This is a genomic window from Pseudoalteromonas sp. SWYJZ98, assembly GCF_015864495.1.
Classification (GTDB): domain Bacteria; phylum Pseudomonadota; class Gammaproteobacteria; order Enterobacterales; family Alteromonadaceae; genus Pseudoalteromonas; species Pseudoalteromonas distincta.
The window spans coordinates 1-56,887 of the sequence record NZ_JADYXA010000024.1; the positions used below are offsets into that span (position 1 = coordinate 1).

Sequence of the window (56,887 nt, forward strand, 5' to 3'; positions counted from 1 at the left end):
CTGAGAAGCTATTTATCGACTTGCAGAAAACAATATGTATCTGCAAGCCTAGCCCTTGAGTTATTATTCAAAAATCAGCTGCCTGATATATTCATTTCAGATGAGGCTGAATAGTTACAATACTTTTTAATAATTAAATAGGCGTTAAGCAAGTTGTAAAAGCCCACACTTGTTTAGCGCCTGCTTGTTTTAGTGCACTAGTAGCTGCGTTTAATGTTGCCCCTGTCGTCATCACATCATCAACAATAGCGACTGTTTTACCTGCCATGTCTTGTGTACAAATAAAGGCATTTTTTAAGTTTCTTATACGCTTTGCTTTGGATAGCTCCGACTGAGCTTGTGTTTTTTTATCGCGAATAAGAACATTACTTAGTGGGGCGTAATTAGCTAAACAGGGTTGCCATACTTGGCTTACCTGATTAAATCCGCGAGTAATAAAGCGGCTTTTATGAAGAGGTAAAATAATAAAGGTATCTGGCAAGTTAGGGCTTTGCTCAAAAAACTGCGTTAACTGTTTTTGTATAATTTGCTGCAATGCCTTTTTATAATGAATTTGATTATTAAATTTTAGCCTTTTAAGCCAATGCTCAAAGGGAGGTTGATAAAAAGCGCATGCAAATAATTTATCAAACTCGCAATTAGGAAACATCTCAATAATATCAGGTCGATGCAATAAACTCGTATGCTTACTAAAATCAAACAATGGTAAATCTTCAAGGCAATAATCACATAGCCCTAAAGAGGTCGTAATCGAGTTTTGACACTGCACGCAATAAGAGGGAAATAACCAATTTAAAACGGCTTGTTTCACTGACTCGCTCCTTGCATTGCAATCGCCTTTCTAAACGTTATGATGAGCCTAAGTTTGGTAAAGGTTAGGCAAATATGCAAAATGAGTTAGTGTTATTACATGGTTGGGGAATGAATCAGGGCGTATGGCAGTTAGTACAGTCAGAACTTGAGTTTTTATATTCAGGAAATGTACGTAGCCTTGACCTACCTGGGTTTGGTAATAGCCATGATTGCCCAAGCCCTTATACTTTGCATGATGCAGCAGAAATTTTAAGTAAGCAATTAAAGCCAAAGAGCATTTTAATGGGGTGGTCGTTAGGTGGATTATTTGCACTTTATATTGCTAAGCATTGGCCTGAAAAAGTATCTAAAGTTATTTTAATAGCATCGACTCCTTTTTTTGCTGAGGCAGATAACTGGCCTGGAATAAAAGCGAATGTATTGGCGCAGTTTAAAGAGCAGTTAGTTAATCATCGAGAAAAAACAATAGAGCGCTTTTTAGCTATTCAAGCAATGGGTAGCGAGTCGGCGCGTGATGATATAAAGCAGCTTAAACAATTGCTAAATCAGTACAGCGCACCCCAAAGCGATGCCCTGAGTGCTGGTTTAGATATTTTACAAAATGACGATTTACGTGACTTATTTACTCATTGCCCAGTCCCTATTAGAGGAGTATTTGGCCGCCTTGATGCTTTAGTACCTTATAAAGCTATTAGCAAAATGTCAGCACTAAATACTGAGTTTGAATATGAAGTACTAGATAAAGCGTCCCATGCACCATTTATTTCTCATAAAAGTGAGTTTTTATCTGTCGTTAAATCAATGCTTTAAAATAGAGCTAAGAATAGCGCTGTTTAAAGCTTTATTTTGAGCAGAACCTGAGCGATAATTAAACAATGTTTATTTGGTGGAGGTTTTAATATGCCAATCGGATCAGTATTTAATAGTGGTATAGAAGGGTTTAACCGAGCTAGCCAAGGTATTGAAAAAGCCAGTGCTGAGATTAATCGTGCCAGTATAGAACAACAAGATGACGCGCAATTAGCGCAGCAACGTCAGCTTACGGCAGCACGCCCTGAAGAAGCGATTACTGCACCAGTAGCACAACCAGCTCGTGTTGATGAAGCGCTTGTTAACTTAAAAGTTGAAGAGTTTAATGCCAAGGCAAACACGCAATCAATTCAAACGGCCGATGATGTACTTGGCACGTTAATCGATATTAAAGTTTAGTATTATGAATATTGTCACGCCATTTCCGTCTATCAATATAAACACCGCAAATGTTTATACGGAAACCGCACGGCGTGACAACCAACTACGCGAAGTTATTCCGGCTCCCGCATCTAGTAGCGCAAGCAATACAGAAACCAAAGCGCAAAGTGATGCTGAAAAAGCAAAATTGCCAGGTAGTAGCGATGGTGCGACGTATAGCGCAACGGGAAAAATAGCAGACGAAAAGTCAGTTCAGCAGCGCGATGGAAACTCAGAAAATCCAGAGGGCACTGAGCAAGAAAGTGAAGCAATCGAGAAAGAAGAATCTGAGCAAGAAGAGCTGCAATTAGAACAAGAACAACAACAAATTACAGAGCTAAAAGCACGGGATACTGAAGTACGAATACACGAGCAAGCGCACGCTTCTGTAGGTGGGCAACATGCTGGCTCGCCAAGCTATGAATATCAACGTGGCCCAGATAGTACTAACTACGCAGTTGGCGGAGAAGTACAAATAGATGTATCAGAAATTCCGGGTGACCCGCAAGCGACTATAGACAAAATGCAAACGGTACGCGCTGCCGCATTAGCGCCTGCAGAGCCTTCAGGAGCTGATCGCTCTATTGCCGCAGATGCTACGCAAAAGCTGGCAGCGGCTCAAGCTGAGCTTGCACAACCTGAAAAAGAAGACGACGAAGACGCAAAAAGTAAACTTGAAGCGTCATTCTCTAGCGATGAAAGCAGCGATACAAAAACAGCTAAAAGTGACGAGAAAACACGTGATGCCGATGTTGAGGCACGGGCGGGGCGTATTGCTAATTTTTACCAAATGGCTACATCGCCAGCGAGCCAAAGTAGTTTTTCAGCGTTAAGTTAATAATTTAGCAAAACATAACCACAAAAAAACCGCTTACGCGGTTTTTTTTGTTTTAGCTTAGTTGTACAAGTATTATTTTTTTACTTTAGCATTAGCGAACGCATCGGCAAATGCATTGCCCATTAACGCATTACCGTTGTCACGTTTAGGCTTTGCAGCGCGAGGTTGCGGATTATTAGCACGTGCTTGTGGCTTTTGCGTAGCTGGAGCTGCTGACTTATTACTTGTGTCAATATCGTCATCTAAGCGCATAGTAAAGCTTATGCGTTTACGTGCAGCGTCTACTTCAACAACTTTAACCTTTACAATATCACCAGCTTTAACAACTTCACGCGGATCTGATATAAATTTATTCGTGATTGCTGAAATATGCACTAAACCATCTTGGTGAACACCTACATCAACAAACGCACCAAAATTAGCAACGTTTGAAACCACGCCTTCTAAAATCATACCTGGTTTTAGGTCACTAATTTTTTCAACACCGGCTTTAAATTCAGCTGTTTTAAATTCAGGTCGAGGATCTCGACCAGGTTTATCAAGCTCAGTAATAATGTCGGTAACGGTTGGTAAGCCAAACTTTTCGTCAGTGTAATCGTTAGCAGCAAGTTTAGTTAAAAAGTCGCTGTTACCAATTAGGTTACTGACATCTACGCTATTGCGTTCACAAATGCGTTTAACAACAGGATAAGCTTCAGGGTGAACTGATGAGTTATCTAGTGGATCGCTACCATTGTTAATACGTAAAAAACCAGCCGCTTGTTCAAATGCTTTTGGCCCTAAACGCTCAACCTTTTTAAGCTCACTACGTTTAGTAAATGTGCCGTTAGCATCGCGATAATTAACGATATTTTGCGCTAATGTTTTGTTCAAACCAGATACACGTGTAAGTAACGGTACCGAGGCCATGTTTAAATCTACGCCTACTGAGTTTACACAGTCTTCAACTACTGAAATAAGGCTCTGGCCTAATTGGCTTTGCGATACATCATGTTGGTATTGGCCAACACCAATTGATTTTGGCTCAATTTTAACAAGTTCAGCAAGTGGATCTTGGAGGCGGCGCGCAATAGAGACAGCCCCTCGTATAGAAACATCTAAATCTGGAAATTCATTAGCTGCAAATTCAGAAGCTGAGTAAACCGATGCACCTGCTTCGCTAACCATAATTTTACTAAGTTTAAGTTCGCTGTTTGCTTTGATAAGCTCTTCAACCAACTTATCTGATTCGCGTGATGCAGTACCGTTACCAATCGCAATTAGCTCAACTTTATGCTGACGGCAAAGTTGCTCTAACGTACGCACTGATTTATCCCAATGATTTTGTGGTGCATGAGGGAAAATAGTTTGTGTAGCTAGTAATTTACCTGTGCTATCAACAACGGCAATCTTACAGCCAGTACGAAGGCCTGGATCAAGACCTAAAGTAGTACGAGGGCCTGCAGGTGCAGCCATTAATAAATCTTTTAAGTTTTTAGCAAATACATCTATTGCACCGGCTTCTGCTTTTTCGCGCATTGCTGCAAAAAACTCATTCTCTAGGTGTAACCCTAGCTTAACTTTCCACGCCCATTGAACAACGTTTAATAACCAAGGACTTGCCGCTTTATATTTAATATCTAAACGGTAATGCTCAGCAATCATGTTTGCACATAATTGTGCTGAATTTTCTGCACTAGGCTCTGGGTTTATATTTAACTGAAGTACACCTTCATTTCGAGCTCTAAGCATTGCAAGCGCACGGTGAGAAGGTACTTTTTTAAGAAGTTCTTGATGCTCAAAGTAATCACGGTATTTTGCACCGGTTTGCTCTTGGCCTTTAATCACAGTACTTTCAATTGCGCCATTTTGGCTAATGTGGCTTCTAAATTTAGCAAGTAATTTTGCGTCTTCAGCAAAGCGTTCCATTAAGATGAATTTAGCGCCTTCAAGTACCGCTTTTGTATCTGCAAAACCTTTTTCAGCACTTACAAACTGTTCCGCTTGTTGCTCTGGGTCAAGGTTAGCATCTTTAAATAGTGCATCAGCAAGAGGCTCTAAACCAGCTTCAATTGCTATTTGACCTTTAGTGCGGCGCTTAGCTTTATATGGTAGGTATAAATCTTCAAGTTCTGTTTTACTTTGTGCATTGGTTATATCGGCACTTAGCTCTGGCGTTAATTTATTTTGCGATTCGATTGTCGATAAAATAAAACTACGGCGCTCTTCTAGTTCACGTAAATACGATAAACGCTGCTCTAAAAGGCGTAATTGGGTGTCGTCTAGGCCGCCTGTAACTTCTTTTCTGTAGCGGGCAATAAAAGGAACAGTTGCGCCTTCATCAAGTAACTTTGTTGCAGCAACAACCTGTTGCTGCTGTGCGTTTAACTCACCGGCTAAACGTGCAGAGATATCGCTCATGCAAAAACCTTTTTATACAATAAAATAAGACCAGAAGCGTGTTACTGGCGCTGTTAATTGCTTGAATAATATCACAGGAGGTAGTAATGAAAAGCTCTTAAAGCAAGCTATTTTACTTGCTTTAAGATGGTTGGGTCGGGAGCAAATCAATTCAACTAAAAGAGCGCCCTAGTGAGGGTGCTCAATGTTTTCTAATACTTCACTGAAAGAGTGAGCAATAGGTGAGATATGTACAGGAATATGTAATGTTTTAGCTATTTGGCGAGCTGAAATTAAACCACAAATTTCGTTACTCGCTGTTGTAACTAATAAAAACATTGTGCCCTGATGCTCCATCGTTTGCAGCGCATCACCAATGCATGCGTAGCTTAAGCTTTGCATACTTACACCTGTAAGGCGGCTAACTGGTGTCATAATGTCACGTAAGCTTACTTCGCTTCGTTGCATATTTAAGCGCTCTGCAATAATAGTAATTTTAGAGCTTTGTAAATCGGCGCTAGAAACTAGACCAATTAATTTTTGGTGTTCGTCTGTTACTAAAACAAAGTCAGATTGTTGTGCACTTACTTGTTTAAGTGCATCTGTAATCGTTGTTCCATGCTCTGCACGAATAGGTGTTTTTTGAGTAAAGTTATTCACCATTTTTAGCGCTGGAGAAGATAAATCGATTAATGGTTGATCATCTGCAAATGTGCTAGCAATAACGCCATGAGAAATATTTTGGGTACGTAATTCTTTAAAGTTTGACATAGTAGTCACCTTAGTAGTTATAAAATTTAATTAAGTTGTAAAATAATGAATTAAATTAAATAGCTAGGTGGTCCGCGTTGGTATGCAGTGCTAAAAGGTCTGTTTAGATTAGTGCTCTTATAAAAAGAATCTACGACATTAGGAAGTGGTTGAGGCGACCTAAAGGTAATAGTGTTAACGTGAGAGTCCACGTCAAAATCGAGGTTTGCTTGGTCAGGAATATCACAAGTAATAAAGTGATTAGATAGTTTAGCGTTATCAAGGTTTACGTCAGTGTTGCTGGCATGCAGCGTCAAACTTACACTCATTAAAAGTGCAAACAATACGGCATTACTAAATATGCGCTGTACTATGTTTGACATAATCACGACCTTAATTAACTGCTTTCAAATTAAACAAATCAACTTGAATAATTCAGTTATAGCTTATTGCTTTAATTTACACAATCAAAAGTTAACATGATCTGAATCAAAACTTTTTATTTCTTTTTTTGGTAATCGATACTGTTTACATACCACTGCTTTTTTCCATGAGGAGTGGTCACTTCAAATTCGTCATCTACTTGTTTTTTAATCAACGCACGCGCCATAGGTGAGTCTATTGATATGTAATCTTTACGGTCGTAAATTTCATCAGGACCTACAATTCTGAACTTTTTAACTTCACCTTCTTCGTTTTCAATTTCAACCCATGCACCAAAAAATACTTTTCCATCTTGCACGGGAGAGTAGTCAATAATTTTTAAATCAGGTATGCGCTTGCGTAAGTAGCGTACCCGGCGGTCAATTTGGCGCAGCAATCGCTTGTTATACTGATAGTCTGCGTTCTCAGAGCGATCTCCGAGGCTGGCCGCCCAGCTGACTATTTTTGTTACTTCTGGGCGTTTTACGTTCCATAGTTGATCGTGTTCTTGTTGTAATTGCAAGTAACCTTCGCGGGTAACTAAATTTGTTTTCATGGTGAATTCTTTATTAACTCTAATGGTGTGCACGTTATTAAATTTGCCAAAACTTGTCGAGCGTAAAATGTAATAAAGTACGAGTAAGGAAGCTTTGAAATGTTCAGTAACAATCTAAGCAAGTAATTAGTTTTTGATTATTAAGTTTTTCATTTATATTAACTAGTAATTGGATATAAAAATAAGAAAGAGATTATGGGACACGAGACCACAAAAGTATTAGTTGTTGATGACGATATGCGCTTACGCAGTTTGCTTGAACGTTACTTAGTAGAGCAAGGCTTTATTGTTAGAACCGCAGGAAACTCGGAGCAAATGGATAGACTCCTAGAGCGCGAAAACTTTCACTTAATGGTTCTCGATTTAATGCTCCCAGGCGAAGATGGCTTATCTATTTGCCGCCGCCTACGCCAAAAAGAAAATGAAATTCCTATTGTTATGCTTACTGCAAAGGGCGACGAAGTAGACCGTATTATTGGTCTTGAACTTGGCGCTGACGATTACATTCCAAAACCATTTAATCCACGTGAGCTACTTGCTCGCATAAAAGCAATTTTACGCCGCCGCGCAAAAGAAGTGCCAGGTGCTCCTGCTGCTGAAGAAAACTTAATCGCTTTTGGTAAATTTACGCTTAATTTAGCAACGCGCGAAATGAGTGAAGGGGATAAAACAATATCGCTTACCAGTGGTGAGTTTGCAGTGCTCAAAGCGCTTGTTTCGCATCCGCGTGAGCCACTTAGCCGCGATAAGCTAATGAACTTAGCGCGTGGGCGTGATTACAGTGCGCTTGAGCGAAGTATTGATGTGCAAGTGTCGCGACTTCGCCGCATGATTGAAGTAGATGCTGCTAATCCGCGATATATTCAAACCGTTTGGGGTTTGGGGTATGTGTTTGTTCCCGACGGTGAAAAGTAATATTTATGGGCATGTTTCCGCGCAGTGCTTTTGGGCAAACTGTTTTTTTAGTGGCGGCTTTGTTGCTAATAAATCAAATAGTGTCTTATGTTACGGTTAGTTTTTATGTTGTAAAACCAACTATTGAGCAAGTTAACTTGATGCTTGCTAAGCAAATTAAAACGGTATTTATTGACTGGGAAGATGGCGTTGAAATAAACGACGAAGTATCTGCGAAGTTTTTTGAAATTACCGGCATTGAAGTGATGACTCAGCGCGAAGCGATGCGTCAAGGGCTTGGGCAAAGCCGCGAATATTCTATGCTATCGCGTAGCATGACTGAGCAACTTGGTGGTTATTCTCGTGTACGTATTAGCCAAACTGATCCATTGATTTATTGGGTTGAAGCACCGCAAGCGCCAGGTTATTGGGTAAAAGTACCGCTTAAAGGCTTTAAAGAGAATAACTTAGAGTTTTTAACTTTTTACTTATCAAGTATTGGCTTTTTAAGTGTGCTGGGTGGGTGGTTGTTTGCAAGGCACCTTAATAGGCCATTAAAAGCACTGCAACAAGCTGCAGTAAAAGTAGGTAAAGGCGATTTTTCTACCAAATTAGAAGAAGAAGGCTCAACAGAAGTAATAGAAGTAACGCGCGCGTTTAATCAAATGTCGCGCGGAATTGCCGCACTTGAAAACGACCGCCGTTTACTAATGGCTGGTGTATCGCATGATTTACGTACGCCGCTTACGCGTATCCGTTTAGCCACCGAAATGATGGTTGATGAAGACGACTATCTTCGTGAAGGTATTATTTACGATATAGAAGATATGAACGGGATTATCGATCAGTTTATTGAGTATTTACGCCACCATAAACGTGAAGAGCTAAGTTGCGAAGATATAAATGCTTTAGTTGCCGAGGTTGTAAATTCTGAGCTTCAGCATCAACGTACTATTACGTTTAAAAGTAATCCAAATATAGGCAATATACCCTTAAGCTCTGTGGCTATTAAACGTGTAATTACCAACATGATTGGTAATGCGCTGCGTTATTCTGAGGGCGATATTGAAGTACTTAGTTACTTTAATTCAAACAAAAAATATGTAGTTATCGCTGTAAACGATAGTGGTCCTGGGATCCCTGAAAACGAATTAGAGTCTGTGTTTGAGCCCTTTAAGCAAGGCGATGCTGCACGTGGCAGTGAAGGTAGTGGCTTAGGCCTTGCCATTATTAAACGCATTGTTGATATGCACGACGGTAAAGTAAAACTAGAAAACCGCCCAGAAGGCGGTTTGAGTGCACAAGTATATTTGCCAATAAAGGTATCAACCCCTGCATAGTAAATGCAGGGGGCCCATCATATTAAAGTGCTTTAAAACGAATAGCTGTACCGCCACTAGTGGCTAATTTAAGCGTTAGTTTATCGCTTGCAGTTACAATTCGTTTTTCGATAGCTATATCGTACGGATTGTTTTTCCACTCTGCGTTTTTACCATCTTTATAAATTTGCGCTTCAAACTTTTTGCCCTGCTCTAAAAAGTCGAGTTTCACCTCAATTGTTCTGGCTTTTTCGTCAGTAACAGCACCTAGGTACCAATCGTTTCCTGAGTATTTAGTGCTTTTACGTTCTTTACGAGCGAATACAATAAAGTCGCCTACTTCGCCATCAAGGGCAATACTTTGCTGCCAATCTGTTGGTACGTCTTGAATGAATTGAAACGCATCGGGCTTAGCCAAATAGTTTTTAGGTAAGTCGGCAGCCATTTGAATTGGGCTATACAAAACAACATAAAGTGCGAGTTGTTTGGCAAGTGTAGTTTGTGGGCGGTTTGTATCGCCTCCTAAACCATTAAAGCTCATATCAAAAATACCTGGCGTAAAGTCCATAGGGCCAGAGAGCATGCGGGTAAAGGCAAGCATTGGTACGTGTTCTGGTGGGTTAGGAGGCGAACCCCATGCATTATACTCTTGTCCGCGTGCGCCTTCGCGCGCGATCCAGTTTGGGTAAGTACGGCGCAGGCCTGTATCTTTAATTGGCTCGTGAGTATTAATGCTAATTTTATGTTTAGCCGCAAGCTTTACGTTATAAAGGTATTCGTTAACCATAAATTGGCTGTCATGCCATTCGTGGCGCGCAATACCGTTTTTGTCTATACGTTTTATATTTCCGCCATCGGCTACATAACCTGTTTTTACTTGGCTGACGTTTGATTTTTCGTAAAGGGCAAAAGCATCTTCCATTTGGTCACGGTAGTTGCTTACATTGCCTGATGTTTCATGGTGGCCAATGAGCTGTACGCCTTTTTCTTTGCCGTATTGAGTCAGCGCTGCTATATCAAAATCGTCGTACGGTTTGGTAAAGTTAAATACATCGCCATTAAAATACCAATCGCCATCCCAACCAATATTCCAGCCTTCAACGAGTACACCATCAAAACCATACTGCGCTGCAAAATCCATATAGTATTTTGTGGTTTGCGTAGTGGCGCCGTGTTTTTTACCGCTACCCCAAGTTTGCGTGTTTATATGCATACCCCACCAGATACCCACGTATTTGCCAGGCTTAACCCACGACACATCACCGAGTTTATTAGGCTCGTTTAGGTTTAGTATTATATCTGAATTAACTAAGCCAACAGCGCTGTCGGCTATTTGAATGGTGCGCCATGGTGTTTTAAAAGCACCTTGCTTTTTAACGGCAACACCATCTGACCAAGGGGTTAAGTCGGCTGTAAATGTGCCTGGACGGCGCTGATTAAGCACCATACCCGCGTAATCAACAAGTGCGGCTTCATGAATGCTAATATGAGTACCGTCACTTGTTTTAAACGTAAATGGTGTGTGAGCTAGTGGAGCTTCGTTAAGTGGAGTAGTGTTGTAAACATATTCGTAGCGGTTCCAGCCACGAGCAGGTATCCACCATGCTGTTGCATCATGGCTATTGTTTATTGCAAATTCAGTTAACTCTTTGGTTATTTCTGTATGTTCGAACCCGGCTTGTTGTGGTACTTCGTATCTAAAACCTACACCACTATCAAATGCTTTAAATCGAATTGTGTAGGTACCTTTATTTGGCTCATTTTTTGTAAAGGTAACGGCTACTTCGTTATATTCGTCAACAACGTTTTGGCGTTCGCCCCAAGGTTGTTGCCACTGTGAGTTAACGCTTTGTTGTTCAATGCTTTTAATTTTAAAGCCGTCGCTAAAAGCTGCTTGTGTTTTAAATTCAAACCCCAGTAAAGATTTGTTTATAACCGCTTTGTTTTTAAATTTTATTGCGTAGCTTGGCGTGTTGTTTTCGTCAGAGATGCTTACTGTTATTTGTGTGTCTGGCGATTTTAGCTCTACGGTTTGTCCGTAGCTATTACTAGCAAAGGCTAAAAGCACAAGTGCTGGTATTCTCATGGTGTGTCCTTAGATGAGTCGGTGGTGACATCTAAGGATAATGACTGTTGATGATTAATACGACTGCTTACATACGTATTCAATGTTTTAAAAAATAGAAAGAATTTGGTGGCTTAATCGGTCTATAATGTAAACAAATTGATAATAGCGACAAGAAAATGATAAAAAGCTTACTTTGTGTATTTTTACTAAGTGTTAGTACTGGAGTTTTTGCAGCAAATATTACAATTAAAAATGCTAATAATGACCCATTACCTAATGCTGTTGTATGGCTAACTGCAGGAGATTCCTCTAGCGTTATTCCTCCAGAAGCACCTTATGCGATGACCCAGCAAAATCGAGAATTCAAGCCGCGTATTTTAGTTGTCCCACAAAATGCAAAGGTAGAGTTTCCGAATGCGGACTCAATCATGCACCATGTTTATTCATTTTCTAAAGCTAAAACATTTGAATTAAAGCTATATAAGGAGCACCCAAAAGCGCCCATTACTTTTGATCAAACAGGGGTCATTGAGCTTGGCTGTAACATTCATGATTGGATGTTAGGTTATATTGTGGTGGTCGATAGTACTATTTTTGCAATCACTGATGAAAATGGTCATGTTGATTTAAATGCCAATGTAGGCGAATACACGAAGTGTTTGGCATTCTGGGTTTAGTGATATTAGTAAGGTTGAATCTCAAACTATTACTGTGGCTACTAACCCGATCACTTATAAAGTAAAGCAGAAAATTGCGGAGCAAATTGACTTTGCTACGGATGAATTTGATGACTATTAATCGCTTAACGAGGCTGATATTTTTAGCCGGTGCTTTATGTTTTAGTAATGCATTGTATGCACAAGTAAAAGGCTTGTTACAAATTAGAGCCGTGCAGGGTGACGATATACGTAGCTTTCAAGAGGGCGGCCTTGGGCTATATCGGCACGATACTAAAAGCGACGAACTTATTTTATCCCAAGGTATTTTAAATTTTAATGTTGATTTAGCATCTAGTTGGTCGGCTCATGGGGTGTTAAATGCGAATCAAGATCCTGACGTTGGCCTTGGTTTTACGCAAGCTTATGTAAAGTATCAGCCGCTATCTAACAGCAACTATAAATGGCATGTGCGTGTAGGGGGCTTTTATCCACTTATGTCGCTTGAAAACCCTGATATAGGGTGGACTTCTCCTTATAACTATACAAACTCAGCTATTAATAGCTGGATAGGCGAGGAAGTACGCACTGTTGGCGCAGAGGTAACTATTAAGCGCCCAGCAAAACGTTTTAACAGCGCTCATAGCTTTAGTTTTGTAGGTGCTACATTTAAAGGCAATGACCCTGCCGGTACTTTACTTGCTTGGCGTGGTTTTGCATTACACGATAGGCAAACTACATTTAACGAAAGTGTTAAATTTGCGCCTGTAGCGGCATTAAATGCGTATGAATTACGCTGGCAAGCTAATCAGGTTTTACCGTTTGAAGAAGTAGACGGACGTTTTGGCTATTACGCTGGCGTACATTGGGATTACTTAAAAAAATCACAATTTCGAATTTATTATTACAACAATAACGGTGACCCAACCACACTTAATATTAGTACAGGGCAGTATGCTTGGGATACTCGCTTTACAAGCGCCGCTTGGCTTTATAAGTTTAATAATAAAACCCGCTTTATAGCACAGGTACTTAATGGTAAAACCGAAATGGGCGCTAATGCTTTAATAGATAATGCCTTTTACAGCCATTATTTAATGTTAAGCCATAAAGAAGGCAAGCATCGAGTTTCTGTACGCTACGATTACTTTAAAGTGACAGATAACGACACCACTGCGTTTGATCCTAATGCAAGCAATGGGGAAGGTTTAACCGCAACATGGCGCTACCAGCTCACTAATAAACTACAAATAGGGGTTGAAGGTTCTGCACTTAAAAGTGTTGCAAAAAATAGAGAGCCAATTGGATTTAATGAACGAATCTCGCAGCAGCAAATAATGCTAAACGCTCAATGGCGATTTTAGGTTTTATAAACTAGATTTATTATCAAAAAGGTAGGTATTAAATATGGTTTTTTTTGGAGTAAGTAATGAATTTGAATAGTATCCGCGTCAAAGTCTCTTTTCCTATTGTTATTTTAGGTATTGCTATCTTGTCGTTAATTATTGGGTATTCATACTTAATTAACTTACAAAAAAATGCATTAGATGTGCAATCCGATAAATTTATTAAGGCTGTGTCTCTTGCTTTGAGTGCCGACAGGGATTTGTATCAAGCAAAGGTTGCTGAGTTAAATTTAGTCGCACATAACGACAATAAAGAAGCTTATTTGCAAGAACATAAAGAAAATGCTGAGCAAGTAACGCAAAGGTTAGAGCAGTACTTAGCTTTGTTATCGGACTATCCAAAAGCTATAAATGGGCTTCGCGGTTTTGATGGTGCTTATAATACTTGGTTAAACGCTTCACTGGCCTATATGAATGATAAAACAAATCTAAAAAAACAGTCTCAATCAGAAAAAGCATTTGACGAATTAAGAGCTACGCTTGATCAAGCTGGTGAATTAGCAGAGCAAACATCGGTTGAAGAAGTTCAAAAACTATCAGACACAATTGCTTCAACTAAGTTAACTATGCTTATTTTTGTCATATTAATTTTATTAGTGGCGTGTTGGTTTAGTTACCTTATTCCTAAGCAATTAACACAGCAAATTAACTATGTAACTTCTCGTATTAACGATATAGCCTCTGGTGATGGCGATTTAACTGGCAGGATCGCTATAACGTCTAAAGATGAGTTTTCTGAACTTGCAACGCAGTTCAATCGTTTTCTCGACAACTTACAGCAATTAATTCGCGATATTTTAGAGCAATCAAAAGAACTAAGTGAATTAGGAGGTGAGTTAAGTCAGGTTGCAAATAAAAACAATGCTGTAAATCAAACGCTCAGCCAAGCCTCTGAGTCAATAGTAAGTGCAGTGCATGAGATGAGTGTAGCAAGTAGAGAAGTTGCAGGTGTTGCTCAGCAATCATCAACAGAAGCTGATAAATCGTTAAATTTAGCTCAGCAAGGACTAACAGCGGTTGCGCACTCTAGTTCTCGTATTATTTCTTTGTCGCAAAATATGGAGCAAGCTATGGCGCGCTCTACAGAGCTACAACAAAGTTCTGATAACATTGCCAAAGTACTTGAGGTTATTCGTGCAATTGCAGAGCAAACAAATCTGCTGGCGCTTAATGCTGCTATTGAAGCCGCGCGAGCTGGTGAATATGGCAGAGGTTTTGCTGTAGTAGCAGATGAAGTAAGAACATTGGCTACACGCACGCAAGTAAGCACAAACGATATTCAAAAAATGATAGAGCAATTTGCAACGAGCGTAGAACAATCAATTAAAGCGATAGATGAAGGTAAGCAATTTGCAGATGATGCGGTTGGCTCGTTTAGTCAAACTAATGATGTGCTTAATGCAATGCAAAGCTCGTCTACTAAAGTAAATGATATGGCGATGCAAACAGCGCAAGCGACTGAAGAGCAGACAACGGTTGCAGATGAAATAAGTCAAAACCTATCATCATTAAACGATCAAACTTTAGAAGGGGGGGCGCTTGCTCGAACTACTGAGGATGTATCTAAAAAAATGGAACAATTGACTGATGAGCTAAATCACTTAGTGCATCGATTTAAAGTTTAAATAAGCTGATTATTTGGTTAGATAGCTCTTTAAGGTTTTGAAATATAACTGTACTTATGTTGTTTGCTAGCTCGAGTTCAGTTTGAATAGTCATTATAAATATAAAAAGGGACTTTAAAAGTCCCTTTTTTAATGCAATTTTAACCTTGAGAAGTCAACAAAGCCTAAAGTGAATTAGTATTATTTTTTATCAAAAGCGCGTTTCATGTAGTTAGGTGTAGCGAGTGCACCATGATGAATACCGCTGTTGTAGTATTCACTTTGCTCAGCTATTTGTGCTGCGCCGTCTTCTCTAAAACCGTCAAATGCTTGTGATTTACGTGCAAGTGTTACCGACCATAAACCGCTTGGGTAAATTGGTTGCGGGAATGGCAGTGTTTGTAAATCGTTAAAGCCTACGCTTAGCATTGCTTCGCGCATTTCAACTAATAATGGCATATGCATAAGAGGTGATTCGCTTTGTTGTACTAAAATACCACCTGGGCGCAGTGCATCTAAACAGCTTGTGTAAAACGCATGATTAAATAAACCTTCACCTGGACCCACCGGATCGGTGCCATCAACAATAACCACGTCGATAGATTCGCCAGCGGCTTCGCGCATGTATTTAATACCGTCGTCAAACATAACCGTTGCACGGGCGTCGTTGTTAGATTCACAAAGCTCTGGGAAGTATTTTAACGACATTTGCGTTACTACTTCGTCTATATCTATTTGCGTTACAGTTTCTACGCCTGGGTGTTTTAATACTTCGCGTAAAGTACCGCAGTCGCCGCCGCCAATAATAACGACGTTTTTAGGGTTTGGGTGCGCTAAAAGTGCAGGGTGGCTGATCATCTCATGATAAAAGAAGTTTTCGCGGGTTGTTACCATAGTACACCCGTCGATGATCATTAAATTACCAAAGTCTGTGGTTTCAAACATTTCTACCTTTTGAAAAGGAGACTGTTTTTCATCTAACTTTTTATTAATACGTAATGAAAATGCGCTGCCATCGCGGTCGCTAATTTCAGTAAACCACTTACTTTGATCTAAATTTGCCATAGTTACTATTACACTTTTTTAGGTTGAGTATGAAAAAGGGGCAATTCTGCCAGTGCTTGGCGTTTTGCTCAATGACATTTTAACTGATTTGACGAATAAAGTTAGTTAGGAGTGAGTGAAAGTTCAATTTTTGTTAGCCTAGTGGATAGTGACGTATTAAAATGCGCCTTTATACCTAATTGACTAAAGAAGAGTTGCCATGACCTGGGGTTTAGAAACAGCACGCGCCACTTATAACGTTGCTCATTGGAGTGATGGTTATTTTGATATTAACGCACAAGGCGAACTGGTGGCTTACCCAGATGGCGACCAAACAAAACCGGCCATTTCTTTAACGCAATTAACAGAGCAGTTTAAACAACAAGGTTTAACATTGCCGGTCTTAGTACGCTTTACTGATATTTTAAAAAATCGTGTAGACACCCTTACTAACGCGTTTACGCAAGTGCGAGCAAATCGTGAATATAATGGCAAATACACCTGTGTTTACCCAATTAAAGTAAATCAGCAACGCTCTGTAGTAAGTAAGCTATTAGCGCATCCAAGCGGACTTGTTGGCCTAGAAGCAGGCTCAAAGCCAGAACTTATGGCTATTTTGGGCGTAGCAAAAGAGCCAATCACTATTGTGTGTAACGGCTATAAAGACAGTGAGTTTTTACGCCTAGCGTGTATTGGTCAAGCAATGGGCCACAGCGTAAAAATTGTGGTAGAAAAGCTTTCAGAACTGACCACACTACTTGAAGAAATAGACAACCTAGGTATTGAACCGGCTATTGGTATTCGTATTCGCCTAAACTCAGTAGGCAAAGGCAAGTGGCAAAACACGGGCGGCGAAAAAGGCAAGTTTGGTTTAACGGCAGGCCAAGTACTAAGTGCTGTTGAAGTGCTGAAAAAGCATAATAAGCTGCACTTAATGCAAATGGTGCACTTTCATATTGGTTCTCAAGTCGCCAACATTCGTGATATTCACCGTGCTTTGCGTGAATGTGCACGCCACTTTGCTGAGCTTACACAATTAAACGTACCGTTAAACACCGTTGATGTAGGCGGCGGCTTAGGCGTTGATTACGAGGGCTCTGGCTCGCGCAGCGCGTGTTCAATGAACTACACCGTAGAAGAGTATGCGCGTAATGTAGTAAATGCATTTGCAGAGGTGTGCGATCAGCATAACCTTACGCATCCGGCCATTATCACCGAATCGGGGCGCGCTTTAACGGCTCATCATGCGGTATTAATTACTGATGTAATTGACGTAGAAAAAGCGCCCAATCATTTAAATCCAGAGCCACCGCTTGAAAATAGCGCATTAGTGCTTGATGAAATGTGGCAGTGTTTACAGCGTTTAAACCCGCGTATGGCACTTGAGATTTATCACGACGCTATGCACTTATTTAGCGAAGCGCACGATCAGTACGTGCATGGCTTAGTAAGCATGCTAGAGTGGGCGAAAATAGAGCAGCTTTACTTTACTATTTTACATCGTGTACGTGCATCGCTTAGTAATAATGCGCGCGCGCACCGTGAAGTACTCGACGATTTAAACGAAAAGCTTGCCGATAAACTCTTTGTTAACTTTTCATTATTTCAGTCGTTGCCTGATGTATGGGGTATTCAGCAGTTGTTTCCGGTTATGCCAATCGAAAACTTAACTCAACCATTGACTCAGCGCGCGATTATTCAAGATATTACCTGTGACTCTGACGGGCAAATCCGCGAATACGTTGAAGGCGCTGGTATCGAAACCAGCCTACCAATACCAGAATATAAGCACGGTGAGCAATACCACATTGCTATGTTTATGGTGGGTGCATATCAAGAAATTTTAGGCGATTTACACAACTTATTCGGTGACACTGATTCAGTGCATGTAGAGCTTAATGATGAAGGTTATGTGTTAACCAATGCCATAAAAGGTGATAGCGTTAAGGATGTATTAAAGTTTGTTGACTATGATAGCGCCATTTTAGCTGACAACTTTGCGTACCAAGTTAATAAACTTGATGTATCAGCGCAGTGTAAAGAAGGTTATTTAGCTGAGCTTAATGCAGGCCTTGAAGGCTATACCTATTTTGAAGATTAATTTGTAAGCAACTGAAAGCGCAGTATTAGTGGCTGCGCAATGTTTAAAGGAATGGAAGTAATGTCAGTTATTCGCGGTGTATTTAGTATTATTTTTTACACAATAAACACACTTTTTTGGTTTGTGCCTATTTTTATTTGTGGGCTTATAAAGCTTATACCTATTAAGCCTCTACAAAAGGTTATGAGCTGGGCTGCAAAGCAATTTGCAACTATTTGGGTGACCTTTAATAGCTTAAATCAAAAGTTATTTACGCCAACTAAACTTAATGTAACTGGCCTTGAAGACCTCAAGCTAAAGGATTGGTACCTAGTAATTGCAAATCACCAAAGCTGGGTCGATATTTTAGTATTGCAGCGCGTGTTTAACCGTAAAATTCCATTTTTAAACTTCTTTTTGAAAAAAGAGCTTATTTACGTGCCTATTCTAGGTTTGTGTTGGTGGGCGCTTGATTTTCCGTTTATGACCCGCACGAGTAAAAGCCAATTAAAAAAGAATCCAAAACTGCGTGGCAAAGACTTAGAAACCACGCGTAAAGCCTGCGAAAAATTTAAAGAGATGCCAGTAAGTGTGGTTAACTTTGTAGAAGGCACTCGTTTTACTACACAAAAGCACGCGCGCCAAAATAGCCCGTTTCCACATTTATTAAAACCAAAAGCGGGCGGTATCGCTTTTGTAATGCAAGCGATGGGCGAGCAAATTACTAAAGTGGTTAACGTTACAATTCATTACCCTGATGGCATTCCTACATTCATGGATTTTGCAGGTGGTAAGGTAAAAAATATCAACGTACACGTGGATGTAAGGCCTGTAAGCGAAGAGCTTATTGGTGACTACACCGGCGATTCTGAATTTAGAGTACGCTTTCAAAGCGAGCTAAATCGTTTATGGGAAAATAAAGAGCAAACATTACAATCGCTCGAAAAACACCCCAAATAAAAGGCAAAAATATGAGCTTACAGTTATGCTAAAAAAGTGGTTACCAAATTGGCTTAACGGCTTAATTGTGGGCTGCGTATTGTTTTCTAATGTAATGCTTTTTGGCTCACTAGTATTTGTACTAGGGCTTATTAAGTTATTACTGCCTTTGTCTGTTGTTAACTCTTTATTGCACAGCGCTTATCGAGGGTGGTGCAATGGCAATCGGTTTGGCTTGTGGTTAGGTTGTCCTAATATTATGGTTGATATAAGTGGCGATTTAAATTCAAAAAGTTGGTATTTACTTATATGTAATCACACGAGTTGGTTAGATATAACTGTGCTTAGCTCATTACATGCATTACCAGCCCCTAAGTTTTTTTTAAAAGATGAATTAAAATACGTGCCTTTTATTGGCACTGGTGCGTGGGCTATGGGTATGCCGTTTATGAAACGGGTAAGCAAAGCACAGCTTGCTAAAAACCCAAAATTGAAAGGGTTGGATGTAGAGCGCACAAAGCACAGCTGTCGCAATTTTCGTCACTATCCTACTACCATCGTTAATTTTGTTGAAGGCACACGCTTTACGCCAGCTAAGCATAATCTGCAGCAAAGTCCTTTTAAGCACTTATTAAAACCCAAAGCGGGTGGCATTGCTTTTGCGCTTGAAGTGCTAGCCAACCAATTTGATGCCATGCTAAATACAAGTTTAGTGTATAGCGGTAAAACAGATCACGTTTGTCGGAACTTACTCAAAGGCGAGCTAGATTCTATTTATGTTTCAATAGACGTAACGCCCATTAATGACAATATGCAGGGCAGCTATCAAACCGATGACGTATTTAAAGCTAATTTTCAACATTATGTGAATGAGCTATGGGTTGCGAAAGATCAGCAGCTTGCCGATATTTATGCTCAACAAGATTTACCTGAACCACAAATCAGTAAGGAAATTGAAACACTATGACCAACACCCACCTACAGGAGTTAATAGCTCCTTGGTTTGAAAAAGTACCCGATGCGGATTTTCTTAGTTCTATTACCGCAGTTTCAATAGGGATTTTTTCTTTATTAATTGTTTACTTATTTACTCGTAGGTTAATGTTACCAGGCATTCAAAAAGTGGTAACTAAGCTTTCGCCTCAACGTATTGGTTCGTTGTCGCCTATGCTTAATAAGCTTAATAGACGTATTGCAGGTATGCTTTGCTGCGTATTATTTTTGGCGACCTTTGACAGTGTTTATCCGGTTAATGAGCTGACCGCTGAAATTTTGAAAACGGTTGGCCAAGCCATACTAATTATTCATGTAGGTTTTATTTTTAGCAGTATTGTAAGCATTGCGGGTTCTATTTATAACCAATTGGAGTTTGCACGCGAAGTCCCTATTCAGGGCTTAATTCAGGTTGTTAAGCTAATCACCTTTATTGTGTGTGCTATTTTAATTGTAAGTATTTTCCTTGAGAAGTCACCCACTTATATTCTCTCTGGCTTTGGTGCTATTGCTGCTGTTACGTTATTAGTATTTAAAGACACTATTTTAGGCTTTGTAGCTAGTATTCAAATCGCAGCAAATCGCCTAGTAACCTATGGTGATTGGATTCAAGTAGAAAACTATGGCGCCGATGGCGAAGTAATTGATTTGGGTTTAAACACTGTAAAGGTACGTAACTGGGATAACACCATTACAACTATTCCAACTTATATGCTAGTTGCGGGTTCGTTTAAAAACTGGCGCGGTATGCAAGAGTCGGGCGGTAGACGTATTAAACGTTCACTTAATATAGATATGCACAGTATTTGTTTAGTAAGTGATGAATTTAGAAAGCAAATAGATGCGGCTATTCCGCTTCATGACTATATCCGAGTGACGACATTACCCGCTCAAGTTTCTAATTTAGGGCTGTTTCGTCGTTATGCTGAGGGCTATTTAAAGCAGCACAGTAAAATTAATACGTCGCTTACGTTAATGGTACGAGAGCTACAACCAATGAACCACGGGTTACCGATTGAGTTTTATTGCTTTAGTGAAGACAAACGCTGGATTTCGTACGAGCATCTACAAGCCGAAATAATGGACCATTTACTTGCAGTATTGCCAGTGTTTGGGCTTAGGGCATATCAAAGTGTGAGTGGGCAATTAAGCCCTCCTAACGAGCAACAAACAGATAAGCCAACATTTAGAGTGATGGCAAATAGTGCTGCAAAAGACCCACAGCAATAAATAAAGCTAAGAGCCACCAAATAGGTGGCTTTTTAAATCGCAGCCATGCAAATGTAATTATTAGTAACGCAACCTGCCAAAGGTTATGCACAGCCGATGTCCAAATTGGTGAATACAATGCGGCCGCTAAAAAACCGACTACCGCTGCATTAAGCGCCGCTATTGAACTTGCAAAACGTGGCTTACTTGCCAAATTAATCCAACTCTTCTGAAACGCCAGTATAAGTAAAAAACCAGGCATAAATATAAGCAGTGTAGCTATAAGGGCACCCACTAAAGGTTGCTCAGTAGTAAGTTGTGCGCCTAAGTAAGTAGCAATAGTAAACATTGGCCCTGGCACTGCCTGTGCACTCGCGTAAGCACTTAAAAACTGATCATCACTCAATGCTGGTACGCCAGCTTGAAGTACCGGCAGTACTACGTGTCCGCCGCCAAACACCATTGCACCCGCTTGGTAAAAAGGGGTAAACAAAGCAAACTCATGCCCTAGTGGAATAAAGCTAACCCCAAGTAAGAGCGCAAATAACCCCAGTGCAATCCAATTAATATTACTGTTTTTACTGCTAACATCGTCTGCTACTGTGCCAAGTTTTAATAAAGGCCATATAGCACCTACTGTTGCAGCGGTGATTAAAATCGCTATTTGAGTTCCCATCATTGGAAATAACACCAAGGCAAGTGTACTCATTATCGCAAGTAACTTAAGCGCAGCACTTGTACAAAAGCTTTTAGCCATACTAAGTGTTGCATCCGCGACTATAACAACGGCAAATAACTTTAAGCCTGCAATAATTGCAAAGTAAACAGCGTCAAACTGATGGGCACTAACCGCAAGCAGCACCATTATTAAAAACGAAGGCAAGGTAAAGCCTACAAAAGCAGCTATACCACCCAGTACTCCTGCACGCTCAACACCAATAGCAAAACTAACTTGGCTAGAGCCTGGCCCTGGTAATGCTTGGCTTAAACTAATAAGTTGTGCGTAACGGGTGTTAGTTAGCCAATTTAACGAATCTACAAAGTGGCGCTTAAAATAGCCTAAATGCGCAGCGGGGCCACCAAAACTCATGCACCCTAGTAAAAAAAATTGTCTAAAAATAGCAATTAACATTGCGCCAATATCCTTTGTAAAATTCATTAAATTGTCACAGCGTAGTATGACATTTTTATTAAAACGGCACATTAGTTTGAGGTCTGTTTAACAATCAAGCAAGATGCGCTGCTTTTAACACTCTCTTCATAGTTTGTTCATACATGTATTTGCATACTCTTGCTAAATTCTTAATGAATAGGGTATCACCATGACTTTAACTAAATCACTTTTAAGCGTAACCGTAGTAGCTGTATTACTTTCTGGTTGTGAAATGAATAACACCGGCAAAGGTGCGGCTATTGGCGCAGCAGCGGGTGGCGTATTAGGTAAAGCAACAAGTAACCATAAAGATAAGCGTATTTTTATAGGCGCTGCTATCGGCGCACTAGCTGGCGCTGCAGTGGGCAACTACATGGATAAGCAAGAAGAAGCATTTCGTGATGAACTTGCAGGCTCTGGTGTTGAAGTTGTACGTGAAGGCGATAACTTGCGTTTAGTTATGCCATCTAATATTACGTTTGCGACCGACCAATCTTATATTTCGTCTGGCTTTAACGATACCTTAGATGCGATTGCTAAAGTGATGAACAAATACGAAAAAACGTACCTAAGTATTGAAGGCCATACAGATAGCACAGGTAAAGACAGCTACAACATGAACCTATCGCGTGAACGTGCTCAAAGCGTTAAAAACTACTTAGTGAACCAGCAAATCATGGCTGAGCGTGTAAGTACTATGGGTTATGGCGAAACACGTCCAATTGCGACTAACGATAGTGCAAATGGCCGTGCTCAAAACCGCCGTGTAGAAATTCAAATAGTACCAAACACTGAAGAATAATTAGTCTTTATTAAACTGTAATTCACACAGTTTTTGATACAACGGGTTACTTGCTACTAATTCTTGGTGGGTACCCGTTGCTATAATCTCTCCATTTTCCATGACTACAATCACATCGGCATGTTTAACCGTTGCTAGTCTATGGGCAATAATAAGCGTGGTGCGGTTTTGCATTAAATGCTCAAGCGCAGCTTGCACGTGGTGCTCACTTTGAGCATCGAGTGCACTGGTTGCTTCATCTAAAAGCAGTATTTCAGGGTCTTTTAAAATAGCGCGTGCCAGTACAATACGCTGCTTTTGCCCACCCGATAACCTCACACCTTGCTCACCTAAAAAACTGTTATAACCTTGCGGTAATTGTTTAATAAATTCATCAGCATGAGCATGTTTGGCAGCGGCATATACTTGCTCGTCACTTGCTTTTGGGTTGCCGTAGCGAATGTTATGCATTACATCGGAGCTAAATAAAATAGGGTTTTGCGCTACCATACCCATTTTACCTCTGAGGGTATTAAGCGATAATTCTTTAATGTTTATATCTTTAAATTTGATGGCTCCGCTAGCCGGATCGTAAAAGCGCTGTAGTAATTCAAATAAGGTTGTTTTACCTGCGCCAGAAGGGCCAACAATAGCCACAGTTTGGCCTTGAAGTATATTTAAACTTATTTTATTAAGTGCGCTTACGTCTGGGCGAGAAGGGTAGTTAAAGCCTATATTCTCAAGCGTAATAGCAGGGCTGTTACTATTTTTTAGTAAGTTACTATCTTGTGGATTTAGTGGGTTTTCTATCTCACTTTTAACAGCAAGTAACTCAAGTAATCTTGCAGCTGCGCCTGCTGCGCGTTGTAGTTCGCCATATACTTCAGCAACGGTTGCCACCGACATTGCTACCATAATAGCGTAAAACACAAAGGCTCCTAGCTCACCGCCAGTCATGGTACCTGCTAATACGTCGCTGCCGCCGACCCACAGCATTGCGCTAATAGCGCTAAAAGTTAAAAATATTACCGCTGCAATTAAAAACGAACGTTGCTTAATGCGGCTTTTAGCCACATTAAAGGCTTTTTCGGTTTCAAGTGCAAAAGCGTGCTGCTCTTGCTCTTCGTGGCTATAGCTTTGCACTACTTTAATATTTTGTATGATTTCGCCGGCATAGGTACTTATGTCGGCAATAGCATCTTGGCTAGAACTTGCAAGTTTGCGCACCTTTTTACCAAATATCATCATAGGAACAAGTACCAACGGCACACAAGCAACAACTACTAAAGTAAGTTTTAAATTAGTAAACAACAGCATAGCAAGCCCACCAATCAACATAAGTACACTGCGAAGCGCCATAGAAAATGATGAACCAATAATTGATTGCAGTAATGTTGTGTCGGTTGTCAAACGCGACATAAGTTCGCCACTGCGGTTTTCTTCAAAGTAGCTTGGGTGCAAAGTAACAATGCGATTAAACACGGCTTTGCGAATATCGTTACTGACTCGCTCGCCAATCCACGACATTAAATAAAAACGGCTAAATGTGCCAACGGCCAATAAACTAATTAAACCAATAAGCACCAATACAGCTTGTTGTAACTGATCTTTAGAGCCTGCAATAAAGCCATGATCTATGACAAACTTAACACCTTGCCCTAATGACAAGTTAACGCCTGCCGTTACGAGTAATGCGGCTAGAGCGGCGACTACCATCCATCTATACGGTTTAATAAAAGCAAAAATAGGTAATAAACTACTAAAAGCGGCTTTTTCGGGCTTAGGTGTTGTTTTTGACATAGTGGATTCTTTTTAAAGGTTAAGGTATAGATATGGCACTAAGATAATAAAAATCAATACTCTTAAATATTAGCATCAATAAGGAAACGTTATGACTACTGCAACTGTAAGTGGAGAATTTAATGTAAATTTAGCCCCAATAGAAGGCTACGCAAGCGGCCAAAACGGCGTTAATTTAGGGCGCATGTCGATAGATAAAACATTTAAAGGTAGCTTAAATGCTACCAGCCAGGGCGAAATGCTAAGCGCCATGACACCCACGCAAGGCGGTGCCGGTTACGTTGCCATAGAGCAAGTAATAGGCGAGCTTGACGGCAAAAAAGGCAGCTTTGTACTGCAGCATTTTGGCACGATGGATAAAGGCCAAGACAGCCTAATTTTAAATGTAATTCCCGACTCAGGCACTCATGAGCTAGAAGGGTTAACGGGCAGTATGAAAATATGTATTGAGCAAGGGATTCACTACTACGATTTTGAATACACTTTATAATACCAATCCGCAATATTACTTAATCATTTTGCGGGCCTAAACGTGTCGCTACCTGCGTTAAAAAATTCTCATTTAGAACAACTAAATAGCGAATTTTTTGCCTAGCTATCAACACGTTTTTCCATCCTCAAAAAAGATCACTTAAATAAGCGAATTGGTATAAGACACTCAAGGATTAAAATGCAAAAAGTAATCGAATTTAGAAAGACCCGTTTTTTGGGTGGGGTAGATATAGTCGCACTGAATGACCGCATACAGGAATTAAACCAAGATGGCTGGAAAGTAATAAACGCAGTGCCATTGACAGGCTTTTATGGCCAAGTGCATGGTTATACTTTGTTTATTGAAACTGACGAGCTTTAAATGACATTTACAGTATGGTTAAGCCTAGCGGCTATTTGTATGATGGGCGCAATGTCGCCAGGACCAAGTTTAGCGGTGGTTTTAAAGCACTCACTTAACGGTAGTATGAAAAACGGTATGCTTGCCGCGCTCAGTCATGGTACTGGCGTTGGCTTGTATGCCGGTGCATCGTTATTAGGGTTAGGCGCTTTAATGACGCAGTTTCCAACTGTTTATCAAATACTCGTTTACTTAGGTGCGGCCTATTTGGCGTATTTAGGTATAAAAATATTGCTAGCAAAACCAAGTAATGACGAACTTGAAGTACAAAAAAGTGAGGTAAGTGCAGCTAAAGCATTACAAGATGGTTTTGCCATTGCTTTTTTAAACCCCAAGCTCGCGATTTTCTTTTTAGCCTTGTTCTCACAGTTTATTGACCCTCAGCTACTTACTTTAAGTGTGGGCATAATTATGTGCTTAACCGTGTTTGTAATTGATACCGGTTGGTACTTGCTGGTGGCGTTACTGACAGAGGTTTCAAAAAACCGCTTTGGATTTACCAAACAAAACCCGTGGCTTGATAAAATACTGGGAGTCGTATTTATTGCTCTTGCGATAAAAGTGGTGCTTAGCCTTTAAATAGCGTTCCAAATGCAGGTGTCTGTACGCGCATACACCTGCAGCCTAACCCTCATGCCCTGCATACGTATTCATCACATTAATTTTACCTTTTAGTTACAATTTGTTGGTTGTGTTTTGAACAACACAGCAACACCTGACAACAATAACTCAAAGGTTCACACACATGGACAAGTTTAAACTAAGTGCACTTATGCTGGCTTTATTTGCCGCAAATAGTGCATTGGCTGCAAACGAAGGCTCAACAAATCAATCACCCAGCACACAAGCTGAAGATTTAGAAATTATTGAAGTGCGAGGCTTTAGTCGCAGTTTAATCCAATCTTTAAATCAAAAGCGTTTTAGCGATACGGTGTCAGAACAAATTTCTGCCGATGATTTAGGGGCATTGCCTGATATTTCAATGGCCGATGCGCTTACACGATTACCAGGTATTTCAGCAGTAAGAACGGGCGGCCAAGCGGCGCAAATTAATATACGCGGGCTGTCGGGCGGGTTTGTATTTTCAACACTTAATGGCCGCGAGCAAGTATCTACAAGTGGCAGCCGCAGTATTGAGTTTGACCAATATCCGTCAGAATTAATTAGCTCTGCGGCGGTATACAAATCGCCAAAGGCATCGCTTATTGAAGGTGGCGTGGCCGGTACGGTAGAGCTTGAAACCGCCAGCCCACTCAATAACGACCAAACACATAAATTTGTAGCTAATGTGCGCGGTATGTATAACGACCGCGCCTCAGAGGTGTCGGATGCCACTGAGTTTGGCGACCGAATTAGTTTTTCGTATCAAGGCAAATACCTAGACGACACATTAGGCGTAGCGCTTGGCTATGCGCGTTTGTTTCAGCCAAGTGTAGCAACGCAGTTTATTGGCCTTGCGTACAACGATACAAAAGACGTTGATGGCGCAGCTAACGACACCAATGGCCCTTTAGCTAATCCAGAAAACGAATACATTAGCGAAGGCTTTGAGCTACAGCATTTAGGCGGCGAAGAAACCCGTAATGGTTACTTAGCAGCTGTAGAGTGGGCGCCGGTAGATAACTTTAAATTAAAAGGTGATGCGTTTTTATCGCGCTTTGATAAAGAGTCGTTTGCTCGCGGCTTGAGGGTTAAATTAGGCGGGCCAACAGCTGCATATGCTAACGCTCAGCTCGATGGTAATGCCGTAATAGGCGCAGCGGTTAACCGCACTTCGCAAAGCTATACCCGCGTTGAAATAGTAAACGACGACAACCAAGACTTTGACGAAGTAGATAGTTTTGGCGTTAATGCCGATTGGCAGGTAACCGATAGATTAAGCGTAAATGCCGATGTGTCGCTTTCTCGCGCAAAAAGTAATTTTAGAAATGGCTTACTGTGGAGCTTAGTAGCAGAAGATGCCAATGCAGAAACGCCAGTATTTGATAACAACGTAGCAATTAACTATCAATTAAACGGCTTAAATTTACCTGACGTTGGGTTTAATCAGGCGGCCGCCTTTAGCGATATAGACCGTGTAATGGTCAGCAAATATGGTATTTACCCAGATCAAACAGAAGATGAAGTAACGGCATTTAGGCTCGATTTTAAATACGAGTTAGAAAGCGATATATTTAGTTCCGTAGAGTTTGGTGCGCGCTACTCAGATAGAGAGTACAGCCGAAAACGATCGGTATTTGAGTACGGTAACGACGGGGCGTTTTCAGCAACGCAACCGCCTTTACGTTTAACCAACGATATGGCCTCTGTGGTTGACTGGCAGGGCGAGTTTAGTTATTTCCCATCGTATTTAGCGATTGATTTAGACAAAGCGCTCAATGCGTGGTTTCCAGATGGCACGCCCGAGCCTGTTCAAACATGGGGCAACGCCGATGGCGTAGACGACGCGCAAGGTTACACAAGTAACTATTCGTGGACAGTGCTACAAAGCGGCTCGGTGTTTGAAGATGTGCTAGCTGCGTACGTTATGGTAAACATTAACACGCAAATAGGGGGGCTCGACCTATCGGGTAATGTGGGTGTGCGCCGCGTTGAAACCGACCAATCAGCAACGGTACTAGAAAACGTAGCAGGCGATGCGCGCTTAGGTGCGCAAAATATTGTTGATGAGAACGGCATTGTAAATGATTTATACGCGCCTAATGTATTAGGCACTAAATACACCGACTACTTACCATCATTAAATTTAAATCTGCAACTTAACGACAATTCACTTGTGCGCTTTGCTGCGGCTAAAGTAATGTCGCGTGCGCCAATTAACCGCTTAGCGGGCGATGCCAGTGCAAACGTAAGCGATGATGGTGTTATTAATGGTTCAAGTACTAATAACCCATTTTTAAAACCCTTTTATGCCGACCAATACGACTTATCTTACGAATATTATTTTGAAGAAGGTAACGGTACTATCGCAGCAGCGTTATTTTATAAAAATATAGACTCGTTTGTTGAAACCTTATCAATCGAAAACTTCGACTTTAAAGGCAATGGCTTTAACGTACCTGACTCTATAGAAGACCCCGTTAGTGGCGAGCAAGTTGCGACAACAAACGGTATTTACACCACGGCAGTTAATAACGGTGAAGGTGGCTATATCAGAGGGCTAGAGCTTGCTTATACGCAAGTGTTTACCTTTTTACCTGAGCCATTTAATGGCTTAGGCGCTAACGCAAGTTACTCATACACCGAAAGTGAAATTGAATCGATTACCAGCTTAGGGGGCGACACGTTATCGCAATCTTTACCTGGGCTATCTAATAACGTGTTTAATGCCACGGTTTTTTACTCAATGGATGATTTTGAAACCCGCCTTAATGTGCGTTACCGCGATGAATTTGTATCAGAGCAGGTTGCCATTAACGAGCAAGTGGTTAATTTTGATGCTGAAACCGTAGTCGACTTTCAAACCTCTTATCGCTTTAGCGACTCGCTAACAATGCTTTTGCAAGTTAATAACTTAACCGATGAACCAACCCAAAGTTACTTTGGCTCAGAGCAACGAACAGGGACGACTCAGTACTTTGGTCGTCAGTTCTACCTTGGTTTTACATACAGTCATTAATTAGCAAACGGAGCGTTTAAAAATGAAAATTATAACTATGTCTAAATATTTGCTAATAACGTTAGCGTTAATGCTATTAGCAGCGTGTGGTGGAACAGGTGATGTTGAATCTGGTGAACCATTACTTACCTGTAATGTGCCACAAGTCCCTAATGAAGCGGGGTCACAATGTGTCGATCCCGAACCTATATCGTGCCCTGCACCTACAGTACCTGATGAAAATAACGAAAGTTGCGTGGTTGACGCCGACCCAACCCTGCCAGACCCTGTTGTATTTGCAGGGGAGGGAGAGGCGGTTTTATTTTATAACCGCTTAGCCGATGATAACTACGAAGGCTACCGATTACATTCGTGGAATAACGATGTGTGTGATGCTTATGCACCACCATTTGATACCAGTGATTGGGCTAACGGCCATGAATACGATGGTATTGATCCAAACTACGGTGCGTACTGGATAATTAACCTTAAAGAGGGTTATAACGAATGTGCTAATTTTATTATTCATATTGGTACAGAAGGGTCAGGTAAGGCGTTTGGTGATGTTGATTTAACCATGCCGCTGATGCAAGACGATGAAACCTTTCAGCGTATGAACTTTACCATTCATGGCGAGCCTTCGGTGTTTGAATACCCTATATTAAGTTTAGGCGAACGCGCAGTTGCTATAACAGGTGCTTCAGCGCATTGGATAGATTTAAATACTATTTTGTATAAACCAAGTAACGAGTTTACAAGCCTAATTAAGTTACATTCATCAGCTACGGCTGAGCTTGAAGTGGATATTGATACTGGTTTAAACGGCGATACTGTTACGCTGCAATCAAGCAATATAACTGATGAGCAAGCGTCAAAAGTACCGCATTTAACCACCTGGAACGCATACGAAGGAAGTTGGGATACAAGCACGGCTAAAGCACTTATTAAATCGCAGCTTGTTATTGCAGGTTACGATAGTGAAGGCACGCTGCTAGAAGCAAGCTATGTGCAAACCGCTAAAGCACTCGATGCCCTTTATACGCAAGGCGAAGACGATGCTAATGAAGCTGTGCTGGGTGTAAACTATGGCAATAACGCGATTGATGTAACTGTGTGGGCACCCACCGCTAATAACATGATGCTAAATGTGTTTGATGATGCAAAAACACAAGTGCACTCTACTCCAATGACATTAAATACACAGACAGGTATTTGGCAGGCAAGTTTAGATATGCAATACGACCGCCACTACTACCGCTTTAATTTTGATGTTTACCACCCACTGACTCAGCAAATAGAGTCGCTTTGGAGCACAGACCCTTACTCACTAAATGTATCTACCAATGGTTTATACAGCCAGTTGATTAATTTAGCCGATGAAGACACTAAACCCGAAGGCTGGGATACACGCCTTATTCCTACTGTAGAAAACCCAGAAGATGCGATTATTTACGAGGGCCATGTACGTGACTTTAGTGCGCGCGATAACAGCGTAACAGAGGCTAACCGCGGTAAATACCTTGCATTTACTGAGCTAAATAGTGCTCCTATGCAGCACTTACAAACTTTGGCTCAAAATGGCTTAACGCACTTTCATTTATTACCTATTACTGATATTGGCACCATAGATGAAGACGTCAGTAAGCGTGTAGATATTAGCGATACGCTAGGAGATTTATGTGAGCAAATCAACGATGAAGCCGATGCGTGTAAAACCCAAGATAAAAACAGCACCATTATTGATTTAATGGGCGGTTATTTACCAGGCTCAGATGACGCACAAGCACTTGCTGATGCTATGCGCAGCTTAGATAGCTTTAACTGGGGTTACGATCCGCATTACTTTATTGCGCCTGAAGGCTCGTACGCCTCAAGCCCAGAGGGCATTGCCCGCGTTAAAGAAACCCGCGCTATGGTGCAATCACTGCAATCTATTGGTCTGCGCGTAGTGCTTGATGTGGTTTATAACCATACAACATCGTCGGGTATTTGGGACAAGTCGGTATTTGATAAGCTAGTACCGGGTTACTACCATCGCTATAACGAAGTAAGCGGTGAAATAGAGCGCTCAACGTGTTGTGAAAATACAGCTACAGAGCATGTAATGATGGATAAGTTTGTTAGTGATTCATTAGTTATTTTGGCGCGTGAATTTGGCTATGACAGCTTTAGATTTGATGTAATGGGGCACATGCCAAAATCGTCAATTCTTGCAGCACGTGATGCAGTGCAAGCTGTTGATGAAGATAACTACTTTTATGGCGAAGGTTGGGACTTTGGTGAGGTGGCAAATAACCGCTTATTTGTGCAAGCCAAACAAGCCGATATGGCCGGTAGCGAAGTAGGTACCTTTAACGACCGTATTCGTGAAGCCGTTCGCGGCGGCGCATTATTTAGTAATAGCTCAACGGATGGCAATTTAGCAGAGCAAGACACGTTACGTTTGTCACTTGCGGGTAATTTACAAAACTACGTTTTAAAAGACTTTAAAGGTAACTCAGCAAAGGGTAATAGCTTTACTTGGAATACTCAGCCAACGGCGTATGCACTAGACCCTGCCGATAGCATTCATTACGTATCAAAACACGATAACGAAACACTATGGGATCAGCTGCAATATAAACACAGCACTAATATGAGTATTGAGCAGCGCGTTCGTGCTCATAATATGGCATTAGCACTTCCGCTTATGAGCCAAGGTATTCCATTTATGCAAATGGGCGCCGACTTGCTGCGTTCAAAATCGATGGATCGTAACAGCTACGACTCGGGCGACTGGTTTAACTTTGTGGATTTTACCCAAAATACCAATAACTGGAATATTGGCTTGCCACCCGCACAAGACAACGAAGTGAAATGGCAAGAAATTATGCCTATTTCTGCTAATACCCAAGCGGCTGCACAGCCACAAGATATTACCTTTGCACATGATGTATTTAATGAATTTTTACAAATACGTAGTAGCAGCCCACTCTTTAGATTAACCACAGAGCAAGATGTTATTGAGCGGGTGGGTTTTCATAACGTAGGTAAAGCGCAGCAACATGGCTTAATAGTAATGAGCATTGATGATGGCGAAGGGCTAACAGACTTAGACCCTGCATTTGATGCGCTTGTTGTCGTGATTAACGCAACCGAGCAAATCCTTAGCCATACTATTGCCACCGCAGCGGATTTTGAATTACACAATGTATTAAAAAACAGTGTTGATGCAAGTATGGCTAGCGCCAATTTTGCTGCTGGCGATAACGAAGGCACATTTACTGTACCGCCTTATACATTAGCTGTATTCACTAAAAACCAAGGTGAGAGCCAAGGTGTTGGTTTAAGTGCAAATGCGACCGTAGGCGCGCCTGATGTAGTACCTTATGGCAGCACCGCTGTGTTTGTGCGCGGTAGTTTAAACGACTGGGGCACACGCGATGCATTTGAATATATTGGCGATGGTGAATACCGTATAGCAATTGCACTGAGCGCTGGCGATTACGAATTTAAAATTGCCTCAGAAGATTGGTCTACGGTTGATTTTGGTGCGCTTTCTGACGCTGATAAAGATGTAGTTGAAAACCAAAGCGAGCCATTAACGCGCTCAGGTGCAAACATGACATTTAGCGCTGCCATTGATGCAACGTATGTATTTTCGCTTGATGCTTCAAACCCTGAAAATCCAACGCTTACTTTATACAACGAAGAGCCATTTATAGGCACCGCTATTTATGTGCGCGGTACGCTTAATGACTGGGGAGTAACCGATGAGCTAAGTTATAAAGGTAAAGGTATTTACACCTTTACTAAAACACTGAGCGCTGCAAGTTATGAATTTAAAGTAGCGTCAGAAGATTGGAGCACGGTTGATTATGGATCGGCTGAGGGAGATGCCAGTGTTATGGTTGGCACTGTAGAGCAGTTGTCGGTTGCGGGCGCGAATATGACCATCGACATTGCAGAAGAAGGTGAATACCAGTTTATATTTGACGCCAGTGATTTAAATAACGTATCGCTAAAAGTGCTCAACGCTGAAATGTTTGCACAAACGACAGTGTTTATTCGTGGCAGCTTAAATGACTGGAGTACTGATAACCCGCTGATGTACGAGGGTGATGCAATTTACTCTACATCAATAGAGTTAGAAGCGGGTGACTACGAATTTAAAGTAGCGTCTGAAGATTGGAGTACCGTTGATTACGGTGGAGCAGGCGATACGCCGGTAGTGGCAATTGATGAACTAACACCACTTGAAGCCGTAGGTGCCAATATAGCACTAAATATTACCGAACAAGGTACTTACACGTTTAATGTAATAGGCCCAGATAGAGAAAATGTAAGCATACTTATTAATAAGCAGTAGCAGTTTGTTTTTTCAGACCTAAGCCGAGCATAGCCCTGTATGCTCGGCTTTTTTGTATGTACATAAGTGTGTGAAAGTATATTTGAATGCTAATTATAAATGTTTGGACTAAATTGCATTCAATATTAGATTGGCGTACTTTTATAAATCCCCAACCATACAAAAGAAAGCTAATGAGTAACTTAACCTTAAAAAGTGCTAATTTTGATCCTAAAGTAAAACAATACTGGATGGTTACTGCCTCGCTATTTGCAATGTTGGCTCTTGTTACTATACCGCTTATACCTATCATTTTACTGATTATATGGCTGGTGGGCGGACGAATACTCGCAGCTATGTCAGCTGACTTATTACCACAAAAATTGGTAGTTAAACGTGGCATATTATTTAAAGAAGAAAAATCTATTCCGCTTGAAAAAATAACCGATGTTGGGTTAAGCCAAGGGCCGCTTATGCGAATTTTTGGATTATATCGTTTAAGTTTTGAAACAGCTGGGCAGTCAGGAAATGGTGCTTTAGTGTCTTTGCTTGGTGTAGTTAATGCGAGTGAGTTTAGAGAGGCGATACTTGAGCAAAAAGATGTATTGGCTAATCAAGGTAAAGCGTCGCAGCAGGCAACAGAGCAAAGTGAGAAAGAGCTACTGAGAGCACTTACTTATAGTGTTAAAAATATTGAGCAGATGCTACTTGTTTTACTTGATGAAAGGCAGCAAAAGTAGCCTGCTTTAAAATTGTAAAGTTTATAAGGATATTTTTATGAATACGGATATAAAAAATATATTTAATAATTATCCTGAGATAGTAAAAAGTAAGCTTATAAAATTACGAGAGTTAATTTATACCGTAGCACAAGAGCAAAACTTAGGAGCTGTTGAAGAGTCTTTAAAGTGGGGAGAGCCAAGTTATAACACAATAAATGGCAGCCCCATTCGCGTAGGCTTTAAGGGCTCCTCGTATTATTTGTTTTTTCATTGCCAATCAAAGCTAGTAAGCACATTTAGAGAGTTGTATTCCCACACTCTCACTTTCGAAGGTAACCGGGCAATTTTATTAAATAGTGAAAAGCCATTACCAGAGTACCCAGTTAAAGAGTGTATTAAATTAGCACTGACTTATCACAAAGTTAAACGCCTACCTTTACTAGGCGCATCATTATAAGTATTCAATTGATGTTTAAAACACACTACATATTTGGTTTGCGTCACAGGTAATAACGGTTACGTTTTCATAACCCACACGCGTTAACGCTTCTGCTCCCAACGTTGCGCGTGCACCACTTGCGCAGTGCACGTAAATAGGGCGAGCTGCGTCTTTTTCTATTTCCATCAGTTTCATCTCGAGTAATCCACGCGGAATATTTATAGCGCCAGTAGCTGCTTTTGTCGCGTGCTCTGCAGGTTCTCGCACATCAATAAGTAAACCTTTATTTTGTTCAAGCTCGAGTTTTGCTTGCGCTGCGTCAATACGGCGTTGGTTAGGTGTGATAATTTTTAGTAAGTCAGGGATTGATGTAAGCATTAGTTTGTAAATCCTCTTTTTCTTAAAAAAGACATTAATAGGTGCTACTTGGTATAAGTAGGTTGAATTGAGTTAATACTTATAAATAACGTTAAAAACTGAAAGTTACTTTATATAAAGTAACTTAATAGTGCGGATACTGCTACAGCACTTCCGCCGATTAATAAAATGGCATCGCTAGTTTCATGGCCATCTTAACATTAGTAAAACCTAATGTTAATTATATTAGAACTTACTAATGTAAAAGTCTATACTTAAAAAGGTATTAAAAAAGAGAAATAATAAAAATGAATATTGAACAACTAGCTGTCAACGCAGAGCAAGCCGAACAGTTTTTAAAATTAATGGCTAACAAAAATCGCTTAATGATTTTATGTAGTTTATTACAAGGTGAGCAAAGTGTAGGTGAGCTAAATAAAAATGTACCTTTAGCACAGTCAGCGTTATCTCAGCATTTAGCAAGTTTACGCAAGGCAGGTATGGTTGCTACTCGCAGAGAAGGGCACACTATTTATTACTCGTTGACCGATCCAAAAGTTGAGTCGATCATTGCTTTGCTATATGAGTGGTTTTGCCGACAAGAAAATACTAAATAAACGTAGCTATTTCATCGAGTGATTTTTTATCCAGTGCATGAGCAGGTATTGTTGCGTCATCACTTGGGTAGCCTGTAATAAGTAGCATGTATGGGCGTTCATTATCTTTATCGCGATTACATATGTCGGTTAAAAAACTCATTGGCTTTGGAGTATGAGTAAGGGTTGCCAAACCACTGCGGTGCAGTGCTTGAATTAAAAAGCCGGTAGCTAAGCCAACAGACTCATGCACATAATAATTCGTATTTTTATCATCAGTGCTTACGCCGCCCTTTTTTTGACTAAATACAGCTATAAGCCAAGGTGCATGCTCTAAATAAGGTTTATTGGCGTCGGTACCTAACGGTTTTAGCGCATCTAACCACTCTTCACCTGCTCTGCCTTCGTAAAAAGAACGCTCTAATTTTTCTGCGGCTTCTCTTATTTGTTTTTTTACATCGCTACTGTTTATAGCCACAAAATGCCAAGGCTGATGATTCGCCCCACTTGGTGCTGTGCCCGCTGCTTTTATACATGCTTCAATAATATTTTTTGGTACTGGGCGATCGCTAAAGCTGCGAATGCTATGGCGGCGTTGGCTGGTTTGTAAAAACTCGTTAGCACGATTTAGCATTTCTTCATGTGGATATTCTATAAAGTCATTTAACGGCTGGCTTTGGTGATCTTGCATGGCTTTTCGCTTCTTATAAAAAGTATATGTGGTTTTTATACCGAGTGAATACAGTGCAGGCAAGTGTTATGAGTTTAAATTATGTTTATTTGTTGTTACAAATTTAACCAGTAAGTAACTTATGTTCCTATTTTCCTTGTGGTATAAAACATTATAAAAATAATTACTCATATTCAAGGAAGTAAAAATGCTATCAATAACAGGGTTATCTAAAACCTACGATAACGGCGTACATGCACTACAAGGTGTTGATTTATCTATCGGCAAAGGGATGTTTGGATTACTTGGGCCAAATGGCGCAGGTAAATCATCGCTAATGCGTACCATTGCAACACTGCAGTCGGCTGATTCAGGTTCAATTACTTTTGATGGCATTGATGTATTTAAAGACCCACAGGCTTTGCGCCAACGTTTAGGTTACCTACCGCAAGATTTTGGTGTATACCCACGGGTAAGTGCCTACGACTTGCTAGACCATATGGCTGTTTTAAAGGGAATTCATAATAAAGCAGAGCGTAAAGAGTCGGTTGAAGGATTACTTGCACATACTAATTTATATCAACATCGCTCAAAAGCGGTAAGTGGCTTTTCGGGCGGTATGCGCCAGCGTTTTGGTATTGCACAAGCCTTACTAGGTGACCCCGACTTACTTATCGTTGATGAACCAACAGCGGGGCTAGATCCTGAAGAGCGTAATCGTTTTCATAACTTGTTAGTAAGCTTAGGCGAGCAAAAAGTCGTTATATTATCGACCCACATTGTTGAAGATGTAGCAGAGCTTTGCCCAAACATGGCGGTGCTGGCAGGCGGTAAAATACTATTAGAGGGCAATCCAATTGCCCTTACCGATAAACTCCAAGGCCAAATTTGGCGCAAAGCCATGAGCCAAGAAGAAGCGCTAGAGCTTGAACCGCAGCTGCCTGTTATTTCAAAACGCTTATTTGCTGGGCAAACCATATTACATGTATTAGCCAATGAAGCCCCTGAAGGTTTTGAGCTCAGCAGTGCAAACCTAGAAGATGTGTATTTTTCTACGTTGCTTAATCATCGTAACAGCCAAGTAGCATAAGGGGGCGCTATGTTTTTTAATATGCTCGCGTTTGAGCTGCGCTATTTTATGCGTCAGCCTTCGTTTTATGTGACCTCATTAATATTCTTTTTTATGGCGTTTTTTATAAGCTCCAGTAGTAAGTTTCCGTTAGGTGGGGCTAATGTTCATATGAACTCGCCTTATACCATTATGGTTTTAACGGTTACCTTTTGTACGCTTGCTATGTTTTTAGTGGTTAACTTTGTTGCAAGCTCAGCGATTCGCAACAGCGAGACCAAAATGGATGAGCTGGTGTTTAGTAAGCCCGTTAACCCGCTTGCTTATCAATCAGGACGTTTTTTTGGTGCTTACTTGGTTGTGCTAGTTGTTTTTTTAACTGTGCCATTAGGCGTGTGTTTAGGATCTCAATTTGGCTTGTTGGTTGGCTGGCTCGATAGCGAGCTAGTAGGCCCCAATAAGTTTATATATTACGCAGCGCCTTTTTTATATTTAGCAGTGCCAAGCTTATTGGTCCTCAGTGCTATTTTTAATAGTGTGGCGGTCTATTTTAAAACCATGATGGCGGTATATGTAACGGCTGTGGTGGTTTATATAACCTACCAATTGGCGAGTATCTATTTTGACGATTTAGCGTTTAGAAATATTGTTGTTTACGCAGACCCATTTGGCACAGGGTCGTTAATTGACTTAACCCGTTACTGGACTGTAAGTGATAAAAATACTGAAGTGTTAACGCTTTCGGGCGATTTTTTAATTAACCGTATTTTATGGGTAGCAATAAGTTTAGCGATGTTTTTTGGCCTCGGAAAGTTAGGTAATCGTGTAGTCACTAAAAAACAGAAAAAGCAATTTGCTGTCTCTACGTTTGTAAAAAATAAACAAGCAGCACTTATTAGCAGCGCTAAAAATTACAAGTCAAAAGGGGTAAATACGAAATCGCAATTAGTAATGCGCAGCTTATTTGAACTTAAGCAAGTTATATTAAGTGCCCCTTTTATGATTTTAGCGGGTGTCAGTATTACTATGTTACTCGCACCACTTTTTGCACTTATTGGCGCATATGGCACAACGGATTGGCCGCTCACACAAAACATGGTGGGCATAATTCAAAACTCCTCCGCTTTGTTTATGTTTATCATTATTGCTTATTACAGCGCAGAGCTGGTTTGGCGAGAACGCCAAAGTGGTATGGGTGATATTGTTGACAGTTTCCCGGTGCATAACAGTGTGTTTTGGGTATCTAAAATTATTGCGTTAATCACTGCAGTTTGTGGCCTTTATTTAGTAGGCATGATGTTTACCATTGCAGTGCAACTGTTTAAGGGGCAATTTAACCTAGAGCTTGGCCAGTACTTATTTAGGTTGGGTTACCTTACATTACTGCCTTTAATTATGATGGCTATATTGGCGTTCTTTTTACAAATAATTAGCCCTAATAAATACATAGGTATGGGTTTATTTATTCTGTATTACATTGCTCAAATGGTAATGGGTGCTTACGGGTTTGAGCATCATATGTATCATTTTTCTCAAAGCAGTAGCGTACCGTATTCTGATATAAATGGTTATGGACATTTTTTACAAGGCGCGCATTGGTATACCCTATATTGGGGGGCATTGAGTGTGTTTTTAGCTATTGTAGGGTTTGCTTTATGGCATCGCGGCCCGTCGCAAACATTGCGTACTCGTTTATCTTTAGTACGTTACAACATGTCTTTAAAAGGCCAGATTGCAGCCGTTATAAGTTTATTGGTATTTGTGGGCGCGGGTTATAACATTTATTACAACACCCGTGTAATCAACGAGTTTGTAACAAGTGATGATAACGAAGCGCTACAAGTAAGGTATGAGCAAGAGTTTTCACAATACAAAGACTTGCCACTGCCTATAATAACTGATGTTGATTTAAACATTGATATTTATCCTAAAAAGCGTGCTTTAAATGCCGTGGCTAAAATTAAGTTTACCAATACCGCAAACGAGCCAATAACCCGTGTGTTAATCAACGAGCCTAGCCAATCTAAAAGCTGGGATGTAAAAATGGCGGGCGGAAAAATAGTAGAGCGTTTAACCGATTTTGGCATGGTATGGTTTGAGTTTGAACAACCGCTAATGCCCAATGAAGTGCGAGAAGGCGAGCTCTCAGTTTCTCGTGAACACGACGGTTTTGTTGATAGAAGATCTGATACTCAACTCGTGCACAGCGGTACATTTGTAAATAATGGAGAATTATTACCAAATTTTGGTTATCAAAAGTATTTTCAAATTGCTGACAAGTATGAGCGCCGTAAGCACGAGTTACCTGAACTTGAGCGCGCACATAAACTAGAAGACAGCCGTTATTATACGCAAAATGAGTTTGGGCCTGCTAATGGGTTTATAAACTATAAGGCAACGGTAACCACCGATGAGTCACAATTTGCTATTACACCAGGTTACTTAAAAAGTGAGAGTGTAAAAGATGGACGCCGCACCTTTGTTTATGAAATGGATGCTCCAATTATAAACTTTTACTCTGTGCTTTCGGCAGAGCTTGAAAGTAAAAAGGTTGAGCATAATGGGGTAAATATTGAGGTGTACTACCACAAAGATCATGCATGGAATGTTGACCGCATGATTGAGTCAGTTCAAGACTCAATAGATTACTACACACAAGCCTTTGGCCCGTATCAGCATAAGCAGTTACGTATTATTGAGTTTCCTAAGTATCGCTCGTTTGCGCAAAGTTTTGCCAATACGGTACCTTACTCAGAAAGTATTGGTTTTATTACAGACCTAAGAGATGAGAGTAAAGTTGACCTACCTTACTATGTAACCGCACATGAAGTTGCGCACCAATGGTGGGGGCATCAAGTATCAGGGGCTAATGTAGAGGGTAGTGCTGTTATTTCTGAAACACTTTCCCAGTACAGTGCGCTTATGGTGCTAAAAAAACGCTTTGGCGCCGAGAAGCTCCGTAAATTCTTAAAGTACGAGTTAGATAAATACTTAATGGGCCGTACTGGCGAAGCCTTTGAAGAAATGCCACTATATAAAACGCAGGCTCAACAATACCTTCATTACAATAAAGGCTCAGTTGCGATGATGGCGATTTATGATCGTTTAGGTGAAGTACGCTTAAATGCAGCACTTAAAGCGTTTTTGAATGAGTTTAAATATCAATCAACGCCATATCCAACCACACTTGATTTACTTAGTTATTTAAAGCGAGATGCAACACAAGCTGAACAACGTTTTATTGATGATCAGTTTAAATATATAACGCTTTATGAGCTTGAAATGAAAGAAGTGTCGGTTACAGATGATGTTGATGGCGAAGGTTTTTATACAGTAACACTGAGCGTTGAAGCAACTAAGCAGCATGCCGATGGACAAGGTGAAGAAACTGAGCAGCCGCTCGATGAGCTAATTGATATTGCATTGTTTAGCGACGACCCTGAAAACTTACTCGCTGAAGACTTTGTTATTTACTCGAAAAAGCATCAAATAGTATCTGGTACCAATACTATTGAGCTAAAAGTAAAAGAAAAACCATTATTTGCGGGGGTTGATCCTTACATTAAGCTGGTCGATAAAGACAGTAAAAACAACTTAACTAAGTTTTAAAGTCTATTTATTTACTAAGGACTTAAACTGACTACTTTAAAGGCCGCATTTATGCGGCCTTTATGTGTAATAAACTGTATAAAACTTCATAGCATTTCTACATATTCCCCACAGCTTTTTACGCTAATATTTTATGTTCTCTTATAAAGTTACCTTACTGGTATTTAGTTTATAAGGAAGAGTATGAAACCATTAATCATAGGGGCGATAGCATTAAGCCTCAGTGCTTGTTCTGCGGTAACCATTCAGCCACGGGCAACAGCAAAAATAACGAGCCAAGCTAATTACGAAGATAGCCGCCCATTTTATTTATGGGGATTAGTGGGTGAGCAGCGGGTAGACGTAAAACAAATATGTTCAAATACACCGGTTATTCAAATGCAGTCACAGCAAACGTTTAGTGATGGAGCGCTGAGTTTAATTACGCTTGGAATATACTCGCCTCATACCATTAAAGTGTGGTGCCAAGAGCAAGTACTAGGGGAGACATTATGAGCATCAAGCTATTTGCAGCCGGTTGCACACTGATTATTTTAACGGGGTGTACAAATATTTACTTTGATAACGGCATGCAGAGCAAAGTAAGCAATAAGACGCTAAAAAGTTCACAGTGGCATCATAATTTTGCACTTGCGTTGTACGAGGGATCAGATCCGTTAGATTTAACAAAACATTGCCCACAAGGGGAGTGGCAAAGCGTTCATACGTATAAATCGTTTACTAATGGTTTAGCTGAGGTGGTTGTGAATCAAATTGGCCCAGCTTGGTACCCTAAAACAGTAGAAGTACAATGTAATAAGGTACCATTTAAAGCAAAACAGCTATAAAACAAGAAAAGGGCCAAAAGGCCCTTCATGTCGCAGCAAGTAACACATTCTTTCTTATAAATTAAAGTCTACAGAATAAGCAACGTAAGCTTTAATATCTGAGTCATCCATATCTGTATCAGATAAACCAAAAGTGAACCCATCTTTCGAAATTGATACACCGTAATCTAAGATATTATCATCGCCAATAAAGTCACCTGAGTAGTGGCCTAAGTGAAGTGCCATTTCAGTGCCGTTACTGCCAACAGCAAAACCGTAGTCAGCTGTCAGGTAAAGTGAATCACCAAAGTCTGTACCATCACCACTTGCAGCTGATGTTGCAAGTACTGAAGCACCAAATGTAAAGCCTTCAACACTGATGCTACCGTAAATTTCAGAGAAATCGGCGTCAGCTTCAGAAGCGGCATCTGGGTAAGCGTAATAAATATAGCCAACATCGTAGCTAACGCTTTCGTTAATGTCGCCACCAAAGCCTGCATATAAATCAAGCTCATAGGTCATTTCATCTGCCCACGATGCATTTGAAGCCCAAGTACCTGCATAAAAGCCCGATTCATTGGCGTAATCAATACCGCCTGAAATAGCTGCATCGCCCCCAGTTTGCTCTTGACCACGCCATAAGTAGTTTGATGTTGCCGCTGCGTTTGCTGTTACTTCAGCATGTACGGCTGTTGACGTTAAAGATGTTGCGCCCATTAATGCTATAGCACTTATAGCGATGGTTTTTTTTAGTTTTAGCATGTCCATTTCCCGTTATATGATTTTTTGCTCGCCAAGGTTTTTATTATGTATTCGGAACCTTTAGGCTGACGGCTTTTTATTGTTTAACTAACGGGATAATTGCACTGTATGTGCCAGCTTCATTATTTTTTATTAAAAATTATTTTTTATATATTAAAAACATGAGCTTGCATTTTATAGATTGAGAAGAGATATGGCATGTAGGAAGACGTTGCGCACACTGCTGGTGCATAAATTAACCTAGCCGCACCATATAAGTACGGCTAAATTAGAAGTTTTTAGCCAAATATAGTGCGCATAAGGCTAATTGTTTCGTTTACACTACGACCTTTTTGAACTTCACTCACAATTGAATCGCGCTTACTGCGAATGTGCTCAGGAATATCGTCAGCAGCAAGTGCGCGGTCTACTAAAATTTCTGCAGACTCTTTACCTCTACGCTGAGTTTTACCTGTCGTAGTTGTAGTTCGTTTAGGCTTACTTAACAGTTTGATGTAGTTAGAGTTATCTGGTGTTTTAGCATCAGCATAGTGAAAGAAACATGGGATTAGCGCTTTAATAGCAACTAATTGTTCTTCTAACTCATTACTAGGTTTAGCCATTTTGTACCATGACATAGCTTGAATACCTTTTACAATATCTTGCCAGTAACGCTCAAAATCACTATTTTTAAGTTTAGAAACACCAAGGGCACCGCATAATGCATCTAACCGATTGTTTGTGATCGGAGTAAATATATCAGGGCGACGCATTGCAAGCAGTCGTGTTGCAGGCGCAAGTGTTGGTTTTTCATTATTGTCGGTGAATATTTTTGAATAAGCAGCAACAAATTGTTGATATTCGTATTGAGTAATGTCACCTTCAAGTGGAATATTTACTAGTGCATCGTCAAAGGCACCTGGTAAATCGCCAAGCATTTGATGAAAGCTCTTCGCACTTTTTGTTGATGCAAACCATTCAACGTCAAAGTTATATGTGCTTGGATCAAGTGATGCCATGTGCTTACCGCTAAACGCAAGTAAATCTTCAGGAATCATATCTTTAAGAGATTGTTCACGAATGCTCTTAATGTAGTCTACTAAGCGAAGCTGTTCATCAAGAGCAATAACGTCTTTGTGTTGTTCTACAAATACACTTACTACAGGCCACGGAGCAATACGTAAAGTTTTAACCTGTAAAAAGCTGATAGCTGAAATAAGCTGATCGTGTAGCTTCTTAAGTACTGGTAATTGCTGCGGCTCTAGTAAATCGTAGTTCATACGATCTCTGCTTGCACTTAGCAATTCGTAACACCAAGGTAAAAAATCATCAGGGTGGTTTTCTACTTTCACGGCCATAAGGTTAAGGCTTAATTCTGAAGATTGCTTCAGAATGTTCTGATAGATTTGATTTTCTTGTTCGCCTAGCGTCATTTTTGACGGTGAAATTAGCAGTTTTTTCATGCCTTGTAGAATCTCCGGTTTAGATATATATTTTTTTGCTGGTCTATTTTAGCGCAATTACGCTAATAACAACAGCGCTGTCCTCCATACGTTGTAATTGAAGTAGCTAAATCGGCGTTTTTGCTAATAGAATGAGGCCAACGTTTTAACATGTATCAATCATTTTTATCTAGTACAAAGAGACTTTCAACTGAGGTATTAAAATGCTTTGCTATTTTTAGAGCAATTATTACCGAAGGGGTAAATCGTGCCGTTTCTACTGTGCTAATAGTCTTACGTGAAACCGCAATTAGATCAGCCAAGTCTTGTTGAGAAAGGCCTGCTTCTTTGCGGTATTTTGCAATTTTATTTTGCACTTTTGCTCCTAATCTTTGCTTTGCCAAAGAATTGATACGCCGTATATTAAACTCATTACAGCAAGGTAAAATGTAGCCATCATGCTGTGAGATACTTCTAAAGCAAGAGTATCGGAGAGTAAGTACACGCCACCCATACTAAAAAGTAAGCCAAGCACGACATGTTTATAGGCAATAGTGTCGATGGTATTTAAATACTCATCTTTATATGTAAGGTGGTATTTCATTCTCCATGTAAACCCGCCTCTGATCACAAACATAAAGAATGAACCTAAAAAAGCAGCAGTTCCTAAAAACAATAGTGGGGCTGATGTATGATTAAGCATTGGGTAAACACTAATGATTAATAAAGTGACCCCCATGAATAATGAAATCCATGCATTTTGGCCCATAAATTTTTCTTCACTTTTAATATCGTAATTAGACATAGCTCATTTCCTTTTAAAATTTTTACAATATGTAACCTATAGGTATCAATGTAACCTTAAGGTTTCATTGGGTCAATATTTATTTGTAACCTAAAGGTATCAAAATGTTTCAGGGGCGATTCAGGATAGGAATGTAATATCTAATAAAAAGCTTTTTTATCAGAACGACAATGATTTTAAGGCTAACACTCGCTATGATAAGAACATTATTTGCACGTTTGAAAGGACGATCATGAAAACCTTACTTAAAATTGTAGGTGTAATACTTTTACTATGTATAGCACTAATTGTTGCCGCACCGTTTCTAATCCCTACTGATACTATTTTTAACAAAGTTTCAGAACAGGTAGAACAAACAACTGGGCGCACTCTTACCATTAAAGGTGATAAAACACTTAGCGTATTCCCTGCATTAAAGTTAGAACTTAACGACGTGCATTTTGCAAATATGGAATCAGGTTCGCGCGCCGATATGGCGAGTATGAAACAGCTTGCTGTACACATACCTTGGTTTTCATTATTTGGTGGTGAGTTTAAATTAGATAAGTTTGTTATAAACGAACCAAATATCCTATTAGAAACCGACAAAAATGGTAAAGCCAATTGGCAGTTGTTTGATGCAGTTGCAGAGCAACCAAAAGAGCAGAGCCAATCAGGTGAAGCGATTAAGCTTCCAGATAACTTTGATATTGAGTTAGGTGAAGTTGCTATTTATGGCGGCACATTTACTTATCTAGATGGTCAAACAGGTGCCAAACAACAAATTAGCGATTTAGAACTCGCTATTTTACTTCCTTCACTTCGTAAAACATTAGAAGTAAAAGGGGGTATTACTTATATGCAAGAGCGTTTTGATCTTGATATAAAATTAGATACTCCTGCTAAAGCAATTGAAGGTGCTACTTTTAATGTTAAACAAACCTTAGATTCTCGTTTAGTTGATTTAACGTTCGAAGGGAGCATAGCTAAGCAAGGCCAAGATATTAAAGGTCAGTTAGCACTAAGCGGTGAGTCTGTTAAAAGTATTGCGAAATGGCAAGGTGTAGAGCTAGACGCTAAAGACAATGCATTTAACGGATTTAGTGTAAACGGTAAAATGCACCTACTAGGTGAGAAATTTAATCTAGAAGATTTAGTTGCGACGTTAGACGCATTAGAAATAAAAGGTAAGAGCGAGCTTAACCTAGGTAAGCGTTTAGCAGTAAATGCTGATATTGATTTAGGTATGCTTGACTTAAACCCGTATTTACCTGAAGCAGTGGCAAAACAAGAAGAGCCAGAAGAGCAAGAAGATAAACCTGCAGAGCCAATAGTATGGGATGACACTAAAATTGATTTAAGTGCATTAAATTCACTAGATGCAAATGTAGTGATTCGTTCAAGTGGATTAAAAGCAAATGATATTAAATTAGGCGCAAATCAATTTACTGTTGCTTTAAAAAATAGCGTTGCAAAACTAAGCCTAGATAGCTTTTCTGCTTATGAAGGGTCAGGTAAAGGCGTTATCAATATAAACGCACAGCAAGTACCTTATAAAATATCAACTAACTTTGACTTAGCTGGAATAGATGCACAGCCTTTATTAACGGATGCGGCAGGTTTTGACAAGCTAATGGGTAAAGGGTCTTTAAATTGGAACCTAAACACAACTGGCCAAAGTCAAAAGTCGTTTATTGGTGCGCTTAATGGAAAGCTTGGATTTGAGTTTGCTGATGGAGCTGTAAAAGGTGCAAATATAGCTGAGATGGTTCGTAAAGGTAAGGAACTTATTTCAGGTAACTTTGGTGCTGCATCTGAAGGGCTTGATACCGGATTTGAAGAATCTGAGCAAACAGATTTTTCAGCATTAACTGGAAGTTTTAACTTTACTAATGGCGTTGGCAAAAATACCGACCTATCACTTATCAGCCCACTTATTAGAATATCAGGTGAAGGCGACGTTGATTTACCGCAAACAACGGTCAACTATCGTTTGGTTACAGGTATAGTTGGATCTATCGAAGGTCAGGGAACTACCGATGACAGCACTGGCTTTAAAATACCACTACGTATAAAAGGGCCTTTCCACGATGTAGGTATAAAGCTAGATGTTGGTGATGCGCTCAAAGATGAAGCTAAGCAGAAGGTCGATGAGGCAAAAGAAAAAGCCAAAGACAAAGCAAAAGATAAAATTAAAGATAAATTAAAAGGTTTATTTGGTTAATTTATTATACTTTAAACAAACAAGGCACATTACAGGTGCCTTGTTTGTTTTGTAACCACCTGTAAAATAGCTACATAGCCGTAATTACTCAGCTTTAATTTCCCATCACTCCAAATTAATTAAAAAATAACCTATCGCTACCCCCTCAATGCTGGTACAATTGCCCGCCCTTAAGAGACAACTCGTTTGTTTTTGAGTGGGATTTAATCGAAATGTCTTGATTTTAAACAAATTTAAGACACGTTGTAATTACTACACCGGAGGTCATTAACATGATCCAAATGCAAACTCAGCTGGAAGTTGCTGATAACAGCGGCGCTCGCAAAGTGCAGTGTATAAAAGTCCTTGGTGGTTCTCACCGTCGCTACGCAGCGATTGGCGACATCATTAAAGTTTCTGTAAAAGAAGCTATTCCTCGCGGTAAAGTGAAGAAAGGTGATGTTAAAAACGCGGTAGTTGTGCGTACCAGAAAAGGTGTTCGCCGTCCAGATGGTTCTCTGATCCGTTTTGACAGCAACGCTGCTGTTATCTTAAATGATAACTTACAGCCAATTGGTACACGTATTTTCGGCCCTGTGACTCGCGAACTTCGTAATGATAAGTTCATGAAAATCGTTTCACTAGCCCCAGAAGTACTGTAAGGAGCCAATCATGGCAGCAAAAATACGTCGTGATGACGAAGTAATCGTACTAGCAGGTAAAGACAAAGGTAAGCGCGGAAAAGTGCTTTCAGTTGTTACTGAATCTGGTCGAATCTTTGTCGAAGGCATAAACTTGATCAAGAAACACCAAAAGCCGGTTCCACAATTGAACCAAGCTGGCGGCATTGTTGAGAAAGAAGCATCTATGGATGCATCAAACGTTGCGATCTTCAACTCGGAAACGAGTAAAGCTGATCGTGTAGGTTTCAAGATTGAAGATGGTAAGAAATTACGTATCTTTAAATCTACTGGTAAAACTATCTAATAGTTGGAGTAGAATGATGGCGAAACTGCATGAAGTATATAAAGACAAAGTAGTTGCTGAACTTCAAGAGAAGTTTGGTTTCAGCTCTGTCATGCAAGTCCCTCAGATCGAAAAGATCACATTGAATATGGGCGTGGGCGAAGCCCTAGCTGACAAGAAGATTTTAGATAACGCAGTAGCGGATCTAGCAGCAATCTCTGGTCAGAAACCTTTAATCACTAAAGCACGCAAATCTGTTGCTGGCTTTAAAGTGCGTGAAGGCTACCCGATTGGTTGTAAAGTAACCCTACGCGGCGAGCGTATGTGGGACTTTTTTGAGCGTTTGGTATCAATCGCTATCCCACGTATTCGTGACTTCCGTGGCGTAAGTGCAAAGTCTTTTGATGGACGTGGCAACTACAGCATGGGCGTACGTGAACAAATCATCTTCCCAGAAATCGATTACGATAAAGTAGACCGTGTACGCGGTATGGATATTACTATCACTACTTCTGCGAAATCTGATGAGGAAGGCCGTGCGTTGTTAGAAGCGTTTAACTTCCCATTTAAGAAATAAGGGTAGGGTTATGGCAAAGAATTCTATGAAAGCGCGCGAAGCAAAGCGCACAAAACTAGTTGCTCAGTACGCTGAAAAGCGCGCTGCACTAAAAGCTATCATCAGTGATGTTAACACATCTGAAGATGATCGTTGGGACGCGGTACTTAAGCTACAAGCTTTACCACGTGATTCTAGCCCTGCACGTCAACGTAATCGTTGTAACATTACGGGCCGCCCACATGGTTTCCTTCGCAAATTCGGCATGAGCCGTATTAAAGTTCGCGAAGCAGCTATGCGCGGTGAAATTCCTGGCCTTAAAAAGGCTAGCTGGTAATAGAATCATGGGAGTAAGACTATGAGCTTGCAAGATCCTATCGCGGATTTGTTCACACGAATTCGTAACGGTCAATCAGCGAAGAAAGTATCTGTAACGATGCCAACTTCAAAGCTGAAAGTAGCATTAGCTAAAGTACTAAAAGACGAAGGTTATATCGTAGATTTCGCTGTTAACGGCGAAACTAAACCTGAGCTTTCTATCGAGTTGAAGTACTTCGAAGGCAAAGCTGTAATTGAAAATATCCAGCGTGTAAGTCGCCCTGGTTTACGTATCTATAAGAAACGTGACCAATTACCTAAGGTAATGGGTGGTCTTGGTATCGCTATCGTATCAACTTCTAAAGGCCTAATGACAGACCGCGCAGCACGTAGTGCTGGTGTTGGTGGTGAAATCATTGGTTTTGTAGCTTAATCGGAGGGGAACTATGTCTCGCATAGCAAAGGCACCAATTACTGTTCCTGCCGGTGTAGAAGTTACATTAAAAGGCCAGGAAATCACAGTTAAAGGCAAAAACGGTGAACTTACTCGTACAATCAACAACGCTGTTGAAGTACAAGTTAATGACAACGTTATTACTACTTTACCTCGTGATGGCGTAGCTAATGCATGGGCTCAAGCAGGTACTGCTCGCGCTCTAATCAACAACATGGTTGTTGGTACGCATGAAGGTTACGAGAAGAAACTTCAGTTAGTAGGCGTGGGTTACCGTGCTGCAGCGAAGGGTAAAACATTAGATTTAACTCTTGGCTTCTCACACCCAGTTAATTTCGCAGTTCCTGAAGGAATTACGATTGAAACTCCAAGCCAAACAGAAGTTCTAGTTAAGGGCGTAGACAAGCAGTTAGTTGGTCAAACAGCTGCTAACATTCGTGCATACCGTAAACCTGAGCCTTATAAAGGTAAGGGTGTTCGTTATTCAGATGAGAATGTACGCCGTAAAGAGGCTAAGAAGAAGTAAGGTAAGACGATGGATAAAAAAACAGCTCGTCTACGTCGTGCTAAACGCACTCGTAGAAATTATATTGAACAAGGCACAACGCGTCTTGTTATCCACCGCACGCCACGTCACATATACGCTCAAGTTGTAAATGCTGAGGGTAATGTACTGGCTGCTGCTTCTACTGTTGAAAAGGCTATTAGCGAAACAGTTAAAGGCACCGGTAACGTTGAAGCTGCGCAAGCAGTTGGCAAAGCGGTTGCTGAACGTGCGGCTGACAAAGGCATCGAAAAGATTGCTTTTGATCGCAGTGGCTTTAAATATCACGGCCGTGTGAAGGCGCTAGCTGATGCTGCGCGTGAAGCCGGTTTGCAATTCTAGGAGTAGACTATGGCTAACGTAGAAGCAAAGCAACAACAGCCTGATCTAGCTGAAAAGCTAATCGCGGTGAACCGTGTGTCTAAAGTAGTTAAAGGTGGTCGTATCTTTAGCTTTACTGCACTAACTGTAGTTGGTGACGGCGCAGGTAAAGTAGGTTTTGGTTATGGTAAAGCACGTGAAGTTCCAGCTGCTATTCAAAAAGCAATGGAAAAAGCACGTCGCAACATGATCAATGTAGACCTAAATGGCAATACATTACAGCATCCTGTTAAGGGACGTCATGCTGGCTCACTAGTGTTCATGAAACCAGCCTCTGAAGGTACTGGTATCATCGCAGGTGGTGCTATGCGTGCAGTACTAGAAGTGACTGGTGTTCAGAACGTACTTTCTAAATGTTACGGTTCTACTAACCCAATCAACGTAGTGCGTGCAACGATTTCGGCTCTTGAGAATATGAATTCTCCACAGTCAATCGCTGCAAAACGTGGCCTTCGCGTAGACGAAATACTGGGGTAACCATGGCAAATCAAACTGTAAAAGTAACACAAGTAAAAAGCTCTATCGGTCGTTTACCGAAACATAAAGCTACATTACGCGGTCTTGGTTTACGTCGTATCAACCACACTGTTGAGTTAGAAGACACAGCATGTGTACGTGGTATGATAAACAAGGTTTCTTACATGGTTAAGGTAGAGGGTTAATTCGATGCATTTGAATACACTTTCACCTGCTGCAGGTTCAAAAACTGCTCCAAAACGTGTTGGTCGTGGTATCGGTTCTGGTCTAGGTAAGACTGGTGGTCGTGGTCACAAAGGTCAAAAATCACGTTCTGGCGGCAAAGTACGCGTTGGTTTTGAAGGCGGTCAAATGCCTATGCAACGTCGTCTACCTAAATTTGGTTTTACTTCTCGCAAATCTTTAGTATCTGCAGAAATAAACCTTTTTGAAATCGCTAAAGTTGAAGGCGATGTGGTAGACCTAAGCGCGTTACAAGCAGCTGGTCTAGTTAAAAAGAACGTTCTTTTCGTTAAAGTTGTTAAATCTGGCGAAGTTTCACGCGCTGTTACCGTTAAAGGCCTTAAAGCCTCTAAAGGTGCTCGCGAAGCTATTGAAGCTGCCGGAGGCAAGGTAGAAGACTAAGGAAGTACTAATGGCTAAACCAGGTCAAGATACAAAAAGTGCACAAGGTGGACTTTCGGAATTGAAGCGCCGATTACTCTTCGTATTGGGTGCTATCATAATTTACCGTCTAGGTTCATTTGTGCCGATCCCTGGGATTGACGCCGCTGTACTTGCCGATTTCTTCGAGCAACAAAAGGGCACCATTGTTGAAATGTTCAACATGTTCAGTGGTGGTGCACTTGAGCGAGCTTCAGTGTTAGCACTGGGTATTATGCCGTATATCTCGGCTTCGATTATTACGCAACTATTAACGCATATGTATCCTCCGTTTATAGAGCTTAAGAAAGAAGGTGAGCAAGGGCGTAAAAAAATTAGCCAGTACACACGCTATGGCACGCTTGTGCTAGCTACTATTCAATCAATCGGTATTGCTACTAGCTTACCGGGCATGATGGAGGGGTTAGTTGTTAACCCTGGTATGGGTTTCTATTTCACCGCTGTGGTGAGTTTAGTTACTGGTACTATGTTCCTTATGTGGTTGGGTGAACAAATAACAGAACGTGGTATCGGTAACGGTATCTCTGTTCTAATATTTGTTGGTATTGTAGCTAACTTGCCGTCTGCTATTGGTTCGACAGTCGAAATGGCGCGCCAAGGTGATTTGAATGTTTTTGTACTGTTGATGGTTGCGGTAATCGTATTCGCTGTTACTTATCTTGTAGTGTTTTTCGAACGTGGACAACGTCGTATTGTTGTTAACTACGCTAAACGCCAACAAGGTCGTCAAGTATTTGCTGCCCAAAGCACGCATTTACCACTAAAAGTAAATATGGCGGGTGTTATTCCACCAATCTTCGCTAGCAGTATAATTCTGTTCCCTGGTACAATTGCTAGCTGGTTCGGCCAAGGTGAAGGTCCAGTCGCTGATGTATTACAAGCTGTTGCTACTACGTTGACTCCAGGTCAACCGTTGTACTCGCTTGTTTTAGCTGCGGCTATTATCTTCTTCTGCTTTTTCTACACAGCGTTGGTTTTTAACCCACGTGAAACAGCAGATAACCTTAAGAAATCTGGCGCATTTATCCCAGGTATTCGTCCAGGTGAGCAGACATCTAAATACATTGATAAAGTGATGACACGCCTGACATTGGCAGGTGCTTTGTATATAACCTTTATCTGTCTGGTGCCTGAATTCATGACGATGGCGTGGCAAACGCCATTCTATTTCGGCGGTACATCAGTTTTGATTATCGTTGTAGTAATCATGGACTTTATGGCACAAGTACAGACTCACCTGATGTCTCATCAGTATGATTCTGTGCTGAAAAAAGCGAACCTTAAAGGCTACGGTCGATAAGGTCAGTTTACGGAGTTGAGCAATGAAAGTACGTGCTTCCGTTAAGAAAATATGCCGTAACTGTAAAGTTATTAAACGTGCTGGTGTAGTACGCGTAATTTGCAGTGAGCCTAAGCATAAGCAAAGGCAAGGCTAAGTAAACAGTCGTGCAGGCTGAGTTTTCTCGGCCTGTGTTTTTAGTAGTGATTTGGTCTTCGTTTGAGTATCCTTACGGGCTTTTCAAACTTTTGATTACCAAATTCGAATATAGGAGATGTGTTAGTGGCCCGTATTGCTGGCATTAACGTCCCTGATCATAAACATGCAGTTATTGGTTTAACAGCTATTTATGGCATAGGTAAGACTCGCTCTAAGGCTATCTTAGAAGCGACTGGTATCGCCGAAACCACAAAAATCGGTGAACTTTCAGACGAAATTCTTGACGTACTGCGTGATGCAGTTGGCAAGTACACTGTTGAAGGTGATCTTCGTCGTGAAGTTACTTTAAATATCAAGCGCCTAATGGACCTTGGTTGTTATCGTGGCCTACGTCACCGTCGCTCTTTACCACTACGTGGTCAAAGAACTAAGACTAACGCGCGCACCCGTAAGGGTCCTCGTAAGCCTATTAAGCGATAAGGGGATAGTATTATGGCTAAGACACCAATTCGTCGTAAAAAGGTTAAAAAACAAGTTGCTGATGGTATGGCTCATGTTCATGCGTCTTTCAACAACACTATTGTAACGATTACCGACCGTCAAGGTAATGCACTATCATGGGCTACTGCCGGTGGTTCAGGTTTCCGTGGTTCACGTAAATCTACACCATTTGCTGCTCAGGTTGCTGCAGAGCGTGCAGGTACTGCTGCTCAAGAATACGGTTTAAAAAATCTAGAAGTTTTCATTAAAGGTCCAGGTCCAGGTCGTGAATCTGCTGTACGTGCTTTGAATGCTGCTGGTTACCGTATTACCAACATTACTGACGTGACGCCAATACCACATAATGGTTGTCGTCCACCGAAGAAACGTCGCGTTTAACAATAGGTTAGGAGAAATAACATGGCAAGATATTTGGGCCCTAAGCTCAAGCTGAGTCGTCGTGAAGGTACTGACCTGTTCCTTAAGAGCGGCGTAAGAGCTATCGACTCTAAGTGTAAACTTGAGACTGCACCTGGTCAGCACGGCGCTCGTAAAGGTCGCTTATCTGATTACGGTTTACAATTACGTGAAAAGCAAAAAGTACGTCGTATCTACGGTGTATTAGAAAAGCAATTCCGTAACTACTACAAAGAAGCTGCTCGCCTTAAAGGCAACACAGGTGAAAACTTGTTACAGCTTTTAGAGCAACGTTTAGACAATGTTGTATATCGCATGGGTTTTGCTAGCACACGTGCAGAAGCACGTCAGTTAGTAAGCCATAAAGCGATTTTAGTTAATGGTCGTGTTGTGAACATTCCTTCATACGTAATTACTCCAGAAGATACTGTTGTAATCCGTGAGAAGTCTAAGACGCAAGCACGTATCATCGCTGCTCTAGAGTTGGCTGAGCAACGTGAAAAGCCGACTTGGGTTGAAGTTGACGGTAAGAAATTGGAAGGCAGCTTTAAGCGTCTACCTGAGCGTTCAGACCTGTCTGCGGACATTAATGAACAACTAATCGTCGAACTTTACTCTAAGTAAAGTTAAGAGTTAAGAGAGGATAAAATGCAGGGTTCTGTTACAGAATTTCTAAAACCAAGGTTAGTCGACATCGACGCTATCAACCCAACGCGTTCTAAAATAGTTTTAGAACCATTAGAGCGTGGCTTTGGTCATACTCTGGGTAATGCTTTACGCCGTATATTACTTTCATCTATGCCTGGATGTGCAGTAACTGAAGTTGAAATCGACGGTGTATTACATGAGTACAGCGCGAAAGAAGGCGTTCAAGAAGACATCATTGAAATACTATTAAACCTTAAAGGTTTAGCAGTAACGTTAGAAGGCAAAGATGAAGTTTTTCTGACCCTGACTAAATCTGGTGTAGGCCCTGTTACTGCGGCTGATATTCAGCACGATGGCGATGTAACAATTGCTAATCCAGATCACGTTATTTGTAATTTAACTACAAATAACAGCGAGATCAGCATGCGTATTCGTGTTGAACGTGGTCGTGGTTATGTGCCGGCATCTAGTCGTTTATCCTCTGATGACGATGAGCGTCCAATTGGTAGATTGTTGCTTGATGCATCATTTAGCCCAGTTGAACGTATTGCGTACTCGGTTGAATCAGCTCGAGTTGAGCAACGTACAGATTTAGACAAGTTAATCATTGATATGGAAACAAACGGCACTTTAGATCCAGAAGAAGCGATCCGCCGTGCGTCTACTATCTTAGCTGAGCAATTAGATGCATTCGTAGATTTACGTGATGTAACTGAGCCAGAAGAGAAAGAAGAGAAGCCAGAATTCGATCCTATTCTACTTCGTCCAGTTGATGATCTTGAATTAACAGTACGCTCAGCAAATTGTTTGAAAGCCGAGCAAATTCAATATATCGGTGATTTAGTTCAGCGCACTGAAGTTGAGCTTCTTAAAACGCCTAATTTAGGTAAGAAGTCTCTAACTGAAATTAAAGACGTGCTAGCTTCACGTGGACTTTCTCTAGGCATGCGCCTAGAAAATTGGCCACCTGCAAGCTTAGCTGAATAATCTAAATCACTATATTAGTTTAGTTAGAAGGATAGGGTCATGCGCCATCGTAAGAGTGGTCGTCAATTAAACCGTAACAGTAGCCATCGTAAAGCGATGTTTAGCAATATGGCAGGTTCTTTGGTGAAACATGAAATCATCAAAACTACTTTGCCAAAAGCGAAAGAGTTACGTCGTGTAATTGAACCTTTAATCACACTGGCTAAGACTGACAGTGTAGCAAATCGCCGTTTAGCGTTTGCTCGCACGCGTGATAATGAAGTTGTTGGTAAATTATTCAGTGAAATCGGTCCACGTAACGCGGATCGTCCAGGTGGTTACACTCGTATTCTTAAGTGTGGCTTCCGTACTGGTGATAATGCACCAATGGCTTATATTGAACTAGTTGGTCGCCCAGCGACTAGCGAAGCAGTTCAAGAAGACGCACAGTCTGCAGAGTAAGTCTTAAAGAAACCTAAAAGCCGAGCTTATGCTCGGCTTTTTCTTGCCTAAAATTTGTCAAACTATATGAACCAGTAATTACCTTCTATTATGAGCATCGACTCATAGATTCTGAATCGATAGGTTGTTTTTACAGTTATTTTAATAGCTCTGCCTAGTTATCCTTTACTTACCATCGATCCAAAATAGCCTATCCGGTTTTAGTTAAAGAGCATTTTTACTTTATATAGTGATTTACCGTTATTAATAATAGCACTTCGAATTTAACTACCATTAAGCAATCCCTAACGAAGTTTTTATTGATTAGAGCTGATCAGAAGATATAAGGGTCGCTCTCTTATCTATATACCGGTACTAAGAACCTCATAGTAAAGCTAACCATTGGGGCCTTAGTAAACTCACTTCTCAAATAAAAATATAGCCCAATGAATTTAAATCTCAGCTTTTGACTATTTCAAATGATTTTAGTAACACGACTCTTAACTTATTGGTTGGCTTTTTCAGCATTGATGATCCAAATATGTCTCTACTGATCACTAGTTACCATAACTTTGACTTTAAATAGCTCTATAAACCTCTCAATACAGGTGGTTTAGTTGTGTTTTTGAGCGTTTAGCTCAAATACTCAGCGAACAGCACATTATTTCAAGTTTTCTTCAAAAAAGGGTTGATCTGTTTTCGGATCTCCCTATAATGCGACCCCACTGAGACGGGATATGGCGACGCGCAGCGGACGAAGCATAGCGAGGCACGAACTACTCAGAGAGTTAAATAAAACTTCGGTTTTAAATCTTCTAAAAAGAAATTTTAAAACAAAGTGTTGACTCGAAAAATAAAGGGTGTATTATTCGCATCCCTTGAGACGCTAAAGCGACTCAAAACGTTCTTTAACAATATAAAGCAATCATCTGTGTGGGCACTCGTACA

Annotated in this window: 57 protein-coding genes and 1 pseudogene; 43 read left to right on the forward strand and 15 right to left on the reverse strand. The window is 40.7% G+C overall.

Annotated features, from left to right (window positions below; genetic code table 11):
* Positions 1 to 133 precede the first annotated feature (133 nt).
* Positions 134 to 811: a ComF family protein gene (locus I6F10_RS13420; RefSeq protein ID WP_024596110.1), complete on the reverse strand. Its 678-nt coding sequence runs from the start codon at positions 809 to 811 to the stop codon at positions 134 to 136.
* A gap of 74 nt (positions 812 to 885) precedes the next feature.
* On the opposite strand from I6F10_RS13420, the gene bioH reads away from it, so the two are divergent.
* The 3 genes from bioH to I6F10_RS13435 all read left to right on the forward strand — a co-directional run bounded on the left by bioH (position 886) and on the right by I6F10_RS13435 (position 2,881).
* The gene (gene bioH, locus I6F10_RS13425) at positions 886 to 1,623 is read left to right on the forward strand and encodes a pimeloyl-ACP methyl ester esterase BioH (RefSeq protein WP_197098972.1); all 738 of its coding nucleotides are present in this window, start codon (positions 886 to 888) and stop codon (positions 1,621 to 1,623) included.
* Between the two features lie 90 nt (positions 1,624 to 1,713).
* Complete coding sequence (locus I6F10_RS13430; protein ID WP_002959563.1) at positions 1,714 to 2,022, forward strand: hypothetical protein; 309 nt, start codon at positions 1,714 to 1,716, stop codon at positions 2,020 to 2,022.
* Positions 2,023 to 2,026: 4 nt separating this feature from the next.
* Positions 2,027 to 2,881: a putative metalloprotease CJM1_0395 family protein gene (locus tag I6F10_RS13435; RefSeq protein WP_197098973.1), complete on the forward strand. Its 855-nt coding sequence runs from the start codon at positions 2,027 to 2,029 to the stop codon at positions 2,879 to 2,881.
* Positions 2,882 to 2,953: 72 nt separating this feature from the next.
* Here the strand turns inward: I6F10_RS13435 and I6F10_RS13440 are convergent, their stop codons facing one another.
* From I6F10_RS13440 to greB, 4 genes are all read right to left on the reverse strand, one after another.
* Entirely contained in the window at positions 2,954 to 5,281 is a 2,328-nt protein-coding gene (locus I6F10_RS13440; RefSeq protein WP_197098974.1) for a Tex family protein, read from the reverse strand.
* Between the two features lie 168 nt (positions 5,282 to 5,449).
* A complete protein-coding gene (locus tag I6F10_RS13445; protein ID WP_024595749.1) occupies positions 5,450 to 6,031 on the reverse strand; it encodes a CBS domain-containing protein in 582 nt (193 codons plus the stop codon).
* Positions 6,032 to 6,081: 50 nt separating this feature from the next.
* A complete protein-coding gene (locus I6F10_RS13450; RefSeq protein WP_033020846.1) occupies positions 6,082 to 6,393 on the reverse strand; it encodes a hypothetical protein in 312 nt (103 codons plus the stop codon).
* Between the two features lie 116 nt (positions 6,394 to 6,509).
* On the reverse strand, positions 6,510 to 6,989 hold the full coding sequence (gene greB, locus I6F10_RS13455) for a transcription elongation factor GreB (RefSeq protein ID WP_197098975.1): 480 nt from the start codon (positions 6,987 to 6,989) through the stop codon (positions 6,510 to 6,512).
* A 195-nt stretch (positions 6,990 to 7,184) separates the two neighbouring features.
* Between greB and ompR the strand changes: the two genes are divergently transcribed.
* Both ompR and envZ read left to right on the forward strand, forming a co-directional pair.
* Complete coding sequence (gene ompR, locus I6F10_RS13460; RefSeq protein WP_002959552.1) at positions 7,185 to 7,904, forward strand: osmolarity response regulator transcription factor OmpR; 720 nt, start codon at positions 7,185 to 7,187, stop codon at positions 7,902 to 7,904.
* A gap of 5 nt (positions 7,905 to 7,909) precedes the next feature.
* Complete coding sequence (gene envZ, locus I6F10_RS13465; protein ID WP_197098976.1) at positions 7,910 to 9,223, forward strand: two-component system sensor histidine kinase EnvZ; 1,314 nt, start codon at positions 7,910 to 7,912, stop codon at positions 9,221 to 9,223.
* 22 nt (positions 9,224 to 9,245) lie between these two features.
* Here the strand turns inward: envZ and I6F10_RS13470 are convergent, their stop codons facing one another.
* The gene (locus I6F10_RS13470; protein ID WP_165745016.1) at positions 9,246 to 11,288 is read right to left on the reverse strand and encodes a glycoside hydrolase family 97 protein; all 2,043 of its coding nucleotides are present in this window, start codon (positions 11,286 to 11,288) and stop codon (positions 9,246 to 9,248) included.
* Between the two features lie 158 nt (positions 11,289 to 11,446).
* Here I6F10_RS13470 and I6F10_RS13475 point away from each other — a divergent pair.
* The 3 genes and pseudogenes from I6F10_RS13475 (at position 11,447) to I6F10_RS13485 (ending at position 14,957) form a co-directional block, all read left to right on the forward strand.
* Positions 11,447 to 12,068 (forward strand): annotated as a pseudogene (locus tag I6F10_RS13475) (methylamine utilization protein).
* Positions 12,058 to 13,290, forward strand: a complete 1,233-nt coding sequence (locus I6F10_RS13480; protein WP_197098977.1) for a hypothetical protein — start codon at positions 12,058 to 12,060, stop codon at positions 13,288 to 13,290. The pseudogene I6F10_RS13475 and the gene I6F10_RS13480 overlap by 11 nt, the downstream one beginning before the upstream one ends.
* Before the next feature lie 65 nt (positions 13,291 to 13,355).
* Positions 13,356 to 14,957: a methyl-accepting chemotaxis protein gene (locus tag I6F10_RS13485; protein WP_197098978.1), complete on the forward strand. Its 1,602-nt coding sequence runs from the start codon at positions 13,356 to 13,358 to the stop codon at positions 14,955 to 14,957.
* A gap of 180 nt (positions 14,958 to 15,137) precedes the next feature.
* On the opposite strand, the gene speE is transcribed toward I6F10_RS13485, so the two are convergent.
* Positions 15,138 to 16,001, reverse strand: coding sequence for a polyamine aminopropyltransferase (gene speE, locus I6F10_RS13490; RefSeq protein WP_008138747.1), 864 nt, complete (start codon positions 15,999 to 16,001; stop codon positions 15,138 to 15,140).
* A 199-nt stretch (positions 16,002 to 16,200) separates the two neighbouring features.
* Between speE and speA the strand changes: the two genes are divergently transcribed.
* The 4 genes from speA to I6F10_RS13510 are packed head-to-tail and all read left to right on the forward strand — an operon-like array spanning position 16,201 to position 21,222.
* Positions 16,201 to 18,081: a biosynthetic arginine decarboxylase gene (gene speA, locus I6F10_RS13495; protein WP_197098979.1), complete on the forward strand. Its 1,881-nt coding sequence runs from the start codon at positions 16,201 to 16,203 to the stop codon at positions 18,079 to 18,081.
* 60 nt (positions 18,082 to 18,141) lie between these two features.
* Positions 18,142 to 19,020: an acyltransferase gene (locus I6F10_RS13500; RefSeq protein WP_024604493.1), complete on the forward strand. Its 879-nt coding sequence runs from the start codon at positions 18,142 to 18,144 to the stop codon at positions 19,018 to 19,020.
* A gap of 25 nt (positions 19,021 to 19,045) precedes the next feature.
* Positions 19,046 to 19,966, forward strand: coding sequence for an acetyltransferase (locus I6F10_RS13505; protein ID WP_165744197.1), 921 nt, complete (start codon positions 19,046 to 19,048; stop codon positions 19,964 to 19,966).
* Complete coding sequence (locus tag I6F10_RS13510) at positions 19,963 to 21,222, forward strand: mechanosensitive ion channel family protein (protein WP_002959539.1); 1,260 nt, start codon at positions 19,963 to 19,965, stop codon at positions 21,220 to 21,222. Before I6F10_RS13505 ends, I6F10_RS13510 begins: the two co-directional genes overlap by 4 nt.
* Here the strand turns inward: I6F10_RS13510 and chrA are convergent.
* Positions 21,179 to 22,333, reverse strand: a complete 1,155-nt coding sequence (chrA, locus tag I6F10_RS13515; RefSeq protein WP_197098986.1) for a chromate efflux transporter — start codon at positions 22,331 to 22,333, stop codon at positions 21,179 to 21,181. The genes I6F10_RS13510 and chrA overlap by 44 nt on opposite strands.
* Before the next feature lie 190 nt (positions 22,334 to 22,523).
* Between chrA and I6F10_RS13520 the strand changes: the two genes are divergently transcribed.
* Entirely contained in the window at positions 22,524 to 23,156 is a 633-nt protein-coding gene (locus I6F10_RS13520) for an OmpA family protein (RefSeq protein WP_002959537.1), read from the forward strand.
* On the opposite strand, the gene I6F10_RS13525 is transcribed toward I6F10_RS13520, so the two are convergent.
* Positions 23,157 to 24,935: an ABC transporter transmembrane domain-containing protein gene (locus tag I6F10_RS13525; RefSeq protein WP_165744196.1), complete on the reverse strand. Its 1,779-nt coding sequence runs from the start codon at positions 24,933 to 24,935 to the stop codon at positions 23,157 to 23,159.
* Positions 24,936 to 25,026: 91 nt separating this feature from the next.
* On the opposite strand from I6F10_RS13525, the gene I6F10_RS13530 reads away from it, so the two are divergent.
* The 7 genes from I6F10_RS13530 (at position 25,027) to I6F10_RS13560 (ending at position 34,931) form a co-directional block, all read left to right on the forward strand.
* A complete protein-coding gene (locus tag I6F10_RS13530) occupies positions 25,027 to 25,425 on the forward strand; it encodes a DUF3224 domain-containing protein (protein ID WP_165744195.1) in 399 nt (132 codons plus the stop codon).
* Positions 25,426 to 25,605: 180 nt separating this feature from the next.
* Entirely contained in the window at positions 25,606 to 25,788 is a 183-nt protein-coding gene (locus I6F10_RS13535) for a hypothetical protein (protein WP_024599480.1), read from the forward strand.
* A complete protein-coding gene (locus I6F10_RS13540) occupies positions 25,789 to 26,406 on the forward strand; it encodes a LysE family translocator (protein ID WP_039490504.1) in 618 nt (205 codons plus the stop codon).
* Positions 26,407 to 26,572: 166 nt separating this feature from the next.
* Entirely contained in the window at positions 26,573 to 29,446 is a 2,874-nt protein-coding gene (locus tag I6F10_RS13545) for a TonB-dependent receptor (RefSeq protein ID WP_165744194.1), read from the forward strand.
* A gap of 22 nt (positions 29,447 to 29,468) precedes the next feature.
* Entirely contained in the window at positions 29,469 to 33,773 is a 4,305-nt protein-coding gene (locus I6F10_RS13550) for an alpha-1,6-glucosidase domain-containing protein (RefSeq protein WP_197098980.1), read from the forward strand.
* Positions 33,774 to 33,946: 173 nt separating this feature from the next.
* Positions 33,947 to 34,492 carry a PH domain-containing protein gene (locus tag I6F10_RS13555; RefSeq protein ID WP_197098981.1) on the forward strand — a complete coding sequence of 182 codons (546 nt, stop codon included), beginning with the start codon at positions 33,947 to 33,949 and terminating at the stop codon, positions 34,490 to 34,492.
* Positions 34,493 to 34,529: 37 nt separating this feature from the next.
* The gene (locus I6F10_RS13560) at positions 34,530 to 34,931 is read left to right on the forward strand and encodes a DUF1801 domain-containing protein (protein ID WP_197098982.1); all 402 of its coding nucleotides are present in this window, start codon (positions 34,530 to 34,532) and stop codon (positions 34,929 to 34,931) included.
* A 15-nt stretch (positions 34,932 to 34,946) separates the two neighbouring features.
* Here the strand turns inward: I6F10_RS13560 and I6F10_RS13565 are convergent, their stop codons facing one another.
* Complete coding sequence (locus I6F10_RS13565; RefSeq protein WP_002959525.1) at positions 34,947 to 35,291, reverse strand: rhodanese-like domain-containing protein; 345 nt, start codon at positions 35,289 to 35,291, stop codon at positions 34,947 to 34,949.
* Positions 35,292 to 35,578: 287 nt separating this feature from the next.
* Between I6F10_RS13565 and I6F10_RS13570 the strand changes: the two genes are divergently transcribed.
* Complete coding sequence (locus I6F10_RS13570) at positions 35,579 to 35,887, forward strand: ArsR/SmtB family transcription factor (protein WP_197098983.1); 309 nt, start codon at positions 35,579 to 35,581, stop codon at positions 35,885 to 35,887.
* Here I6F10_RS13570 and I6F10_RS13575 read toward each other — a convergent pair.
* Complete coding sequence (locus I6F10_RS13575) at positions 35,880 to 36,557, reverse strand: nitroreductase family protein (RefSeq protein ID WP_024594835.1); 678 nt, start codon at positions 36,555 to 36,557, stop codon at positions 35,880 to 35,882. The two genes, I6F10_RS13570 and I6F10_RS13575, sit on opposite strands and share 8 nt — an antisense overlap.
* A 187-nt stretch (positions 36,558 to 36,744) precedes the next feature.
* Here I6F10_RS13575 and I6F10_RS13580 point away from each other — a divergent pair, with 187 nt between their 5' ends.
* The 4 genes from I6F10_RS13580 to I6F10_RS13595 all read left to right on the forward strand — a co-directional run bounded on the left by I6F10_RS13580 (position 36,745) and on the right by I6F10_RS13595 (position 42,041).
* Positions 36,745 to 37,626 carry an ABC transporter ATP-binding protein gene (locus tag I6F10_RS13580; protein ID WP_002959519.1) on the forward strand — a complete coding sequence of 294 codons (882 nt, stop codon included), beginning with the start codon at positions 36,745 to 36,747 and terminating at the stop codon, positions 37,624 to 37,626.
* 9 nt (positions 37,627 to 37,635) lie between these two features.
* On the forward strand, positions 37,636 to 41,214 hold the full coding sequence (locus tag I6F10_RS13585) for an ABC transporter permease/M1 family aminopeptidase (protein WP_197098984.1): 3,579 nt from the start codon (positions 37,636 to 37,638) through the stop codon (positions 41,212 to 41,214).
* 183 nt (positions 41,215 to 41,397) lie between these two features.
* Positions 41,398 to 41,709, forward strand: a complete 312-nt coding sequence (locus I6F10_RS13590) for a Bor family protein (protein WP_165744191.1) — start codon at positions 41,398 to 41,400, stop codon at positions 41,707 to 41,709.
* On the forward strand, positions 41,706 to 42,041 hold the full coding sequence (locus tag I6F10_RS13595; protein ID WP_165744190.1) for a Bor/Iss family lipoprotein: 336 nt from the start codon (positions 41,706 to 41,708) through the stop codon (positions 42,039 to 42,041). Before I6F10_RS13590 ends, I6F10_RS13595 begins: the two co-directional genes overlap by 4 nt.
* A gap of 54 nt (positions 42,042 to 42,095) precedes the next feature.
* Here I6F10_RS13595 and I6F10_RS13600 read toward each other — a convergent pair whose 3' ends face one another.
* The 4 genes from I6F10_RS13600 to I6F10_RS13615 form a co-directional block, all read right to left on the reverse strand.
* Positions 42,096 to 42,782 (reverse strand): TorF family putative porin, encoded by a 687-nt coding sequence (locus I6F10_RS13600; protein WP_024591363.1) that lies wholly within the window; start codon positions 42,780 to 42,782, stop codon positions 42,096 to 42,098.
* Between the two features lie 278 nt (positions 42,783 to 43,060).
* Positions 43,061 to 44,224 (reverse strand): hypothetical protein, encoded by a 1,164-nt coding sequence (locus tag I6F10_RS13605; protein ID WP_024606326.1) that lies wholly within the window; start codon positions 44,222 to 44,224, stop codon positions 43,061 to 43,063.
* Positions 44,225 to 44,379: 155 nt separating this feature from the next.
* Complete coding sequence (locus I6F10_RS13610) at positions 44,380 to 44,580, reverse strand: helix-turn-helix transcriptional regulator (protein WP_002959505.1); 201 nt, start codon at positions 44,578 to 44,580, stop codon at positions 44,380 to 44,382.
* Positions 44,581 to 44,588: 8 nt separating this feature from the next.
* Positions 44,589 to 45,008 carry a hypothetical protein gene (locus tag I6F10_RS13615; RefSeq protein WP_165744188.1) on the reverse strand — a complete coding sequence of 140 codons (420 nt, stop codon included), beginning with the start codon at positions 45,006 to 45,008 and terminating at the stop codon, positions 44,589 to 44,591.
* Positions 45,009 to 45,240: 232 nt separating this feature from the next.
* Here I6F10_RS13615 and I6F10_RS13620 point away from each other — a divergent pair, with 232 nt between their 5' ends.
* The 18 genes from I6F10_RS13620 to rplQ all read left to right on the forward strand — a co-directional run bounded on the left by I6F10_RS13620 (position 45,241) and on the right by rplQ (position 55,960).
* On the forward strand, positions 45,241 to 47,211 hold the full coding sequence (locus I6F10_RS13620) for an AsmA family protein (RefSeq protein WP_197098985.1): 1,971 nt from the start codon (positions 45,241 to 45,243) through the stop codon (positions 47,209 to 47,211).
* A 272-nt stretch (positions 47,212 to 47,483) separates the two neighbouring features.
* Complete coding sequence (rplN, locus tag I6F10_RS13625; protein ID WP_002959498.1) at positions 47,484 to 47,852, forward strand: 50S ribosomal protein L14; 369 nt, start codon at positions 47,484 to 47,486, stop codon at positions 47,850 to 47,852.
* Between the two features lie 10 nt (positions 47,853 to 47,862).
* On the forward strand, positions 47,863 to 48,177 hold the full coding sequence (gene rplX / locus I6F10_RS13630; protein WP_002959496.1) for a 50S ribosomal protein L24: 315 nt from the start codon (positions 47,863 to 47,865) through the stop codon (positions 48,175 to 48,177).
* A gap of 16 nt (positions 48,178 to 48,193) precedes the next feature.
* Complete coding sequence (gene rplE, locus I6F10_RS13635; protein WP_010554915.1) at positions 48,194 to 48,733, forward strand: 50S ribosomal protein L5; 540 nt, start codon at positions 48,194 to 48,196, stop codon at positions 48,731 to 48,733.
* Positions 48,734 to 48,743: 10 nt separating this feature from the next.
* Positions 48,744 to 49,049 carry a 30S ribosomal protein S14 gene (gene rpsN / locus I6F10_RS13640; RefSeq protein WP_006794245.1) on the forward strand — a complete coding sequence of 102 codons (306 nt, stop codon included), beginning with the start codon at positions 48,744 to 48,746 and terminating at the stop codon, positions 49,047 to 49,049.
* A gap of 21 nt (positions 49,050 to 49,070) precedes the next feature.
* Positions 49,071 to 49,463 carry a 30S ribosomal protein S8 gene (gene rpsH, locus I6F10_RS13645; protein WP_002959491.1) on the forward strand — a complete coding sequence of 131 codons (393 nt, stop codon included), beginning with the start codon at positions 49,071 to 49,073 and terminating at the stop codon, positions 49,461 to 49,463.
* Between the two features lie 13 nt (positions 49,464 to 49,476).
* Entirely contained in the window at positions 49,477 to 50,010 is a 534-nt protein-coding gene (rplF, locus tag I6F10_RS13650; protein ID WP_002959488.1) for a 50S ribosomal protein L6, read from the forward strand.
* A gap of 9 nt (positions 50,011 to 50,019) precedes the next feature.
* The gene (gene rplR / locus I6F10_RS13655) at positions 50,020 to 50,370 is read left to right on the forward strand and encodes a 50S ribosomal protein L18 (RefSeq protein WP_002959486.1); all 351 of its coding nucleotides are present in this window, start codon (positions 50,020 to 50,022) and stop codon (positions 50,368 to 50,370) included.
* A gap of 9 nt (positions 50,371 to 50,379) precedes the next feature.
* A complete protein-coding gene (gene rpsE / locus I6F10_RS13660; RefSeq protein ID WP_002959485.1) occupies positions 50,380 to 50,886 on the forward strand; it encodes a 30S ribosomal protein S5 in 507 nt (168 codons plus the stop codon).
* A 2-nt stretch (positions 50,887 to 50,888) separates the two neighbouring features.
* Positions 50,889 to 51,071, forward strand: coding sequence for a 50S ribosomal protein L30 (rpmD, locus tag I6F10_RS13665; RefSeq protein ID WP_002959482.1), 183 nt, complete (start codon positions 50,889 to 50,891; stop codon positions 51,069 to 51,071).
* Between the two features lie 4 nt (positions 51,072 to 51,075).
* Positions 51,076 to 51,510, forward strand: coding sequence for a 50S ribosomal protein L15 (gene rplO / locus I6F10_RS13670; RefSeq protein ID WP_002959480.1), 435 nt, complete (start codon positions 51,076 to 51,078; stop codon positions 51,508 to 51,510).
* A 10-nt stretch (positions 51,511 to 51,520) separates the two neighbouring features.
* Complete coding sequence (secY, locus tag I6F10_RS13675; protein ID WP_002959478.1) at positions 51,521 to 52,849, forward strand: preprotein translocase subunit SecY; 1,329 nt, start codon at positions 51,521 to 51,523, stop codon at positions 52,847 to 52,849.
* Between the two features lie 22 nt (positions 52,850 to 52,871).
* Entirely contained in the window at positions 52,872 to 52,985 is a 114-nt protein-coding gene (rpmJ, locus tag I6F10_RS13680) for a 50S ribosomal protein L36 (protein WP_002959476.1), read from the forward strand.
* Between the two features lie 125 nt (positions 52,986 to 53,110).
* Positions 53,111 to 53,467 carry a 30S ribosomal protein S13 gene (rpsM, locus tag I6F10_RS13685; protein WP_002959473.1) on the forward strand — a complete coding sequence of 119 codons (357 nt, stop codon included), beginning with the start codon at positions 53,111 to 53,113 and terminating at the stop codon, positions 53,465 to 53,467.
* 12 nt (positions 53,468 to 53,479) lie between these two features.
* A complete protein-coding gene (gene rpsK / locus I6F10_RS13690; RefSeq protein ID WP_002959471.1) occupies positions 53,480 to 53,866 on the forward strand; it encodes a 30S ribosomal protein S11 in 387 nt (128 codons plus the stop codon).
* Positions 53,867 to 53,887: 21 nt separating this feature from the next.
* Positions 53,888 to 54,508 (forward strand): 30S ribosomal protein S4, encoded by a 621-nt coding sequence (gene rpsD / locus I6F10_RS13695; RefSeq protein WP_002959461.1) that lies wholly within the window; start codon positions 53,888 to 53,890, stop codon positions 54,506 to 54,508.
* Between the two features lie 24 nt (positions 54,509 to 54,532).
* Positions 54,533 to 55,519: a DNA-directed RNA polymerase subunit alpha gene (locus tag I6F10_RS13700; RefSeq protein ID WP_002959452.1), complete on the forward strand. Its 987-nt coding sequence runs from the start codon at positions 54,533 to 54,535 to the stop codon at positions 55,517 to 55,519.
* A 39-nt stretch (positions 55,520 to 55,558) separates the two neighbouring features.
* Positions 55,559 to 55,960: a 50S ribosomal protein L17 gene (gene rplQ, locus I6F10_RS13705; protein WP_002959450.1), complete on the forward strand. Its 402-nt coding sequence runs from the start codon at positions 55,559 to 55,561 to the stop codon at positions 55,958 to 55,960.
* Positions 55,961 to 56,887 lie beyond the last annotated feature (927 nt).

What these genes read in the sequence shown, in the direction of transcription:
- bioH (WP_197098972.1), top strand. Translation starts at nt 886, where the DNA reads ATGCAAAATGAGTTAGTGTTATTACATGGTTGGGGAATGAATCAGGGC.
- I6F10_RS13430 (WP_002959563.1), top strand. Translation starts at nt 1,714, where the DNA reads ATGCCAATCGGATCAGTATTTAATAGTGGTATAGAAGGGTTTAACCGA.
- I6F10_RS13435 (WP_197098973.1), top strand. Translation starts at nt 2,027, where the DNA reads ATGAATATTGTCACGCCATTTCCGTCTATCAATATAAACACCGCAAAT.
- I6F10_RS13440 (WP_197098974.1), bottom strand. Translation starts at nt 5,281, where the DNA reads ATGAGCGATATCTCTGCACGTTTAGCCGGTGAGTTAAACGCACAGCAG.
- I6F10_RS13445 (WP_024595749.1), bottom strand. Translation starts at nt 6,031, where the DNA reads ATGTCAAACTTTAAAGAATTACGTACCCAAAATATTTCTCATGGCGTT.
- I6F10_RS13450 (WP_033020846.1), bottom strand. Translation starts at nt 6,393, where the DNA reads ATGTCAAACATAGTACAGCGCATATTTAGTAATGCCGTATTGTTTGCA.
- greB (WP_197098975.1), bottom strand. Translation starts at nt 6,989, where the DNA reads ATGAAAACAAATTTAGTTACCCGCGAAGGTTACTTGCAATTACAACAA.
- ompR (WP_002959552.1), top strand. Translation starts at nt 7,185, where the DNA reads ATGGGACACGAGACCACAAAAGTATTAGTTGTTGATGACGATATGCGC.
- envZ (WP_197098976.1), top strand. Translation starts at nt 7,910, where the DNA reads ATGGGCATGTTTCCGCGCAGTGCTTTTGGGCAAACTGTTTTTTTAGTG.
- I6F10_RS13470 (WP_165745016.1), bottom strand. Translation starts at nt 11,288, where the DNA reads ATGAGAATACCAGCACTTGTGCTTTTAGCCTTTGCTAGTAATAGCTAC.
- I6F10_RS13480 (WP_197098977.1), top strand. Translation starts at nt 12,058, where the DNA reads ATGACTATTAATCGCTTAACGAGGCTGATATTTTTAGCCGGTGCTTTA.
- I6F10_RS13485 (WP_197098978.1), top strand. Translation starts at nt 13,356, where the DNA reads ATGAATTTGAATAGTATCCGCGTCAAAGTCTCTTTTCCTATTGTTATT.
- speE (WP_008138747.1), bottom strand. Translation starts at nt 16,001, where the DNA reads ATGGCAAATTTAGATCAAAGTAAGTGGTTTACTGAAATTAGCGACCGC.
- speA (WP_197098979.1), top strand. Translation starts at nt 16,201, where the DNA reads ATGACCTGGGGTTTAGAAACAGCACGCGCCACTTATAACGTTGCTCAT.
- I6F10_RS13500 (WP_024604493.1), top strand. Translation starts at nt 18,142, where the DNA reads ATGTCAGTTATTCGCGGTGTATTTAGTATTATTTTTTACACAATAAAC.
- I6F10_RS13505 (WP_165744197.1), top strand. Translation starts at nt 19,046, where the DNA reads ATGCTAAAAAAGTGGTTACCAAATTGGCTTAACGGCTTAATTGTGGGC.
- I6F10_RS13510 (WP_002959539.1), top strand. Translation starts at nt 19,963, where the DNA reads ATGACCAACACCCACCTACAGGAGTTAATAGCTCCTTGGTTTGAAAAA.
- chrA (WP_197098986.1), bottom strand. Translation starts at nt 22,333, where the DNA reads ATGTTAATTGCTATTTTTAGACAATTTTTTTTACTAGGGTGCATGAGT.
- I6F10_RS13520 (WP_002959537.1), top strand. Translation starts at nt 22,524, where the DNA reads ATGACTTTAACTAAATCACTTTTAAGCGTAACCGTAGTAGCTGTATTA.
- I6F10_RS13525 (WP_165744196.1), bottom strand. Translation starts at nt 24,935, where the DNA reads ATGTCAAAAACAACACCTAAGCCCGAAAAAGCCGCTTTTAGTAGTTTA.
- I6F10_RS13530 (WP_165744195.1), top strand. Translation starts at nt 25,027, where the DNA reads ATGACTACTGCAACTGTAAGTGGAGAATTTAATGTAAATTTAGCCCCA.
- I6F10_RS13535 (WP_024599480.1), top strand. Translation starts at nt 25,606, where the DNA reads ATGCAAAAAGTAATCGAATTTAGAAAGACCCGTTTTTTGGGTGGGGTA.
- I6F10_RS13540 (WP_039490504.1), top strand. Translation starts at nt 25,789, where the DNA reads ATGACATTTACAGTATGGTTAAGCCTAGCGGCTATTTGTATGATGGGC.
- I6F10_RS13545 (WP_165744194.1), top strand. Translation starts at nt 26,573, where the DNA reads ATGGACAAGTTTAAACTAAGTGCACTTATGCTGGCTTTATTTGCCGCA.
- I6F10_RS13550 (WP_197098980.1), top strand. Translation starts at nt 29,469, where the DNA reads ATGAAAATTATAACTATGTCTAAATATTTGCTAATAACGTTAGCGTTA.
- I6F10_RS13555 (WP_197098981.1), top strand. Translation starts at nt 33,947, where the DNA reads ATGAGTAACTTAACCTTAAAAAGTGCTAATTTTGATCCTAAAGTAAAA.
- I6F10_RS13560 (WP_197098982.1), top strand. Translation starts at nt 34,530, where the DNA reads ATGAATACGGATATAAAAAATATATTTAATAATTATCCTGAGATAGTA.
- I6F10_RS13565 (WP_002959525.1), bottom strand. Translation starts at nt 35,291, where the DNA reads ATGCTTACATCAATCCCTGACTTACTAAAAATTATCACACCTAACCAA.
- I6F10_RS13570 (WP_197098983.1), top strand. Translation starts at nt 35,579, where the DNA reads ATGAATATTGAACAACTAGCTGTCAACGCAGAGCAAGCCGAACAGTTT.
- I6F10_RS13575 (WP_024594835.1), bottom strand. Translation starts at nt 36,557, where the DNA reads ATGCAAGATCACCAAAGCCAGCCGTTAAATGACTTTATAGAATATCCA.
- I6F10_RS13580 (WP_002959519.1), top strand. Translation starts at nt 36,745, where the DNA reads ATGCTATCAATAACAGGGTTATCTAAAACCTACGATAACGGCGTACAT.
- I6F10_RS13585 (WP_197098984.1), top strand. Translation starts at nt 37,636, where the DNA reads ATGTTTTTTAATATGCTCGCGTTTGAGCTGCGCTATTTTATGCGTCAG.
- I6F10_RS13590 (WP_165744191.1), top strand. Translation starts at nt 41,398, where the DNA reads ATGAAACCATTAATCATAGGGGCGATAGCATTAAGCCTCAGTGCTTGT.
- I6F10_RS13595 (WP_165744190.1), top strand. Translation starts at nt 41,706, where the DNA reads ATGAGCATCAAGCTATTTGCAGCCGGTTGCACACTGATTATTTTAACG.
- I6F10_RS13600 (WP_024591363.1), bottom strand. Translation starts at nt 42,782, where the DNA reads ATGCTAAAACTAAAAAAAACCATCGCTATAAGTGCTATAGCATTAATG.
- I6F10_RS13605 (WP_024606326.1), bottom strand. Translation starts at nt 44,224, where the DNA reads ATGAAAAAACTGCTAATTTCACCGTCAAAAATGACGCTAGGCGAACAA.
- I6F10_RS13615 (WP_165744188.1), bottom strand. Translation starts at nt 45,008, where the DNA reads ATGTCTAATTACGATATTAAAAGTGAAGAAAAATTTATGGGCCAAAAT.
- I6F10_RS13620 (WP_197098985.1), top strand. Translation starts at nt 45,241, where the DNA reads ATGAAAACCTTACTTAAAATTGTAGGTGTAATACTTTTACTATGTATA.
- rplN (WP_002959498.1), top strand. Translation starts at nt 47,484, where the DNA reads ATGATCCAAATGCAAACTCAGCTGGAAGTTGCTGATAACAGCGGCGCT.
- rplX (WP_002959496.1), top strand. Translation starts at nt 47,863, where the DNA reads ATGGCAGCAAAAATACGTCGTGATGACGAAGTAATCGTACTAGCAGGT.
- rplE (WP_010554915.1), top strand. Translation starts at nt 48,194, where the DNA reads ATGGCGAAACTGCATGAAGTATATAAAGACAAAGTAGTTGCTGAACTT.
- rpsN (WP_006794245.1), top strand. Translation starts at nt 48,744, where the DNA reads ATGGCAAAGAATTCTATGAAAGCGCGCGAAGCAAAGCGCACAAAACTA.
- rpsH (WP_002959491.1), top strand. Translation starts at nt 49,071, where the DNA reads ATGAGCTTGCAAGATCCTATCGCGGATTTGTTCACACGAATTCGTAAC.
- rplF (WP_002959488.1), top strand. Translation starts at nt 49,477, where the DNA reads ATGTCTCGCATAGCAAAGGCACCAATTACTGTTCCTGCCGGTGTAGAA.
- rplR (WP_002959486.1), top strand. Translation starts at nt 50,020, where the DNA reads ATGGATAAAAAAACAGCTCGTCTACGTCGTGCTAAACGCACTCGTAGA.
- rpsE (WP_002959485.1), top strand. Translation starts at nt 50,380, where the DNA reads ATGGCTAACGTAGAAGCAAAGCAACAACAGCCTGATCTAGCTGAAAAG.
- rpmD (WP_002959482.1), top strand. Translation starts at nt 50,889, where the DNA reads ATGGCAAATCAAACTGTAAAAGTAACACAAGTAAAAAGCTCTATCGGT.
- rplO (WP_002959480.1), top strand. Translation starts at nt 51,076, where the DNA reads ATGCATTTGAATACACTTTCACCTGCTGCAGGTTCAAAAACTGCTCCA.
- secY (WP_002959478.1), top strand. Translation starts at nt 51,521, where the DNA reads ATGGCTAAACCAGGTCAAGATACAAAAAGTGCACAAGGTGGACTTTCG.
- rpmJ (WP_002959476.1), top strand. Translation starts at nt 52,872, where the DNA reads ATGAAAGTACGTGCTTCCGTTAAGAAAATATGCCGTAACTGTAAAGTT.
- rpsK (WP_002959471.1), top strand. Translation starts at nt 53,480, where the DNA reads ATGGCTAAGACACCAATTCGTCGTAAAAAGGTTAAAAAACAAGTTGCT.
- rpsD (WP_002959461.1), top strand. Translation starts at nt 53,888, where the DNA reads ATGGCAAGATATTTGGGCCCTAAGCTCAAGCTGAGTCGTCGTGAAGGT.
- I6F10_RS13700 (WP_002959452.1), top strand. Translation starts at nt 54,533, where the DNA reads ATGCAGGGTTCTGTTACAGAATTTCTAAAACCAAGGTTAGTCGACATC.
- rplQ (WP_002959450.1), top strand. Translation starts at nt 55,559, where the DNA reads ATGCGCCATCGTAAGAGTGGTCGTCAATTAAACCGTAACAGTAGCCAT.